The following is a 55,518-nucleotide window of genomic DNA, read 5'->3' on the forward strand; positions in this document are numbered from 1 at the left end:
CACGATCATTGAGATTCTCCTGGAGAGGCGGGGGCGTCAGTCCTGGGGTGCGGTGCCGGCGGGAGCGCCCGCCCAGCGGCTGATCTCAAGGTCGGCCGAGGTGTCGCGTTGCCTGGTCGGGGCGACGACGATCTCCTGGAGGACGACCCTCGGGGGCAGTGTGATCGCGAGGTGGATCGCTTCGGCCACGTCCTGCGGCTGGAGCATGTGGGCGCGTTCCACGGCGGCCGGTGGCCGGGCGCGGTTGTCGAGGATGGGGGTGTCCGTCTCGCCGGGCAGCACGGTGATGGCCCGAAGCCCCTGGTTGCGGAAGGTGTTGTGCAGGAAGGTCATGAAGTTGCGGACGCCCGCTTTGGCCGCTCCGTAGGCCGCCCCGCCGAGCAGGTTCGGATTGACGGCGGCGAGCGAGGAGACCGTGACGATCGTCCCGCCGTCGCGCCCGAGCATGTCGGGCAGGACGGCCTGGGTGAGCTGGAAGACCGCGGTGAGGTTCACGTCGAGAACCTGGCGCCACTCGTCGTGCGGCAGCCACTGAGGGTTGAGCACCGACGACGCGCTTCCCGCGTTGTTGACGAGGATGTCGACCGGGCCGAGTTCGGCGTGGACCCGGTCGAGGACACGGGTCACGTCGTCGGCGCGGGTGATGTCCGCCGCGACGGCGAGGGCTTTTCCTCCGTCCGCGCAGACCGTGGCCTCGGCTTTGTAGAGCTCCTCCTGCCGACGGCCGACGAGGACGACGGTGATGCCGTCCCGGGCGAGCAGACGGGCCGCTTCGAACCCGATCCCGCTGCCGGCGCCGGTGATGAGCGCGATCCGCGTCACCGTTCCTCCTTGAGATGAGACGGTCGTATCAATTGAGAATAGTTTTGCAACTAGTGCGAGATCAAGTGTCCCGCGAAGCCGAGCGCGCCGAACGCCTCGGCCGTCGCCCGCTCCAGCACCCGCAGCGCGCGCTCCCGTTCGGCGTACCGGCGCACCGAGGTCTCCCGGTCCACCCACCGGAACCGCAGTTCACGGCCGGGCCCGGCCTGGCCGAGCAGCGGGAGCGACGCCCGCGAGGCGACCCCGACGATCGGATAGCCGGCCGTCAGACTCCGGTACCGGCCCAGCACGATCAGCTCGTCCGCGTGCGGGATCTGGAGCGCCCCGATCGGCACTCCGTGCGACACGATCTCCGTCTCGGTGTCCGGGTGCAGCACCGGCCCGTCGAGGCGCAGGCCGACGTGGTTTGAGCGAGTGGTGACGGTGTACGGCGACCGCGCGATCAGTTCTCGGACCCCGGGGATCGACCGGGCGCCGTAGCTCTCGACGACGTCGATGACCCAGGGCCCCTGCGGGCAGCGCAGGACCGGGACGGGAAGCCGGAAGAGCGGGGGAGCGAAGTGGCTGTGCCCGAATCCACGAAACCCGGACTCCAGCAGCACCCGCGTTTCGAGGGTCTGCGTGAAGCCCATCCGGGGATCCGGCGCGGCACTGCCCAGCAGGGTCTTCGCGGCGAGGACACCGCTTACGGCGATGTAGTTCCTGGCACCGAGATCCATGTCGGCGCGCACGCGGATCTCGGTGCCCGCCGGTACGACCACCGGCGACCAACTGTCGGCGGGCGCACCGCCGACGGTGACCCGGCAGGGGCCGCCGGTCACCGCGACGAGGACATCGGCATCGGGTACGAAGGCCGGCTCGCCGCCGAGATTCTCGATCAGGGTGGCGTCCCGCGGGTTGCCGACGAGGATGTTCGCCATGGCTGCCGAGTGCTGGTCGGCCGCGCCGCCGGTGGGGACGCCACGCCGCTCGGTGTCGCGCCGGCCGAGATCCTGGAAGGTCGTCACCCAGCCCGTGCGGGTGATGTCGAGGCCCACGGTTCTCATGCGGACACCTCCGAAACCGGCAGCAGGAAGCCCGCGTCCAGCGCCGCCGCCTCGTCCCGGGTGACGGGCACGAACCGGACGATGTCGCCCGTGCCGAACGAGACGGGCTCGGCGCGGGAGATGTCGACGATGGTGTGCGGAGTGCGTCCCACCACCCGCCAGCCGGTCGGGCCGGGGAACGGCTGGATGATCGCGTTGGTGCCCGCGATCATGATCGCGCCGGGCGCGACGTCGGTACGCGGCTCGGCGCGCCGCCGTACCGGCCGAGGCACGCTGAGCCCGTCCATCATCGGGGCCATCGCCGCGCCCAGCAGGGAGATCGTGAAGGTGGACTCCGCGATCGCCTCCACGACTTCGGCGGGGGCCAGCCCCACCTCCTCGGCGACGGACAGCAGATCCGGCCCGGTCTCCTCGTCGAACACGACGGGGATGTCGAACCGCAGTGCCGTACGCGCCTGGAGCCGCTCGTGGAGGGGGAGGCGCTCCGCGAGCAGTCGTACGGCGTACTCCACGTGCGGCAGCGCGGTCTCCAGCGGGTCGAACTCGACGAGCAGCGACTCCAGTCCGGAGACCACGTCGAGCACCCCGGGCGGGCGTTGCGCCAGGAACCGTTCGCGGAAGGCGACGACCGCGGTGCGGCGGATCACCGGGTCGGGGTGGGGGACGGTCACCATCACCGCCGAGTCCCCGAAGGGCTCGACGGTGACGGCGGTGAACTGTTCTGCGGTCATGGGGAGTTCAGACCAACGCCTTGGCCTTCTCGGCCAACACGTCTTTCAATCCGGTGACGTTGACATCCGCCGCCTCCAACGCGGCCCGCAGCGAGGTGCCGTTGGCGAGCACGGTGGGGTGGTCGCCGTGCAGCAGCAGTACGTCCACGTCGTGGCCCAGCGGTACGACGTTGCCGTCCACCGAGCGCACCGTGCCCTCCCGGACGACCTGGACGCAGCGCTCGCCGATGAGTTCGGGGTCGTGGATCAGACCCTGGGGGTGCGAGCGGGGGACGGGCATGCCGTCGTCGCCGTAGCCGCGGTCGGCGAGGAAGACGTAGCCGACGTCGAGGCCGCGCTTGGCCGACTCCTCGGCGAGCAGGCCGCGTTGACAGATGACGATGTACTCCTTGTTGTACGCGGCGATCGCGTCGGTGATGGCGCGGGCGTGCTTGGCGTCGGTCTGCGCGATCGAGCCCATCCGGCCGTGCGGGGCGACATGGCTGATCGTGCCGCCGTGCACGCGGGCGAAGGCGTCGAGCGCGCCGAGCTGGTAGAGGACGTCGGTGCGGATCTCCTCCTCCGACGCCTCGATGAGCCGCCGGCCGAAGCCGACGAGGTCGGGGTAGCCGGGGTGGGCACCCAGTTCGATGCCGCGCTCGACGCAGTCGGCGACGGTCCGGTCCATGATGCGCGGGTCGCCGGCGTGGAAGCCGCAGGCGATGTTCGACGCGGTGACGAGGCCGAGCAGGGCCGCGTCGTCGCCGATCGTGTAGTTGCCGAAGCTCTCGCCGAGGTCGGCGACGACGGCCACCGAGTTGATTGCGGATGCCATGGGGTGTCTCCCGAAGTGCGGTTCGGTCAGTGGGATGCGAGGGGTTGCCCCTTGGTCTCGCGCACGAACGCGACGGTGACCAGGGTGATCGCGGCGGTGATGATCGAGGCGAAGGCCGGGATGAGGTTGGACCCGGTCGACTCGATCAGGTCGGTCATCACGAGCGGGGCGCTGCCGCCGAAGATGACCGTCGAGAGGCTGAAGCCGATGCTGTACGCCGAGTAGCGCACGCTGGTCGGGAACATCTCGGCGAGCACGGTGTGCACGACCGCCGCATGGCCGGAGAAGGCCATGGCGAGGACGACCGTGCCGATGCAGGCGAGTCCGAACCTGCCGGTGGTGATGAGCAGGAACATGGGGTACGACACCACGGCCATCGCGATCGCGGAGCCGGCGAGGACGGGCTTGCGGCCGATCCGGTCCGACAGCCGGGCCATGAGCGGGATACAGATCACGATGGCGACCAGGCTGCACGCGGTGACCATGAGCGCCCGCACCATCGAGAAGTTGTGGTCGCCGAGCGAGGTCTTCAGATAGGTCGGCATGTAGACGAACAGCAGGTAGTAGCCGGGGCCGTTGAGCGCGGGCAGGAAGATCGTGAGCGCGATCGCCTTCAGGTGCCGCTTCGAGGTCAGTGCCTCTCTGAGCGGGTTGCGGGCGACGGTCTTCTGCTCGCGCAGGGCTGTGAAGTGCGGGGTCTCCTCCAGCTTGCTGCGGATGTAGAAGCCGACGTAGCCGAGCGGTACGGCGAGCAGGAACGGCACGCGCCAGGCCCAGGAGGTCATCGCGCCGTCGCCGAGCGTCGTGATGAGGACGGCGGAGAAGGTGCTGCCGAACATGAGGGCCACGAAGGAGCCGACGGCGATGAAGCTCATCATGTAGTTGCGGCGCGCGTCCGGCGCGTACTCGCCGACGAACGACATGGCACCCGCGACCTCACCGCCCGCCGAGAAGCCCTGGAGCACCCGGAGCAGGACCAGCAGGACGGGCGCGCCGACCCCGATGGCCGCGTGCGAGGGGATCAGACCGATCGCGGCCGTCGCTCCGGAGATGAGCACCAGGAGCGTGGCCAGGAGCTTCTTGCGGCCCAGCTTGTCGCCGAGGTATCCGCAGATCACGCTGCCGAAGGGGCGGGCGAGGAAGCTGATCAGGAAGCCGACGTTGGTGAGGAAGAGCCCGCCGGAACCCGCGTCGCCCATGATGTTGAGCGCGAGGTAGGTGACGAGCAGGCCGTAGATGCCGTAGTCGTACCACTCCACGAACGAGCCGATGGCGCCCGCGACGGTGGCCTTGCGGACGACCTTGTCCTGAGCGGTGACGGGGACAGCCGGTGTCACTGGCTGGTTTGACTCGGTGTGGAGCCGATCTGACATTGCCATAGCTTCAACTTTCGGTGTCGCGGACGGCCGAAGCGGTGTCCTGGGGACCGGCGAAGAGGTACTGCTCCAAGCTGCGACTCGAATCGCGAATGAGAATAGGTTCGCATTCTCAAGCCGGTCAAGGGTTGGAGTTGCATCGGTGTCAACCTTGCGATTCCGCCATGTTTCCGTGGTTGCTGCAGCTGATCCGGTGGTGGCCGGCCCTTGCTCGGTGGCGTGGGGGGATGCAGACTGGCTCATCAAAACGCGAAGTCTTTCGCATTTACTTAGAAGGGGATCTTGATGACCCAGGACAACGTGCGTGTTCGCACGGGGTGGGAACGCGTCGACCCGCAGGTGCTCGACCAGTTCCGTGAGCACTCGGTGGCCAACCTCGGTGACGCCCTCGACCGGCTGAATATCGTCGACGGAGGCATCGCGCCCGTCTGGAGCGGGGCCCGGGCGGTGGGCACCGCGCTTCCGGTGCTCACGGTCGCGGGCGACAACAAGGCCGTGATCGCCGCGCTGGAGCACATCCGTCCAGGGGACATCCTCGTCATCAACGCCTTCGGCTTCGAAGGACGCGCCATCATCGGCGACAACCTCGCCCAGCGCTTCGACGTGTTCGGAGCCGTCGGTGCGGTCGTCGACGGCTACGTGCGCGACGGCGCGATCATCGAGCAGCTCGGGATCCCGGTCTTCGCGAGGGGGCTGACACCCGCAGGCCCGTTCAAGAACGGTCCGGGCACGATCGGGGAGCCCGTCGCCGTCGGAGGGGTGGTCGTCGAACCCGGGGACATCGTCGTCGCCGACGCCGACGGGGTGATCGTGATTCCCCCGCACCGAGCCGAGGAGGCTCTCGCGGCCGTCAAGGAGATCGTCGCCCGCGAGGCGGACCTCGACGCCGAGGTCGAGACGCTCCGGAGGAAGGCCGCCTGATGGCAGCGGAACAGGACGCGGGCCGACTCCGGGTCGCGGTCGCCGCGCCCCTCTCCGAGGAAAACCGGGCGCGCATAGGGGAGTTGGAGCCCCGGATCGACTTCGTCGTCGACCAGGAACTCCTCCCACCGATGCGCTGGCCCGCCGACTTCGCGGGCGACCCGATCTGGCGGCGCACGCCCCGACAGCAACGCGCATACGAAGAGCTCCTCGACTCCGCCGACGCGCTGTACGGCATCCCCGACGTCGACCCGTCCGCGCTGGCACGCACGGTCCGGGCCAATGCGCGACTGCGCTGGGTGCACACCATGGCGGCCGGCGGCGGCAGCCAGGTCAAGGCGGCGGGGCTCAGCGCCGGGGAACTCGACCGGATCGCCTTCACGACCTCGGCCGGTGTCCACGGGCAGCCGCTCGCCGAGTTCGCCGTCTTCGGCGTCCTCGCGGGAGCCAAGGATCTGCCTCGCCTCGGCCGTCAGCAGCGTGCCCGCGAGTGGAGCGGTCGCTGGACGATGAAGCAGGTGAGCGAGCAGACCGTGCTCGTCCTCGGACTCGGCGGGATCGGCCGGGTCGTCGCCGCGAAACTGCACGCGCTGGGCGCACGGGTCGTCGGCACGAGCAGAAGGGACATCACGGTCCCCGGCGTGTCCGAGGTAGTGCATCCCGACCGGCTCGTCGAGGTGGCGGCGGCCGTGGACGCCGTCGTCAACACGCTCCCCGGGACCGAGGCCACCGAACACCTGCTGGACAAGCGGTTCTTCGACGCCCTGCGGCCCGGTGCGACCCTCGTCAACGTCGGGCGTGGGAACGTCGTCGACGAAGCCGCCCTGATCCAAGCCCTCGACAGCGGACAGGTGGGTTTCGCCGCGCTGGACGTCTTCGAGACGGAGCCGCTGCCCGCCGGCAGCCCGCTCTGGGACTACGACCAGGTTCTCGTGAGCCCCCACACGGCCGCGCTCGACGCGGCGGAGGACCGTCTCATCGCCGAACTCTTCGCCGCCAACGCCACCCGGCTCCTGGACGGACAGCCCCTGCTCAACCGCGTGGACACCGTCGAGTTCTACTGAGTGTCATCGGTCGGGAGAACGACGCCACATGCCGATCGGCCCTGACACGGTCCGGATCGATGACCGCCAGGCATCGGCCCATGCCGAATCGATCATTGTTCGCCCAGCTCGCATGGGGTGAGCTGAAGGCGACGGCGGTCGTCCGGCCGTACGTCGACGAAGCGAACAACGGAGATTGCGGTGGGTCAGCTCGAAGGCAGGGTCGCGGTCGTGACAGGTGGCAGCAAGGGCATCGGATACTCCTCCGCCCTGCGCTTCGCCGAGGAAGGCGCCCACGTCTACATCACCGGCCGCGGAAAGGAGGAACTGGAAGCGGCGGTGGCACGGATCGGTGAGCGGGCCGTCGGCGTTCAGGGCGACGTCACGGATCTCGCCGACCTGGACCGGCTGTTCGCGACCGTCGAGGCCGACGGGCGCCGTATCGACGTCCTGTTCGCCAACGCGGGAGGTACGACCTTCGTGCCCCTGGCGGACGTGACGGAGGCGGACTACGAGTACGGGACCGGGCTCAACCTGCGCAGTTCCTTGTTCACCGTGCAGAAGGCACTGCCCCTGCTCAACGACAACGCGTCCGTCATCCTCGCCACCTCCACCACGGGCACGCGGGGGGCGGCAGGCGTCGGGCTGTACGCCGCCGCCAAGGCCGCGGTCCGGTCGTTGGCCCGCACCTGGGCCAACGAGCTGAAGCACCGCGGCATCCGGGTCAACGCCCTCGCACCGGGTGCCACGCGGACACCCGCTCTCATGGCCGCGACCCCTCAAGGCGCGACACCGGAGGAGTTCCGCGCGATGGTGGCCGCGCCCGTCCCGCTCGGGCGGACCGCCGAACCGGAGGAGCAGGCCGCCGCTGCCCTGTTCCTGGCCTCTGACCAGAGCAGCTACATCACTGGTATCGAGCTTCAGGTGGACGGCGGCATCAACCAGATCTGACGGCCGGGGCACACGGGCCGGTCACTGCGGGCCGGTTCACCTCGCCGTCGCGAGCGCGGCGCGGACGAGCCCCTCCCGCGCCGCCGCCGGAGTGGCACGTGGCCAGGCCAGGACGAGCCGGCTGTTCGGCGTGCCGAGCACCGGGACCGCGACGACGGACGGTCCCAGCCGGGGGACCGCGCTCTCCCCGAGCACGACCACCAACTCGCCCAGCGCGACCCGGTCGATGAGCTCGTCCAGGCCGACCGGCGGGGCATGCTCATGGAAGAGGGGTTCGTCCCGCACATCGAGGGCGGTCAGGCTCGTGCGGTGGGCGAGGCGGTGTCCCGCCGGAAGGAGGGCGACCGGCGGCTCGTCGAGCAGATCCACCGTGTCCAGCCCGTCGAGATCGTCGCCGGCGCACATCAACGCCAGGTCCGCCGTGCCGTCCCGCAGGGCGCCGACCAGGTCCGGGGTGAACCGCACCTCCACCGGCACCGGATCAGGACCCCGCCGGTAGGTCTCCAGCACCTTGGACAGCAACCCGGTCCCGGTACCGGCCGGAGCGGCGACGACCAGCCGGTCCGGCCGTGCCGCCTGCTGCGTCCGACGGACCGCGTCGTCCACCGTGGCAAGGACGGTGCGGCTCTCGCGAAGGAATACCTCACCGGCGCGCGTCAGTCGAACCTGCCGACTGGTGCGCTCGAACAACCGGACCCCCATACGGCGTTCCAGCCTGCCGATGGCGCGGGACAACCCCGGCTGTGCGATGCCCAGTTGCTCAGCGGCGCGGCCGAAGTGCAGGTTCTCCGCCACGGCGACGAAGTAACTGACCTCGCGGGTCTCAAGTCGGTCCACACCGTCAGACGTTACTCGCGCGGACACCGGGACGTCGGCCGGGCCGGTGCCTCGCGCGGGGCAGTCGGCGCAGCCTGATGTCAGTCCCGGACGGCGGTCAGCGCGGTGTCGAGGAGGTCACCGACCGGCCGGGTGGCGCCGGTGCGGGCCCATTCGTCCACGGCGATGTTGAGGCAGGCGAGGGCGGAGGAGACGATCGCGCGGGCCCGCAGTTCCCGGGTGCGGGTCGGCCCCCGCAGCCGTCGGACGATGTCAGGGAGGAGCGCCTCCGCCCAGCGTGCCCGCTTGTCCAGCAGCGACGGTTGCAGCGCGGGCGTCGCGTCGAGCATCCTCGCCACCGCGATGTTGGTGTCCGCGTGGGCGGTGAGCTCGTCGAGGTGGGGCTGCACGGCGTGGCGCAGCGCGGTCCAGGGGTCTTCGCCGAGGGGGCGGGCCGCCAGGGCTTCGGCGAGCCTGTCGCCGATCTCGTCCATGTGGCCGACGACCATGTCCTCCTTGGTGGGGAAGTAGCGGAACACACTGCGTCCCGACATGCCGACCTCGGCGGCGATCTGATCGACCGTCGTCCGCTCGAAACCGTTCGCCGCGAACAGCGTCATCGCGGTCTCGGCGATCTGCGCGCGCACGGCGCGCCGGGTCATCTCCCGCAGCCCCGGCTTCACCCTCGGTGTGTCGACCATGCGTCCAGAATAGCTGCTGCCGCCAGATCTGTCAGTCAGTGACAACTTGGTCTATGGTTGACATGTGTGTCGGGGTCGACCGGGCCCGCGCATCAGCGAGAGACGACCTTGAGGAGTGCGTCATGAAGGTGATCGTCATCGGAACCGGGACGATCGGTAGGGCCGTGCGCGCAACGCTGGCCGAGCACGGACACGAGGTCCTGTCGGTGGGCCGCACCTCCGGCGACCTCCGGGCGGACATCACGGACATGGCGAGCCTGCGGGCCCTCTTCGCCGAGGTCGCCGGGGCCGGTGGCTTCGACGCCGTGGCCGGCGCGGCCGGTGACGTGTTCCCGGCACCGCTGGAGCAGACCACGGACCAGCAGTGGGCCGACTCCGTCGCGGCCAAGGGGATGGGACAGATCAACCTCGTGCGGGCCGCCCTACCCCACATCGCCGACCGGGGCTCCTTCACCCTGGTCTCCGGCGTGCTGACCGACGAGTTCACACAGGCCGCGACGATCGGCGCGACGGTGAACCACATGGTGGAAGGCTTCGTGAAAGCGTCCGCGACGGAACTCCCACGCGGTCTGCGGATCAACTGCGTCAGCCCCACGGTGCTGACCGAGTCCGTGGCCTATCACCCGTACTTCCCAGGCTTCACCCCCGTACCGGCCGCCGAAGTCGCCCTCGCCTACCTGCGCGCCATCGCGAACCCCATCACCGGCCGCATCCTCAAACTGCACAGGACCGACAGCTGACACCCCGCCCGGCCGCGAGACTGCGCGGACGGAGCGCGGTGAGTCCCCTGATGCGGGACCTGCTGTCGCAGCCGACCATGACGTCGTGGACCGGGGACACTCTGGCCGACCTGACAGGACTCGACACCTTCGCCGCTCCGGCGGCCCTGCGTCCCGCGCTCTGACGCGCCAGGACGAGTTGGCGACGCTCGGCGGCGCACACCTATAGACATCCGATCTATTCTCCGGTGACGATGAACGCGCTTTCCATAGAGGTCGACGGGGAGCCGCCTCCTTGTAATTGAGCCGATGAATGGGCCGGGAGATTTCACCGTGATCAATGAGTCCCAACCGCAGCGCCGCAGCGTCCTCAAGTTCGGCGGTGCGTTCGCTCTGGCGCCTCTGCTCGCTCAGCTGGCCGACGGAACCCTCGCAGGGCGGGCCGTCGCCGCTGAGCGCGGCGCGTCGACGGCTGTCCAGTGGCCGGTCCTGTCGCGCAAGGCGCTGAAGTACTCCGTGCCCGCCACGGACTGGGAGTCGCAGGCACTGCCGATCGGCAACGGCCGACTCGGCGCCATGCTCTTCGCCGATCCGTACGAGGAGCGGATCCAGTTCAACGAACAGAGCCTGTGGGGCGGCCTCAACAACTACGACAACGCGCTCGCCGGCAAGCCGGACAGCGACTTCGACACCGGCATGACCGGCTTCGGCTCGTACCGGAACTTCGGTGACGTCGTCGTCACCTTCGCTCCCCGCGCGAGTCCGACCGTCACGGCTCCCGGCGGGCCGTACAGCAGTTCCTCGTCGGAGGGCGTCGACAAGTCGTACGACGGCGACGCGAGCACCAAGTGGTGCATCGAGGGGCCGGGGCCGAAGGTTCAGTGGCAGGTCGAGTTGCCCGAACCCGTCGCAGTCGGGTCCTACGCCCTCACGAGCGCCAACGACGTCCCGGAGCGCGACCCCCAGGAGTGGACGCTCTCCGGCTCCGCGGACGGGACCACCTGGACCACGGTGGACAGTCGCACGCCGGCGGCGCCCTTCGAAAACCGCTTCCAGACGAAGGAGTTCACCTGCGCCGCTCCGGCCGCCTACCGCCTCTACCGGTTCGACTTCGTCCCCAAGGCGGGCGTCAGCCACTTCCAGGTGAGCGAGATCGGGCTGTCCGGCGTGGACTTCGGCGCGGGCGGCTCGGTGTACCTGTCCTCGCCGAGCGGCCACTCCAAGGGATCCGGGGCCAAGTCCAAGGCCGCGGACATCTCGTGTTCGGTGGACGGCGACCCGGCCACGGTCTGGCGGGTCGCCGCCGGCGCACCGGCGGTCGCCTGGCAGGCCGAGCTGCCCCGCGCGGTCGTCGTCACCTCGTACGCGCTGACGGCGGCCCCGGACCGGCCGCGCGACGACCCCTGGCGATGGGTGCTTGAGGCGTCGCAGGACGGGCGTACGTGGACGGCCCTCGACACGCAGAACCCCGGAGCGCCCTTCGCCGCCCGGGGCGAGGCGCGGACGTTCCGCTTCGCCAACAGCACGGCCTACCGCACGTATCGGCTCACTCTGAACCCCGGCACATCCGCGACCGGCATGCAGATCGCGGAGATCGCGCTACTGGGCGAGGACTTCGACACGCGCGCGCAGCGGACGGTCGTCGACTACCAGCGCAGCCTCGACTTCGTGGAGGGCATCCACGTCACCGGGTTCGGCGCGCCGGATCGGCGCGTCCTGCGCGAGGCCTTCGCCAGCCGGGCCGCCGACGTCATGGTCTTCCGGTATACATCGGATGAATCCGCGGGGCTTTCCGGCGCGATATCGCTGACCTCCGCACAGGACGACGCTCCTACGGCGGTCGACGCCGGCGCGGGGCGGATCGCCTTCAGCGGAGTCATGGGCAATGGACTCAAGCACACCTGCACCGTCCAGGCCCTGCGCACCGACGGCGACCTCCGCGCCGACGGATCGGTGCTCCGGTTCAGCGGCTGCACGACCCTGACCCTGTTCCTGGACGCCCGCACCGACTACAAGCTCGACGCCGCCGCCGGGTGGCGCGGACCGGCCCCGGAACCGGTCGTCGCCAGAACACTCGCCAAGGCGACCGCTCGGCCCTACGACAGACTGCGCGACGAGCACACCGCCGCGACCCGCTCCCTCATGGACCGGGTCGCGGTCGCCTGGGGCACATCGGAGCCCGCCGTCGTGGCGCTGCCGACCGACGTACGGCTGGCGCGGTACGGGGCGGGCGGCGAGGACCCGACACTTGAGCAGACGATGTTCGACTACGGCCGCTACCTGCTGATCAGTTCCTCCCGCCCGAACGGCCTGCCCGCCAACCTCCAGGGTCTGTGGAACGACAGCAACCAGCCGGCGTGGGCCTCCGACTACCACACCAACATCAATGTCCAGATGAACTACTGGGGAGCCGAGACGACCAACCTGTCCGAGTGCCATGAGGCACTCGTCGGGTTCGTCGAGCAGGTGGCGGTGCCCAGCCGTGTGGCGACTCGCAACGCCTTCGGCAAGGACACGCGCGGCTGGACCGCCCGCACCAGCCAGAGCGTCTTCGGCGGCAACTCGTGGGAGTGGAACACCGTCGCGAGCGCCTGGTACGCCCAACACCTTTACGAACACTGGGCGTTCACCCAGGACCTGGTCTACCTCCGCACCGTCGCCCACCCGATGATCAAGGAGATCTGCCAGTTCTGGGAGGACCGGCTCAAGGAGCGCGCGGACGGACTCCTCGTGTCCCCGGACGGCTGGTCGCCCGAGCACGGTCCGCGCGAGGACGGCGTGATGTACGACCAGCAGATCATCTGGGACCTGTTCCAGAACTACCTCGACTGCGAGGCGGTGCTCAAGGCGGATCCCGCCTACCAGGCGAAGGTCGCGGACATGCAGGCCCGCCTCGCACCGAACAAGATCGGCAAATGGGGTCAACTCCAGGAGTGGCAGGAGGACTTGGACGACCCCACCGACCACCACCGCCACACCTCGCACCTCTTCGCGGTCTATCCGGGGCGCCAGATCACCCCGAAGGCCACCGACTTCGCGGCTGCCGCCCTCGTCTCGCTCAAGGCGCGGTGCGGCGAGGAGGGGGGCGTCCCGTTCACGGCCGCCACGGTGTCGGGCGACAGCCGCCGCTCGTGGACCTGGCCCTGGCGGGCGGCCCTCTTCGCCCGCCTCGGTGACGGACATCGCGCCCAGATCATGCTGCGCGGGCTGTTGACCTTCAACACGCTCCCCAACATGTTCGGCAACCACCCGCCCTTCCAGATGGACGGCAACTTCGGTATCACCGGTGCCGTGGCGGAGATGCTCCTGCAGAGCCACGACGGAGTCATCGACCTGCTGCCCGCCCTGCCGGACGGCTGGAAGGCCAGGGGTTCCTTCACCGGGCTCCGCGCCCGGGGCGGCTACGAGGTCAATTGCGCATGGCGGGACGGCAAGGTCACGTCCTACAGCATCGTGGCCGACCGGGCACGGAACCGACAGGACGTCACCGTGCGAGTGAACGGGGTTGACCGGAGGGTGAAGCCGAGCAAGCCCTGAGACCTGTACGGGATCTCCCGCTGAGTGACCCGGCCGAGTCCCTGAGGTGCTGTGCCGTCCCAGGGACTCGGGCCTAGCTCCTCACGCGATCTTCACGCACTCAAAGGCGATCGCGGAAACAATCTTGGTCTTCTTGGGTGTTCTCGCTGCTCGAGCCGAGGAGGGGAAGGTGCCGGGGCTGAAGCTGTTCCGAAAGACAAATGGCGACGTGACGGTGGTCGAGCCGTTTCTTGCTGAGGTCGAGGTTCCTCGCGAGCGAGTACGGCACAGGGCCGGTCCACGGGGGCCGGATCGACTCGCTCGGGGTGGACGAGAACGGGGCGCCCGTCATCGTCGAGCACCGGAGGCCGATCGACCTGGTCCGCTACCGACTCTTCGACAGCGACCTGCCCGGAATTGAGATCGTGGCGTCTGTGAGTGGGGACATGGGGATGGTGCGCCGGGCGCGTCGATCCTGGAGTTGGCGCATGCGGTCGACGAGACGTTGCTCGGGCTCGGTGACGGTGTGAACCGCGTCGAGCGCAAGCACTACACCGCCTTCCAGACACGGCGCGCCGTTGCCGGTCCCTGAGCTGCCCCCGCCGGCGTTGAAGCCGCGGGGGAGGGCGTGATCGGACGATGCGTCACGGTGCCGGCAGGGGGCGGACGGTGAGGATCTGCTGGGCGTGTCCGACCGGTCCGTCGATGTCGTGCAGGACGGTACTGGTCAGGCCCTGTCCGGTGGGGCCGAAGGCGACTGTGGTGTCCAGGCCGGTCCATCCGCCTCGGGGCTGTCGGTGGAGATGGATGGTCAGGTCGACGTTGGGGAACATCCACGCGGTGGGCGGCTGCCGGACGGCGATGCCGTTGGCGGTGTCGACGAGCGCGAGATACGAGGCCAGGGGGCTGGCCGTAACGCCCGCGACCAGGTCGAGTGGTGTGGAGATCCAGGCGGTCGTACGGCCCGGCTGCGGTGGTGTCACGGGGCGGACGTCCACGGAGGCGATGTAGCCGCCGGGCCAGAGGTCGGACATGGTCCACGGGGCGAGTGACTCGGGCGGGGCGAGCCGGTCGTCGGGGCCGCCCGCGACCGCGGTGGTGTCGAGTGCGGCCAGATACCAGGCGCGGGCCCGGACCACCGGACGGCCCGCGATCCTTACGACGGCTTCGAGGAGTTCGATGGTCCGGCCGGGGCGGAGGTTTTCCACTTCGATCTCGCACTCGTCGAGGGCGAGGCGTCCGAGGATGTCGTAGCTGATCCGGGAGAGGACCAGCCCGGTGTTTGTGCCGGTCGCCCGGTGGCGGTCGAGGGCGTGGACGACGAGCCCGCCCAGCGGACTGAAGTGCTGCTCGTCCCGGTCCCAGGCTCCGCCGGCGTGGGCCGTCGGCTTGTAGCGGTGGTCGTCGGTGGCTTCGAAGTAGCTGTCGGGGGTCAACGGATGTGTCTCCAAAGGGGTGTTCACAGGGTGTTGAGCAGGGCGACGCAGACGGCCGTTCCGGCGCCGACGCTGAGGACGGTGCTACGGCCGCAGGCCAGGTGGACGCCGATGGTGACGGCCGCGGCGAGCGGGGCGTACCAGGTGCCGTTCGGGTCCTTGGCGATCGTGCCGTGCAATGCGGTCATGATCGCAAGTATGGAGATCAGGTAAGGCGTCCAGGGCCGGCACCGTGAACAGCGCGCACTCCTGACCGGCCCCGGTGCGGCGGGAACGGGAACGCGTAGGACACATGCCGGAAGTTCACCACGAGGACGCGAGGGCCAGGGCGGGGGTGAGCCACCAGGCGGTTGCGGATATTGCTGTCATTCAGCACGGAACCGGCCCAGCGGGTCGGACTGACCACCGGGCGGTGATCGACCCCGCTTCCGTGGGCCGAGGAATTCCTGGAGATGCGCCGACTGTTCGGAAACACTGACCATTTCGTGCGAGTGGCCGTGTCCGATCCCCGGGATCAAGAACGTCACCTCGCATTTCACGATGAATACCATCAAGCCGGTCCCGTAGGGGAGTTCGAGGCGTACGGTCCCGGATGGCGGGCACCCGCAATCATGGCGGTCGAAGAAACCGAAGAGGCCGCCGTGTACGAGGTACGGAAAAAGGAGGATCGGCGGGAGTCTTCGCCGATCTCCGTTTACCGGAGGAGTTGTTTTCGCGTGACTGAGAATGTGTGGAGTTACAAGTCGACCGCGGGTCGTCTGGCGGACGCCGACCTCACCGGATACAAGGTGGAGGCCACGGACGGCAGTATCGGCAAGGTCGACAAGCACTCCGACGAGGTCGGTGACGCCTACCTGGTGGTCGACACCGGCGTGTGGATCTTCGGCAAGGAGGTCATGCTCCCGGCCAGCACGGTCGACAGCATCGACCCGAACGAGAAGAAGGTCTACGTCAGCCTCGCCAAGCAACAGATCAAGGAGGCCCCGGAGTTCGACCGCGAGAAGCATCTCGGCGACCAGGGCTACCGTGACGAGCTGGGCACCTACTACAACACCGGTGGCGGCCCGTTCGGCCGCCCGCTCGTCTGACCGAAGGCCTCTCTGAGCACCATGGCCCCGGGACTCGTCACAGAGTCCCGGGGCTCTTGCGATGGAATGGACGGAGCACCTGCGACGGAGGGGTGGGCCGTCGATGCTGGTGCTCGCGCATAGGTGCTCCTGGGTTTTCACGAGGGTTTTCCGAACCGAACCGAGCCGAGCACTACCAGTGATACCAGCGCCGGCTTCGACTTACGCGCGCTCCACCGGGCCATAGCTCTCAGCCGCGGCCGCCTGCTCGGCAACGGCGGAGAGGAACGGTATCCCGACGAGGACGAGCAACTCACCGCGCTCACCACGATTTCCACGTGTCGCTGAGTGTCACTGCGAGCCTGTGGCCACCAGGGCCGCGGTGATGGGTTCGAGTTCGGTGATCAGTTCGTCGAGTTCGGCGGGGGACAGGGCGTCGTAGGGCGGAGCGGCGAGTTCGTCGGTGAGGGTTTCGACGTGGTGCTTGGTCGCGCGGCCGAGGTCGGTGAAGTGGCCGTCGTTGTCGACGAGTCCGCGTTCGCGCAGGCCGTCCATGACCGCGGCCAGCTGCTCTTTCGGCAGGTGATGGATGCGTCCGAACGACTCCGGGGGGTGAATGCCCATGTCCAGAGCGGAGAGCACATGGGCCTCCGTGCCGCCGATGCGCGCGCCGACGAGAGTGGCGATGTGTCCGTCGCCGCGATGCTCGCGCAGCATGGTCGCGGAATGCCACAGCCGGGCGACGGGGTCGCCGGGTACCTCGAGGGTGCGCATGCCGGCGTACATCACGCGGCCTTCGGTGGGGGCGCTCGTCGCGGCCTTGGTGGTCAGGTCCGCGGCGCGTACCAGGCCCGGGGAGTCGGCCAGTTCGGCGCCGAGGATGCGTCGCAGGGAGGCCGCGCTGCCCCGCAGCCGCGCGGCGACGGAGGCCTCGGGCGGGATCGTCTCCCAGGCGCTGGGGATGTGCCGTGCGGCTTCCCCGTCGGCGAAGTTGTAGAAGGCCGCGTGCACGACCTGGGCCGGCACCCGTCCCAGTGGTGCGGCGCGGCTGGCGAAGTAGCCGTCCCAGTAGGTGCGGTGGCCGAGTGCGGCGAGTTCCTCGTTGCACTCGTCGGCGGTGAAGGTGACCAGGCAGATCGGCTCCAGGAGCTCGAACATGCGGCGGGCGATGTGAGCCGTCGGATGCGAGCGCGTCTTGTCCATCGGGTTCTCCTCCATCGGTTCCCCTTTGTCAGGTGTGCCGACTTGGACAGCCCGGCGCACCGAAACTCATCGGCGACCGCCTCCTTCACCACATCGACGGCATGCAAGGACGCCAGGCGGGGCGAGCGAGCGGCCGTCGATGGTGCGCTTCTTCGCCTCCGCGTACAGCTGGTCCCTCGTCGGTTCCCGTGAACTGGCGCGTACCCGGGGCCCGTTGCTTCTCGCCTTTCGGTTCGGACACGCGGAGGGCCGGTCACCTCGGCTTTGAGGTGCCGGCCGTTTCCGCGTCGCTTTCGGTGCTCAGGCCGGGTGCTTCGTGACCGAGACCAGGTGGGCGAAGACGACGACGTTGGCCGAATAGCCGTGTTTCTTGTCGAAGCTTCCGCCGCACGTCATGAGCCGGAGCTCGGGACGCCTGGCGGCTCCGTACACCTTGTTGTCGGGAAACTTGTCCTTGGCGTACTTCCTCACCTCGTCGACGGTGAACACGGCGGTCGTCCGGTCGGCCCGGGTGACCTTCACCGCGTCGCCCGGGTGCAGGGCGTTGAGGTTCAGGAAGATCGCCGGCCCGGTTCTGGTGTCGCGATGACCGACGATCAGGGAAGTCCCGGCCTCGCCCGGTGACGGGCCGCCGCGGAACCAGCCCACCACCTTCGGCCTGCTCATCGGCGGAGCCCCCAGCTGCCCCTTCTTGTCGAGGTCCAGGCCGGTCACCGGGGCCTCGATGAAGATGGCGGGAACGGAGATTTTCACCGGGAGGGAGCGTGCCAGGGGCGCGTGCGAGGCCTGTCGGACCGGGGGAGCGCCGCCGCCCGCGGCGTCATTGGCACGGGCGGCGGTCATCGCGGGCGGGTCGGAGGTGTCTGAAAACGTCCAGACAGCACCGGTCACCAGCGAGAAGGTCGCACACAGCGTCATCGACAGGCGGCAGGCACGACTGGGGCCCCGTCGTGGCCGTGGCCGACGGTGGTGGCTATGCGCCGTGGCGGGCACGACGGCGTGCGGCTCGGCGAACCATGACGAGCGCCGCTACGGCGAGCCCGCCGGCGGTCAGCGCGGCGGTGGTTCCGGCGTTGGAGTCGTCCTGGGAGCTGAGGTTCTGCATGTCCGGGACGCCTCCGCCGCCGGCGGGCACACCGCCGGTGGGTTTGTCGTACTCGCGGCCCGGGACGATCGCCGCGGGGCTGCGCTCCTGCTGGTTCTGCCCGCCGGACTGGCCGTGGGGGTGGCAGTCGACCGAGAAGCGCCTCTGCTTGGGGCCCGACGGAGTGATCCACACCAACTGGTACGTGCCGTGGGGGAGGAGGTACTTCGCGCTGTGCGCCGAGCCGTTGACCAGTGGCAGCGTGCTCTGCAGTGTGTCGCCGGGCGGCATGGTCGGGGGCTGCGCGGTGATCGTCCAGGCGATCTGGGGCAACGCGTCGAAGTTGCTGGCGACCAGCACGAACTCGCAGACCTCGACTCCGTCGGTGCCGCGCGAGTGCCAGTCGACCGAGCGGACGTCGATGGTGCCGCTGTCGCCCGGGGCGGCGTACGCGGCTCCCGAGCCGGCCAGGGTGGTACCAGCGAGGACGAGGGCCACCGCGCCACCTCCGAGGACACTACGGGAACGGAGCAAAGAGGACATGACCATGCTGGGCTCCTTCAAGCTGGGATGATTGTCGTACTTTTCGATCAAGCCCGTCATGAATGTCATGAAAAGTCAGAGGATGCGCTGAGACACCACAGAGAGAAGGAGAAACAACCCGAATGGCCCACCGCGCACCGTTGCGGCGGAGTCCGCGGGGCAGGGTGCGCTGACGGCGGCTACGACGCGGCGGTCGCCTGCGGTGAGCGGAGTACCAGCAAGGTGATCTCGCTGGGTGCGAAGACGCGGAACGGCGGGCCCCAGAAGCCGGTGCCGCGGCTGGTGTAGAGCAGCGTGCGGGAGCCGTGGCGGCTGAGGCCGGCCAGGGCGGGCTGGTCGAGGCGGACCAGGTGGTGGAAGGGCCAGATCTGGCCGCCGTGGGTGTGGCCGGAGAGCTGGAGGTCGATGCCCGCGGCCGCCGCCCGGTCGACGAACTTGGGCTGGTGCGCCAGGAGCAGGACCGGCAGGTCGGGGTCGGCGCCGTGCAGGGCTCTGTCGAGGTGAGCGCCGTGACCCGGCAGGCCGGAGGACTCGGCGGTGACGTCGTCCACGCCGGCGACCACGAGGGTGTCGCCGCCGCGTTCGAGCAGCAGATGCCGGTTGCGCAGCGGCTCCCAGCCCAGCTCGTCCATCAGGTCGACCCAGCCCTGGGCCTCGCTGTAGTACTCGTGGTTGCCGGTGACGTAGACCCGGGCCTTGGTGGCCCGCACGGTGCCGAGCGGGACGGCCTGCGCGCGGCGGCGTTCGGCCGTGCCGTCCGCGATGTCGCCGGTGTGGCAGACCAGGTCGGCTTCCAGGGCGTTCATGGTCTCGCACACCCGCTCCGACCAGCGGGCGCGGTCGAGCGGGCCGTAGTGGGTGTCGGTGATGAGGGCGACACGGGTGCCGTCCAACCCGGCGCCCAGCCGCGGGAGTTGGACGTCGAGGCGGCGTACGCGCGGCACGCGGCGGGCCTCGGCGTAGCCCCAGGCGAGCAGTACGGCGGTGGTGCCGAGGACGGCCCAGGTGACGATACGGGCCCGGTCCTCGCCGTCGCCGACGCCGGCCACGGTCAGGGCGATCCGCAGCAGGACGCCGAGCAGAACGGACCAGGTGAACAGGACCCAGCTGCCGCCGAGGAGCGAGTCACCGAGGATCGCCATCCGGTCCTGCTGGCGTCGGCCGTGGCCGCGCATCATCGCGAGCGGCATACCGATCAGACCGAGGACGAACAGGGCGGTGCCGGTGAGCGTGACGGCCAGTGGCCAGTGCTGGCCCGTGTACAGCAGCACCCCGCAGGGCACGGCCCACAGCAGGACCGGGGCGATCAGGGGGAGATGGCGCATCAGGCGGAGCAGTGGGCTCCGCCGGGGAGCCTGCGCTTCGCTGTCGGCGGGGCGGGTGTCGCTGGTGTCGGTCACACGCCCCACTCTAGGTAGCGCCGCCGCCACCGGACACGCCCAGGGTGAGGTCGTCGGCGTAGTAGTTGCCCTGTGCGTACCAGCCGTGGACGTAGACGGTCGCGCTGGTCTGGGTCGGGCCCGTCGTGAAGGAGACGGTCAGACGGCTGTAGCCGGAGGGGGACGTGGTCCAGGTGGAGGTGCCCCCGCTCACGCCCAGGTAGACGTAGGAGCCGCGGACCCAGCCGCTGAGCGAGTAGGTCGTGTTCGGTCGTACCGCGACGGTCTGGTCGCACTGCGCGGTGTCGCTCGAACTCGCCGTCCCCTTGAGGGCTTTGGCGCCCGAGTGGACGGGGGAGGAGACGATCGAGCCCGGATTCCCGGCGCAGTTCCACGGCGAGATGCCGCCCGACTCGAAGCCGGGGTTGGCCAGGATGCCAGGAGTCCCGACTGCGCTGGGGGCGGCCGACGTCGGTGCGGCGGACGTCGGGGTGGTTGACGCGCTCGGTGAGGGTGCGGCCGGGGTGGTGGCTTTGGTGGGGCCGGGGATCAGGAGAGAGCAGCCGAAGCCGACGACCGCCGCCGCGGCTACCGCGATCACCACGGCCGCCCTGCGCTGCCCGGGTCCCAAGCGGGGGCGGATCGCGGGGAGTTGCTCCGTCCTGCGGCCGGGGGCGGGCGGGAGTTCCTCCGTCTCGCCCTCGGGCGAGGTCTGCGGGACGGGCGCGGCCTCCGTCGTGTGGCCGCGATAGTGCTCGTCCTGGCGTATGTCGTCGAGGAGTTGGGCCAGCGCGTCGGTGTTGCGCGGGCGCAGCACGCGGATGGGTTCCAGCGCGGTGCGGTCGTCCGCCGACTCGGACGCGGGCGGTATCGGCACGGCGCTCTCCCTACGTCACGTCCCCTGGCGGAGAACGGAGTTGTCCCCGCGGAATGGATACGCAACGCCCGCTGCGGAAGTTCAGCGCGGTCTCACCTCATCGCCGCGCGGGCCGCGCCCACCAGCGCGGCGTCGCCCGCAGAGCCGGCGGGCTTCATCGCGCGAGGGGGTCGGACCCCGGCCGCGCTCTCGGCACGCGAGTCGTCCGGTGTCCAGCCCCCGGTCGTGAGGCCGGCGGACAGCGCGGGGGCGACGAGGTCCCAGGAGCGGGCCATGGAGCCTCCGACGACCAGCGCGGTCGCGCCGAAGGCCAGCAGGCGCGGGCCCAGCGCGGCGCCGAGTCCGGCGAAGACGTCGGCCAGCACCCGCCGGGCCCGCTCCTCTCCTGCCCTGGCCCGTTCGGCGATGTCGTGCACATCGGCGGCGGGGTCGCCGTAGCGGGCGAGGATCGCGCGGCGGGAGACGGTGTCCTCCAGCGGCCGGCCGTCGATCTCGGTGAGGTCCATCCGGCCCTCGGGCGGTACGCCGGGACCGTCGTCGCGGATGCGGCCCTCGGCGAGAAACGCCGAGCCGACACCGGTGCCGAGCGTGATGCCCACGGCACGGCGATGCCCCCGGACGGTGCCCGTGGACCACTCGCCGGTCAGGAAGGCGTGGGCGTCGTTCAGGAACACGATGTCGGCGGGACGCTGCCGCAGTCCGTGCAAGAGCGCCGCCCGGACGTCCGTCCCGTACAGGGCGTCGAACTTGCCCACGTCCCGGAAGAGGGCGACCCCTCGCGTGTAGTCGAACGGCCCGGGCACCGCGACGCCCCACCGCGCACCGGTCGGCGCCGACAGCCCGTCGGCGCAGCACCGGACGACGTCGAGGATGTCCTCGGCGGCGCCGTCCGCGTCGAGCGGTTCGCGCGTGCGGTCGGTGACTCGCCCGTCGCGGGGGTCGACGAGCGCGGCGGTGACATGGGTGCCGCCGATCTCCAGGACAGGGATCAACGGACCAGCGCCTTCACGACCCGCACCGGGCCGTCACCGGTCGCCCGCAGGGTGTACGGGCCGACCGCGGCAGGCACGGTCAGGGTCTCGGCGTAGGCCAGTTCGTGCCGGTCTCCGGCCGCCGTGTGCACGGTGACGCCGTCCCCCTCCACCACGTTCAGGATGTGGAACCGCCCCTGCGTGTCGTCGGCGGCCTCGGCCCCGGCGTCCAGCACAAAGCGCCTGACCTCGTAGAACATCTCGGCCAGTGCGCCGATGACCTCCTCCCGCCAGCCGGTGCCCTCGCGCAGGGTGCGCGGTTCCTGCACCAAGTCACGGGCGACGGCCTCGCCGCGCCGGCCGGTCTCCAGGTTGGCGAACCCGTGCTCGTACGGCAGCGGGCGCGGGTTGCCGTCGGCGCCGGGCCGCAGCCAGTCGTAGAACCGCAGGCTGTAGAGGTACGGGGTGGCGCTGATCTCCAGCACGAGGTTGCCCGCGCCGCTGGCGTGCGGGGTGCCGGCCGGGATCATGAACAACTGGCCCTGCTCGGCGGGGAAGGCCAGGACGTGGTCCTCGGGGTCCATGGGGACTCCGTCGCTGACGGCCCGCTCCACCTCCTTGCGGAAGACGTCGACGTCGGCGTCCTCGCGCAGGCCGAGGTACACCTTGGTGTCGCTGCTGCCGAGGGTGAGGTAGTACGTCTCGTGCTGGGTGTAGTCCCAGCCGAAACGCTCGCGCATGTACGACTCCTTGGGGTGGCAGTGCACGGAGAGGCTGCCGCCGCCGACGGTGTCGAGGTAGTCGAAGCGGATCGGGAAGGACGTGCCGAAGCGGGCGTGCGCCGCTGCCCCCAGCACGCTCAACGGCTCCAGTACGCACAGGAGTTGGAACGGCACCTCGGCCTGGGCCTCCGGTCCGGTGCCGATGAGGATGCCCGCCTCGGGTGCGATCAGCTCGTAACCGAGCGCGGTGTTGCGGGAGTCGGGATTGAAGCCGAGTTCGCGCTGTGCCCAATGGCCGCCCCAGGGCGTGGAGTTGAAGTAGGGGCGGGTACGGACGGGACGGCGCGCCAGGCCGGCGCAGGTGGCGCGCAGGCCCGCTCCGTCGAGCCACGCAGGCTGGTCGGGGTGCTGCAGGTCGAGCCAGCCGTCGAGGCGGCGGGCGAGCGCGTCGCGGTGCCGGTCGAGCATCGGCCAGTCGATGTAGAAGAGGCGTCCGAAGTCGGGCTTCTCGTCCGGCAGACCGAGGTTGGCGCCCGTCTCGCCCGCGCCGACGGCGGCCTCCGCGTAGCGCTTGGGGGCGTCGGCGTACCAGAGCACGTCGTGCTCCACGAGGGCCGCGCCGGGCCCGTAGGCGAGGAGTAGCCCTTCGGTCGGCAGCGCGGCCGGCGGCAGGTTCTCGAAGAGGTCGTCGAGGGGGTTGTCGGCGAGCTTGCGGAAGTAGGGGTCGTCGGCGTCCTCCGGTCGCTCGGTACGGCTTCTGACGAGTGCCGGCGGTGCGTAGTGGGTCCGGACGTCGAGCAGGGTGACAGGGGTGCCGCGCTCGGTCAGTTCGTGTCCGAGGCGATCGGCGAGGCGGGACCAGTCGACGGTCGGGGGCCCTTCGATAGCCACCACCGCCCGGCCGTAGGGGAGTTGGGCGGACACGGCCTGCCAACCCGTGCCGAGGACGGCCTGCGAGGCGGGGGCGTAGCGCGGATCGAGCCGGTACACGGAGTCTCCTTCGGGGGCCGGAGCGGCGGTCATTCCTTGCTCGATCCGGCGAGCATCCCGGACACCAGCGTGCGCTGGGAGAAGAGGAAGAGCACCAGCACGGGCAGGATGGCGATGACGATGGCCAGGGCGAGTTCGGGGATGGTGATGTTCAGTCCGGCGCCTGCGACGGGGTTGAACGACGGTGTGGAGGTGAGCAGTTGGTTCAGGCCCACCTGGACGGGGAACTGCTCGCTGTTCGGCAGCACGAGATACGGCAGGAAGAAGTTGTTCCAGTTGCCCACGAAGCTGAAGAACGCGACCAGTCCGATCACCGGCTTGGCGAGCGGGAGCGCGATGCGGGAGAAGAGCTGCCACTCCGTGCAGCCGTCGATGCGCGCGGCGGACAGCAGGTCCCTGGGGAGGCTGCTCCCGAAGTAGATGTAGACCAGGTACACGCCGAACGGATAGAAGGAGAAGGGGAGGATCAACGACCAGACGGTGCCGACGAGATGGAAGCGGTTGAGCTCCAGGAAGATCGGCAGCACCAGGGTGGCCTGCGGCATGATCATGGTGACCAGGGTGATCACCAGGAGCGTCTGGCGGCCCCGGAACTTCGTCAGCGCCAGCGCGTAGCCGGCCGGAACACTGACGAGCAGCGTGAGGACGAGTGAACCGCCCGAGTAGATGGCCGAGTTGAGCAGCCACCTCGACATGGCGCCGTCCTGGAAGGCGAACAAGTGCCGCCAGGCCGCGCCGATTTGATGGAACGAGCCGAAGGACAGCGGGTTGTCCCGCACCACTTCGCCCGCGGTCTTCGACGGGGCCAGCAGCAGCCAGATCACCGGCAGCACGAAGAACACCAGGAGAAAGGCCAGGAGGAGCCCAACTACCAGGAAGGGAAGGCTCCTTGACGGGTGGGCGCGTCGCCGCACGGCCGTCAGGAAGGGGATCGTCTGTGTCATTTCTCGTCCAACTTGAACAGGTTCGAGCGGGCGACCAGCAGACCGGCGGCGAGGAGACCCACGGCCAGGAGGACGACGGAGATGGCGGCGGCGCCGTTGAAGTCGCCCTGCTGGAAGGCGTAGACGTAGGCGAGCTGGTTCGGCGACCAGGTGGGGCTCACCCTGCCGAGGCTGGCCGTCTGGAGGAGTTGGGGCTCCACGAACAGCTGGGTGCCGGTCGCGAAGGCCATGATCGTCATGTAGACGATCCACTGCCGGATCATCGGGATCTGGATGTGCCAGGCGGTACGCCACGGGCCCGCACCATCCATGCGGGCCGCTTCCAGCACCTCGTCGGGGATGTTGTTCAACGCCCCGTACATCACGACCATCCAGCCGCCGGCGCCGGTCCAGAACGCGATCAGCATGAGGATCAGCGGCAGGTTGCCGGGTGCCAGGACGGCGGCGAACGTCTTGAACCCCATGGCGGTCAACAGCCGTGACACCGGGCTGACATCGGGGTCCAGCATGAACAGCCAGACCAGCACGCTCGCCACTCCGGCCAGGGCGCCGGGGATGTAGTAGAGGAAGCGGAAGAGCGCCGAGGTGCCCGGACGCACCCGGCTGCGCAGGACCACGGCGGTCAGCACGACCACGACGACCAGGGTCACCAGCCACATGGCCAGATAGACCAGCATGTGGGTGAAGGCCGGGACGAAGCGGTAGTCCTGGACGACCTTCACGAACTGGTTGACCCCGGTGAACTGGCCCCGGTCGTTGGTGAGCGACAGATAGAACGCGTACCCGGTGGGAAAGACGCCGAACGCGAGCAGCAGCACCGCGTACCCGGCGACGAAGAAGTAGGCCGCGCGACCGCGGCCCGTGCGCCGCGGCGTGATGCCGCGGCGCACGGGGGAGACGGTGACGCGCTCGGTCTCCAGCAAGGTCACTGATCGACCACCTTGTAGCCCTGGGTCTTGGCCTCGCCGGCGATCTCCTGCTGCCAGGCCGGCAGGGTCTCGGTCAGGGTCTTTCCGGCGGTCAGCGCCGGGAGGACGACGCTGGACCAGGCGGTGGAGTCCGAGAACCTGGTGTTCGACCAGCCGGTCCACACCTCGTTCGCGGCCTGCTCGAACGGCCCGCTCACGTCATTGGCGAAGTAGTCCTTGTTGGCCGGGTTCGCCAGCCACGCCTTCGCGGCCTGCGTGTACGCCGGATAGGTCGGCGCGGTCGCCTGGTTCGCGTCGGAGGTGGTCAGCCAAGTGACCAGATCCGAGGACGCCTTGAGGTTGGCGCTGTGCGAGGACACCATCCACACACCGCCGCCGACGTTGCCCGTGGCGGTCGTGCTCTCGCCCTCCCAGGTGAGCGGGGGAGCCGCGGCGATCTGCTTGGCCGGGGTCTTGAAGCCGGCCTTGAAAAGATACTGGCCGTACCACGAAGGGCCGTACGCCATAAGGACCTTGGAGCCGCTGTTCTTCGCGAAGCCCTGGCTGAAGAAGCCCTGGGTGGCGACGGCCTTGGCGCTGATCAGGCTGTCCAGCAGCGTCGCCATCCGCGTGCACTTCGGGTCGGCCAGGTCGGTACGCAGGGTGTCCGGCTTCACCAGGTCGAACGCGGGGCACTGGCCCGACCAGAAGTACGACTCATGGGAGTTGGTGTCACCGACCGAGCCGACCAGATAGCCCGGGTGCTCCTTGGCGACCTTCTTGCCGAGGGCCTCGTACGCCTGCCATGTCGTGGGGACCTGGTAACCCCACTTGTCCATAAGGGACTTGTTTAACCAGAGGAGCACCTGCGCGATGTCATTGCGCATGCAGTAGGTGTGGCCGTTGAACTGACAGGGCGTCAGGGAACCCTTGGCGAAGCCGTCCAGGGTGCTCTGCGGTACGAGCTTCTCGTCCAGGGGCGCGGCGAAGGGCTGCGCGCCGGGCTTGGTGGCCTCCGACGCCCAGGTCACGTCGGTCGGATTGCCGAACACCACGTCCGGCCAGCCGCTGCCGGTCCGGTCGAAGAGCTGCACCTTCGACTGGAGATACGTCGACCCGTCGGCGCCGCCGTCGTACGTGACGATCTTCATCTTCACGTCGGGGTGCGACTTCTGGTAGGCCTGCACGGACGGCAGCCGGGTCGAGTCGGCCCACACCGTGATCTGTGAACCCGCCTTCTGCGCGGCCGGCTTGAACGCCGACTGCTTGGCGGCGGAAGGGGTGGTGGTGTCGGCGCTGGCGCAGCCCGCCAGTGCCGCCGCGGTGGCCAGGGACAGCGTGATGGCCGCCGCGCGGAGCAGCGAGTGACGCCGACCGGTTCTCGGAGATCGGGAAGACTCCATCGTCTTGCCTTGCCTTTCTGTTCTCGCGCCGCTCAGCGCGGTTGCTCGACGAACGGCAGGAGTTGGCTGCCGTAGCCGAAATCGAGGGGGAGGGCGATGCCGGGCCCCGTGGGGGCGTGCACCAGGCCCTGGTCGTCCACATGGCGCTCTCGGACGACGTTCACCGAGGTCACCAGGGACTCGTAGTAGGTGGTGTTGGAGATGGCCATGCACAGGTGGTGGTTGGGGATGTCCGAACCGTGCACCTCGGCCCGCAGCCGGTAGGCGTCGGCGAGATGCGCGGTGCGCATGGCGCCGGTGATGCCGCCCCGGAGGGTGGTGCCGGCCCGGACGCCGAAGGTGGCGGCACCGGACCGGATGAAGTCCGCCGCGTTCATGTGCGCGCCGTCGGAGGTCTCCGCCACCAGCAGCGGTACGTCCACGGTCTCGGCGAGCCGCTGGTAGGCCGAGATGCTGAACTCCCGGATCGGCTCCTCGTACCAGAGGTAGTCGGCCTCGGAGAGCGCCCGCCCCAGCCGGATCGCGTCCGGCAGATCGAAGCCCGCCGAACCGTCGTACATGAGCGGGACATCGGGACCGACGTGCTCGCGCAGGGCCAGGCACAGTTCCGCGTCCCGGCGGGCGTCGCCCCAGGCGTGCAGTTTGATCCCGCGATATCCGAGGGCCAGAGACTGGTCCGCCACGTCGAGGAACTCCGCGATGCTCGCGAACGTCGAGGTGGAGGCGTAGGCGGGGATGGCGTCCCGGAAACCGCCGAGCAGGCGCCAGACCGGTTCGCCGTGGTAGCGGCCGGCCAGGTCCCACAGGGCGATGTCGATCAACCCCAGGGTGGGGAGCGGGAGTTCGTGGATACGGTCCAGCTCCCACACCCGGTGCCACAGCCACTCCCGCTGGAACGGGTCGGCTCCGACCAGCTCCTCGCGGAAGACCCGGTCCACCAGGTCCCGCAGGACGACGTGGGCGCCGGGGCGGGCGAACAGCGCGACGCCCTCGGCCCCCTCGTCCGTCCCGATGTGCAGGACCGCGCCGTCGCCCACCGGAGCGCTGCCGCTCAGCCCGTCGCGCCAGCGGAAGGGCGGACTGGCTGCCGGAACATCGATCCGGTGTACTTCGACATGGGTGATCTTCATCCTGGCTTTCGTCTTCCGTAGGGAAACGTTTTGGCTGAGGAACCGCGTGCTCAGAAGCCGCCGTACGCCTGGAGGGCGTAGATGCTGCCGCCGTTGCCGCTGGAACCGGTGACGGTCAGGCGCAGGTAGCGCGCGGTGACGGGGGCGTCGGCGAAGGCGTAGTTGGTCCGCGCGGTGGTGCTCTGGGCGGTGTGGTCCTCGAACGTCGACCAGTTCTGGCCGTCGGTGGAGTACTCCAGCCGGTACTTGTAGCCGCTCGGCAACTCGAAGGTGGTGACCACGGCGGAGACTGCGGTGTCCTTGCCGAGGTCGACCTGGATCCAGGACGGGTCGGGCAGTCCCAGGCCCTGCGCCCAGCGGGTCGACAGATCGCCGTCGACCGCCTTCGCCGGGGCGTAGCCGTCCGACTCGGAGGACGCGGTCGCCGTCCTGTTCAGGGCCAGGTCGTTGTCCGCCGGTGTGGTGACGACCGCCGCCTTGCTCGGGTCGGAGGTGTTCAGTGCCTCGTCGCGGGCCACGACGGTGAAGGAGTACTGCGTATGGGCGGTCAGGCCGGAGACCCGCAGGGTGGTGGCGTCAGTGACACCGATCCGCTTGCCGTCCTGGTAGACGACATAGCTGGTCACTCCGGTGTCGTCGGTGGCCGCGGGCCAGCTGACATCGACCAGGCTGGGCAGCAGCGGCTTGACCGTCGGCTGCCCGGGAGCGGTCGGTGCCGTGTGGTCCGTGACGGTCCTCGGGGTGCCGTAGACCTGGAAGTCGTAGATGCTGCCGCCGTTCCAGTTGGAGCCGGTGACGGTCAGCCGGACGAAGCGGCCCGCGACCGGGGTGTCCGTGTGGACGTAGTCGGTCGCCGCCGTGGTGTCCGCGGCGGTGCGGTCCGCGAGGGTCTTCCAGTGGACCTCGTCGGGGGAGACCTCGATGCGGTACTTGTAACCGCTCGCCTTCTCGAAGGTCGTGATCGCGCCGTTCACGTCGTACGACGCCCCGAGGTCGACCTGGATCCACGACGGGTCGGGCAGGCCGAGGCCCTGCGCCCAGCGGGTGGAGAGGTCGCCGTCGACCGCCTTTTCCGGGGTGTTGGCCTCGGAGTACGACGAGGCGGTGATCGGCTTCTTGAGGGCGAGGTCGGAGCCGGACGGCATGGTGACCTTGAGCGCCTGGCTGGGCCGGGACTCGTTGCCGGCGGCGTCACGGGCGGTGATCGTGAAGGTGTACGTCTTTCCGGCGGTCAGGCCCGGGAGGCGTACCGAGGTGTTGCCCGTGGCGCTGATCAGCTTGCCGTCGCGGTAGACGGAGTAGCCGGTGACGGCGGTGTCGTCGGTGGACGCGGCCCAGCTGAGGTCCGCGATCGTCGGGAAGTCGGTGACCGCGCTCGGCGTGCCGGGCCTGCTCGGCGCCTGGTGGTCGGTGACGGTCGGGCCCGGGTCGAGGTGGCGGTAACTCGCTTGCAGGCCCGCGTTGTTGACGATGGAGGCCGGCAGTTGGGCGCAGGAACCCACGGTGGTGTTGCCGCTGATGGTGCTGCCCGTGCTGTTGGCCTGGGTGGAGAAGGCGGGCTGGGTGGTGAAGTTGTTCGTGGCGTCGATGTCCATGCCGTGGTTGAGGAACAGCCACTGGTAGGCGACGTCGCACAGGGCGTTGCCGGTGTTCGTCCAGTACCGGCTGCCCTCGTCGTGGTAGATCGCGCCGTAGGCGGGCGGTGGCGTGCCGTGGATGTAGTTGCCGGACACCACACCGCCGGGGTTGGAGCTCAGCGTGTAGATGGCACCGCCGTCGGCCTGCGACTTCATGATGTCGTAGATCTCGTTGTCGGTGACCTTGGTGTCACGGCTGGTCGTGGGGGTGTCCCAGATCGGAACGCCCAGATTCCCGGGGTAGTTGGTGTCGCCGCCCTGGTCGGTGAGGCCCCAGCCCCAGCCGACGGAGATGCCGGTGTAGGGCAGGTCGTAGACCTTGTTGTGGGTGATCGTGGTGTGGTCGGTGTAGCCGGCCAGGATGCCGATGGAGCCGTTGTACTGGTCGGCGACCTTGGTGACCACGTTGTTGGCGACCTGGGTGTCCTTGGTGATGTCCCGGGGGTCGTCGGGGTGGGCGTCGATCACCTCGACCCCGCCGATCTGGATGCCGGTGGCGGCGATCTGGCGGAAGACGTTGCCCGTGATGTCGGTGCCCTGCGTGCCGGTGTTCAAGTTCAGCCCGACCGCGCCGAGATGGGTGAAGGTGTTGCCCTCGAAGCCGATGCCGTGGCCGTAGTTGACGTTCACGGCACCCGGCGTCTTCTGCCACTTCAGACGGGTCGCGTCGAAGGTGGGGTCGTTGCCGACCATCCGGAAACCGGCCTGGCCCTCGATGAGGCCCTCGGACGAACTCGGCGCGAGCCAGGTGGAGTAGGAGAAGGTGATGCCCTGGAACGACACGTTGCCGACCGGGGCCGTCCTGGTGCCGTTGAGGTCCACCAGGTCCTGCACCTGCGGCACGGTCACGGTCGAAGTGGACAGGTTCTGGCCGGACTTGGGCATGTAGTAGATCTCGCCCGCGCCCTTGTCCAGGTACCACTCACCGGGCGTGTCCAGCAGCTCGCGGGCGTTCTCCAGCCAGGTCGGGTTCTGGATCTCCTGGCCCTGCTGGAGATGCGCGTTGTGCCAACAGGGCTGCTGCATCGTCATCTTGTTGTCGGCGATCGACTGCACGGGGCAGCGCATCAGCTTCCAGCCCCAGGAGCTGACGACCTCCAGGTCCGAAGGACGCTTGTAGGAGTTGAGACTTGAGTCCGTGAAGGCGTAGCCGGTCGACGTCTGGCTGAAGCCGGCGGGGTTCTTGCCGCTGCGCGCGCGGGTCTCCAACTCCCCGTCCACGTACAGCTGGCGGGTGTCGATGTCCCCCACCTTGGCCTTGTAGACCTGTCCCGTGCTGTCGGCCGGAACCCAGCCGGTTATCTGCTTGCCTCCGCTGATCACCGGGTGGGCGCCGGGGGCGGCCTCGTAGTAGATCCGGTGCCCGTTGGTGCCGGAGTCCCGGGCGGTCAGGGCGAACGTACGGCTGAGCTGGTAGGTGCCGGACAGCAGCCGGACGTGGATGTCGCCCTTGGCCTTCTGCTTGACGCCGCGTACGTAGTCCCGTGCGTGGTCAAGGGTCTTGAAGGGGTGCGCGGCGGTACCCGAGCCCGAGTCCCGGCCGGTCGGGGAGACATAGACGTTCAGGTCCGGCGGTGCGGCAGCCGCCTGGGCCGGTGCGGCGTTCAGCAGGGCGGCCGCCGCGGCCACCGAGAAGGCGGCCGTGAGACTTCTTCGCAGCGGCGTGAAGGCGCCCCTGCGCGCAGACGGATGAGACACGCGAATCCAATCGCCTGAGGGAGGTTGATACCTGCAAGTCCCGGTCGTCCACCGGGACTTGAGGGCGTCGGGCGACCCGATCGCTGTGCTGCGGCACATGCGGGGTCGGCCGGGTTACGAGGCCGGTGCCTCCGGGGAGGGCGGCTGGGCCTCGGGACTGAACAGCCGGTCGCGAATCTTGCTCTCGAACTGGCTCTGGGTGGTGGCGATGTGCTCCACCATCAGCCGCTCGGCGAGATCGGCCGCCCCCGCGGCGACCGCCTCCGCTATGGCTACATGCTGATGCGCGGCGACTTCCAGCGATCCGGGCACGTCGCCGTGGAAGAGCAGCACGTCGGACTGGGACGCCAGACGCCGCACACCGGCGACGCTCGCCCTCAGGAACACGTTGTGCGAGGCGGCGCCCACCGCGTCGTGGAACGCCGCGTCCGCCTTGGCGAAGGTGTCAACGTCGTTCATCGTGGCCGCCGTCAGCGAACTCTCCGCACTCTCCCGGATGGCCCTGACCTCGATCGGGGTGGCGTGGGAGGCGGCTCGGCGCGCCGTCTCCGACTCGATCACCTTGCGGTAGTCCAGGAGCATCCGGACGTCTTCCATGCCGGTCGGCCGGAAGTGCGAGAGCTCGTCGTCCAGCAGCCCGCCGACCGAGGCGGCGACGAAGATGCCCGCGCCGCGCCGCACTTGGAGCCGGCCGATCGCGGCCAGCACCTTCACGGCCTCCCGGGTGACGTTGCGGGAGGCTCCGAGGATCTGGGCCAGGCCCTGTTCGGTGGGGAGGCGGTCACCGGGCCGCAGGTTCTGCTGGGCGATGTACTCCAGCAGTTGCTCCGCGACCAGCTCATATCCCGGACGGTAGGCCGGTGTTGAGTCGCCCAAGGCGAGTCCCCTCTTGTGCCACGAATGAATCAGGTTCATTTTCCGTGGCCAATATGGCACTGCCGCTGAGAGTTGGGAAGAGATCGGACAGATCTCAATCTGAAGCCCTGTGCATACCTCAATAAAGCGTCATGAACTACGCATATCCATCAAGGTGTTGCGCAAAATGGATCCCATCCTTAGGGTCCTGCCTGCCAGATGAAGCAGATCCTTCTCTATGCGGCGAGGGCCGTGGAAGCGGGAACCTCGTGAGGGCACGCCCACTCGGCCGGACGAGCGTCCGGGTCAGCACACTGGGATTCGGTGCCGCCCCCATCGGCAACCTCCACGGTCCGATCGACGACGACCAGGCGCGGGCCACCCTCGATGCCGCCTGGGACGTGGGGGTGCGCTACTACGACACCGCCCCGCACTACGGCCTCGGACTGTCCGAACGGCGGCTCGGCGAGGCCCTCGCGCACCGTCCGCGCACGGAGTTCACCGTCTCCACCAAGGTCGGCCGGCTGCTGGAACCCCACCCGGCACCCACCGGATCCGACCTGACGGCAGGAGGCTTCGCCGTACCCGACACGCTGATACGCCGCCCCGACTACTCACGGGACGGCGTACTGCGAAGTCTGGAGGCCAGCCTCGACCGCCTGCGACTCGACCGGATCGACATCGTCTACGTCCATGATCCCGACGACCACTTGGACGCCGCCCTCGACCATGCCCTGCCCGCGCTGACGGCCCTGCGCGACCAAGGTGTCATCGGCGCCGTCGGCGTCGGCATGAACACGGTCGCCCCGCTGCTGCGCGTCGTCGAGGAGGCGGACGTCGACGCCGTGATGGTGGCCGGACGGTGGACCCTCCTCGACCGCACCGCCCGCCCCTTGCTGGACGCGTGCGCCGGACGCGGGGTCGCTGTGGTGGCCGCCGCACCGTTCAACTCCGGCCTGCTCAGCCGGACTTACCCAGCGAGCGACGCCACCTTCGACTACGGCCCCGCCCCGCAGTCGGCACTGCGCGGCGCCCGCCTCCTCGCCGAGGCGTCCGCCCGACACGGCACCGCACTCCCGCACGCCGCCCTGCGCTTTCCGCTGCGCGCTCCCGGTGTCGCGTGCGTGGTCGCGGGCTTCCGCACTCCGGAGGAGGTCGTGTCGGCCGCACGCTGGACCGCCGCCGATCTGACCGCGGAAGCGTGGCGGGACCTTGACGCGGTGGCGGAGAGCGGAACAGCGGAGTGGGCTTGAACAGTCGTTTGTTCCGCCGCAGTTGACGTATGAGTACGCTCGCGGCACCCACGGTGTTCGAGTGAAGGGGGTCGCGATGGACGACGCGGGAAGAGCCGTGACCGCCCATGGAACCGTCGTGCTGTCACGGGAGCGGGGCGGCTATCGTGACATGCTCCGCGGCTACGACGTTCTCATCGACGACACCCGAGTGGGCAGCATCCGGCGAGGGAAGACAGTCCGCTTCGAAGTGCCGCCGGGAGAACACCGGCTCCAGCTGAAGATCGCCTGGTGCAGCAGCCGGCCCCTCACTGTCCAGGTCGTAGAGGGAGGGACAGTCAGCTTCGTGTGCGCTCCAGGTGGCGGCGCGTCCGAGGGGATCACTGCCGTCACTGTCAACAAGGATGACTACATCACCCTGCGGCAGACGTCGTGACCGGCCGTCCCCTGAGGTCCCTGCGGAGGATCTTTCCCGACGCCGACTTCGGGATGGCGTCGACGAAGTCCACGAGCCGGACCTTCTTGTGCGGGGCGACGTGTTCGGCGACGTACGACATGATCTCGTTCGCGGTCGCGGCGGTGCCGCCCTGGAGGACGACGAACGCGCGGGGAATCTCGCCGCCTTCCTCGTCGGGATGCGCCACGACCGCCGCGTCCGCGATCGAGGGATGGGTCAGCAGCACGGCTTCGAGTTCGGCCGGCGGGACCTGGTAGCCCTTGTACTTGATGAGTTCCTTGAGCCGGTCGACCACATAGACCTCGCCCTTGGCGCCGATCTCGATGATGTCGCCGGTGTGCAGGAACCCGTCCGGATCGATCGTGGCCGCGGTCGCCTCGGGGTTGCCGAGGTAGCCCCGCATGACGTTCGGGCCGCGCACGAGCATCTCGCCGGCCGAGCTGCGCCGACCCGGTGTCCAGGGGACGTCCTGGCCGGTCGCCGGGTCGACGGCCTTGAATTCGAGGTTCGGGACGGCCACCCCGATCGAGCCGACGGACATCTCCGGGTCGTCGAGCGGGGTGAGATGCGAGACGGGACTGAGTTCGGTCATGCCGAAGCCCTGCATCAGCCGGACGTCCAGTCGTGCCGCGAGACGGTTGCCGAGTGCCTCGTCCAACGGCGCGGCGCCGCTCACCACCATCCGCAGGCTCGAGAGGTCGTACTGCTCGACCACCGGGTGCTTGGCCAGGGCGACCGCGACCGGCGGGGCGATGTAGAGGAAGGTGACGCGGTGCTCCTGGATCCTGGTCAGGAACTCCGCCAGGTCGAACCGGGGCATGGTGACGAGCGTGCCGCGTGCCCTGAGGGTCAGGTTCAGCAGGACGTTCATGCCGTAGATGTGGAAGAACGGCAGCACCGCGAGCACCGTGTCGTGCTCGGTCACCTTCAACATGGGCTCGCACTGGGCGATGTTGGCGACGAGGTTGGTGTGGGTGAGCATGACGCCCTTGGCCAGGCCGGTCGTGCCCGAGGAGTACGGCAGCACCGCGAGGTGGGTGGCCGGGGCGACGGCGATGTCCGGTGCGGTCGCGCCCTCGCCGAGCAGGTCGGGCAGCGACGGGTAGCCCTCGGTCGGGTCCAGCACGATGAACGCGTCCCGGCCGAGCCCCGCCTCTTCGGCGCCCGCGAGCGCGCCCGGCAGGAGCGAGGCGACCGTGACGTACGTCGACGCGCCGGAATCCCGCAGCTGGCCCGCGATCTCGTGCGGGGCGTACATCGCGTTGAGCGCCGTCGCGGTGGCCCCGGCGCGCAGGATCCCGTGGAAGGCGATCACGAAACCGGAACCGTTCGGCGCGTGCAGCGCCACGACGTCGCCCGGTGCGACCCCGCGAGCGGCGAGCGCGCCCGCGAACCGGTCCACCGCCTGTCTCAGTTCGCCGTAGGTCAGCGTGCGGTCACCGTCGACGACCGCCGTCCGGCCGAGGTCGGCCTCGCTCAGCGAGCCGAACAGATAGTCGTAGACGCTGGTCGACGGGATCTCGACGTCGGGATATGTGCTCTTGATGCTGGTCACGGAGTGCTCCTTCGCCGGTCGGGGTGCAGAGGGTCAGCCGCGGAACGCGTCGGCGAAGATTCCGGGCAGCTTGAACCAGCTGGGCTTCGCGGCGAACGCGGACAACTTGGCCCCGGTGCGATGGGCCGTCCTGGCCGTCACGAACCACGGGGGGCGCGGGAACAAGGAGTTCTCGCCGTGCAGGACCGAGCGCGGGAAGGTGCGGAAGGGGCCGTGGACGACCGAGCGTTCTGTGGTGTCGATGAGATGGGCGTTGTGGACGACGCCGATGCCGGAACCCACCTCCTCCAGGGTGTTGCCGGGGAACGCGCCCCAGGTGAAGGGGGCGCCCAGGAACGCCACCGCGCTCCACGCGTTGACGCCGATGGAGCCGTAGCGGAGTCCGGCGAGGATGTCGTCGAACTCCTTGATCGCCCGCTTGTCCTTCGGGGCCACGGCGATGCTCGCGCCGAGGGTGCCGTCCAGCTCGGTGTTGGCGAACTCCACGGCGGCCCGGAAGAAGTCCGCGCCCGTTCCGGGGAGCGCGGTGTGGCCGAGGACGGGTGCGAAGTACTCGGTCGCGAAGAGGTCCCTGCTCGTGGCCTCGGAGACCTCGACCAGCAGACGGCCGGAGTGGTCCTCGGCCTCGGGGTAGGAACTGCGGGCGGCGTCCATCTTGCGGTCGGAACCGGGGTACCACGGCTCGCGTCGGGGCAACCGGTCGAGAACGCGCCGCAGTTCGGCGAGGAACTCGTCCTTCTGCCGCCAGTCCGAGGACAGGATCAGCGTCTGGGTGGCGATGCAGTTGTGGCCGGAGTTCTGCAGTCGCTGGGTGGCGATCTGCTCGGCCTGGAACCTGAGATCGGCCCTGCTCCACCTGCCGGGGATGACGATCGTCGGTGAGACGCCCACGAGTTCGGAGCTGATCGGCTTGTCCAGGACGGGGGTGCGGGCCGCGCGGTTCGCCGAGGCGGTCGCGCCGGTACCCCACACGATCGCGTCGTGCGTCACGGCCGAACCGGTGATGTGCACATGCGCGATACCGGGGTGCCGGGTGAGGTAACCACCCACCTTCGCCGCGCCGTTGACGATCCGCAGCAGGTTCGCGTCGATCAGCGGCTTGAACGCCGCGCTGTAGGCGTCGGTGAGTCCGGCGAACGTCGGGTTCAGTTTGAGCACCGATGCCCGATTGAAGGCGACGAGTTCGTAGAGCACGTCCAGCGGCCCGATCGAGGCGATGTTGCCGGCGCCGAGCACCAGCCCGACGCCACCGTTCTCGCCGACGCGCAGCGCGCCGAGACCGGCCTCGGCGCGGGCCCGGTCCTCGGTGACGCCCGGCTTGAGCCAGACCTCGCCCTTGAAGCCGTGCAGAAGGGTGTGTTCGAGCAGGTTCGCCGGCAACACCTCGAACCGGATCCGGCCGCCGGGCGCCGGCCTGGCCTTCACCCCGCTCAGCGGCGACTCGCCCTTCGCCAGCAGGGCCAGGCTGTGCGCGACACGACCGAAGCCGGCCAACGACGCGTACGGCCCGGAGATCCACTCCTCCCCCTCCATCGGGCCCGCGTGGGTTCCCTTGGCCGCGACCGCCGCCGCGACCCAGTCGTCCGCGTGCCGCGCGATCGACGCCTGAGTCTCCGCGATCAGGGCGGCCCGTCGGTCCAGGCCGAGCCCCGACCAGACGTCCGCCCCTACGGCGAGATCGGCTATGGCCCTGTCCAGGTTCGCCCGGACTTCCTCGGTGATCTCGTCGTCGACAGGGGGTATCCGGGTCGCGCTCATCTCTGGTTCTCCTCAGGCGGGTTGACGCGGAGGCGTCGAGGGATCGGGGGCTGGTCGAGCCGGTGGCGGCCCTTCTCGTCTCAGGCCTGCTGCGGAGCGGAGGTGTACAGGGATGTCGAGGCGACCTCGAACCCGGCCGCGTGCTTTCCGGCCTCCGCGAACTCGGCGGACTGCAGTGCGGTGGCCACGGCGTCCTCGTCGGCGAAGGACATCTCGACCACGAGATACGGTGTCACGCCCCTGAGCCCGCGCGGGTGGGAGAGCTGGAAGTCGACGAGGCCGGGGATGGCCTTCGCCAGCGCGACATGCTCATCGCGGTACCGGGCGTCGAAGGCGTCGGGGTCGGCGGGGTCGAAGTACTGGACGACGATGCGGTGCATGGGGTTTCTCCTTGTGCGGGTCGAGTGGCCGTCGTTCGGTCAGTCTGGTGGCCCTAGTAACCGTCGCGGACGACGAGGGGCTTGCGGAGGCCCTGGGCCAGGGCGGTCGGGGCGTCCTCGAAGCTCACGACGTCGGAGAAGACCGGGAGCGGGTCCACGGTCCCGTCGGCGATGAGGGCGAGGACGTCCGGGATGTTCGGACCCACGTTGGGTCGGCCCGTCGAGAACGTCACGCCCTGCATGTACATCGAGAGCATAGGAACGGCGACGTCCTGCCAGTAGATCCCGAAGCTGTGGCAAAAGCCGTTCGGGGCAACCGCGTTGAGGGCCGCGTGCAGCCCGTCGGGACGGCCGGACGCGTCGAACGTCACCTGGAACTCGCGGCCACGGGGCACCTCGTCGAGGATCTCGGCGCCCAGTCCGCGGGCGAGTTCGACGCACTCGGGGTCGAAGGTGTCGACGTAGGCGACCGAGGACGCGCCGAGTGCCTTGGCGAAGGTGACGGCGAAGACGCCGACCGAGCCGGTCCCTCCGACGACGAGGACGTCGGCGCCCGGCGCGTTGCGCAGTGCCGGGGCGACCGCGCTGTAGGTGTCGGAGAGGTTGTCGCCCACCGACGCCGCCGCACGGGCACTGACCCCCTCGGGCAGCGGCGCCAACCCGTAGCCCGCGAAGGGGATACGGACCGCTTCGGAGAAGAAGCCGCCGTAGTCACCGCCCACGGGCAGCCCGTACATCGCGTTCCGCGGAACGTTCGTACAACCGGTGGGCCGACCGGACGCGCACGCGGCGCAGGTGCCGCACGCGACATGCCAGGCGGGGACGACGAGTTGACCGGGCTTCACGTGCGAGACATTGTCGCCGACTTCGAGGACCTTGGCCACGGTCTCGTGCCCGAGCGCGAACGGGCCCTGGAACGGGGCCAGTCCCGCGATCATGAAGCGGTCCAGGTCGCAGGTGGTCGAGACGACCGGCTGGACGATCGCGTCGTCGTCGGACTCGAGCACCGGCATCGGCACGTCGACGTACCGCAGCTCGCCCTTCTTGACGAACTCGAATCTCTGCATGGGTGGCCCTCCTCGGGGCTCGGTCGTGCGGGACCGGAAACCGGCGCGTGCCGGTCCGTGTCCCCGGGTTGGTGAACGCGTCGCGGTTCCTGGAGGCGATACGCGTCAGTCGATGTGCGGCGTACGGCCGGGAGCGGCGTCGGGGCGGTTGCCCAGCGCGAGGACCAGCAGGTCGTGGATCTCGGCGGCGACCGCCTCGATCGGGGCGCTGCTCTGCTGGGCCCGGGACACGACCACCGCTCCCTCCTCCGCGGCGACGATGAGCGCGGCGAGCCGACGGCTTCGGTCCTCGGCCAGGCCGTGCCGTCGCAACATGGCCGCCAACGCCTCCTGCCAGCCGGCGAAGACCTCGCCTGCGGCGCGGGCGAGGTGGGGGGCTTCGTCGTTGGTCTCCACGGCCACCGCCACGATCGGGCAGCCGGCCCGGTAGCGGCTCTTCACGAGCTGGTCGCGCCACACGGTGAAGAACTTGTCGATGGCCGCCACCGGATCGTCGGCCTCCATGGCGGCCTCGATCACACCGGCCATGAAGTCGCCGGCCAGCGCCACCGCCTCTTCGACCAACTGGGTCCGCCCGCCGGGGAAGTGGTGGTACACCGAGCCGCGCGGGGCGCCGCTGTGGGCCAGCACCCGGTCGATGCTGGTCGCGCTCGCGCCGTACTCGCGCAGCAGGGCCACGGTGCTGTTGACCATCCGCTCGCGGCTGTCGCTCCTACGAGGGCTCACGAAACCACCACCTCAGTCGCTCGTCCAGGCGGGTCCGTCCGCGCCGAAATTAATCTATGGTCTATGGCATAGAACATGCAAGGAGGCGGGTGCGCTCCTCCCGGTTTCCCGCCACCGCCACAGACAGGAACCGATTCACATGCCCACTCAGCTCGACGTCAACGTCTTCACCGCACCGGAGAAGCCCCTGGTGGGAGAACGGCCCCGGCCCTTCGGGGCGCCGATGGCCTGGGACCCGATGACCTCGACCCTGATCCACGGCGAGCGCGACGCCGTCCTGGTCGACCCGCTCACCACCGTCACCGAGGCCGAGGCGCTGGCCGACTGGGTCGCCCTGCACCACCGCAACCTGACCACGATCTACATCACCCACGGCCACCTCGACCACTTCGGCGGCCTCGGCGTGCTGCTCCGGCGCTACCCCGGGGCCCGAGCCATCGCGACACCGGGCTCGGTCGAACTGGCGCGGGAGCACGGGAAGGCGCTGCCGGTCTTCCGCAAGTGGCTCCCGGGGCAGATGCCGAACACGCTCACGCTGCCGGAGCCCTACGAGAAGGAGACCTTCACCCTGGAGGGCCACGAGCTGCGGATCATCGAGCAGGGCCACACCGACGGCAAGAACAGCACCTCCCTGTACGTCCCGTCGATCGACCTCGTCGTCGCCGGTGACGTCCTGTACAACCAGTGCCACGCGTACGTCGCCGACACCACCCCCAAGATCCGCGAGAACTGGATCGCCGCGCTGGACCGGCTGGCGGCCCTGAACCCGAGGACGGCCGTCGCCGGCCACAAGAAGCCCGGCGCCCCGGACACCCCCGAGTGCATCGAGACGACGAAGCGCTACCTCACCGACTTCGGGCGCCTCCAGGAAAAGGCGTCCACGGACCGCGAGTTGTTCGACGCCATGAACACGCTCTACCCCGACTTCGCGGCCAAGCAGGCGTGGCTGATGTTCGGGATGTCCTGACCGGACGCGTCATCCGCCGGTCGGGCCCTGGCGCAGCGCGGCGGCCATCCACTCGCGGAGTGCCGCCGCGCGCTCCGGGTCAGGCTTGGGGGTGCCGTTGATGGTCGCCACCAGGGAGTGGTACTTGGTCAGCAGTCGCAGGCCGGTCGACCTGGCCAGTGCCTGTGCCGCCCTGCCGTTCCGGTCGAAGTCGACGATGCCGCGCCGGGCCTTCTCCACGTCGTGTCCGTGGTCCCCGGTCATCGCCGTGACCAGCCTCGCCGAGTCGGCGGCCACCCGCTCGGCGATGTCCCGGGCAAGCGGCGACTCCGCGGGCACGCCCGCCTGTTGGGAGGCCTGCGCCTCCAGGAGGAGCTTCCGATGCCTCTCGACGCGGGCTATCATCTCCGGCGACGCCATCAGCCTGCCCTGCTCGGTGCCGAAGGTGCGGTGGAGGAAGTCCCGCAGCGCCGTGCGGAACTCCAAGTCCCGTACGATCTCGGCGAGTTCGATCCAGGCCTCCAGCTGCTCGGTGGACGGCTCCTCGGGCAAGTGGGGCCGTTTGCTGTGCAGTTGCTCGACGTAGCCGGGATGGACGTCCAGGCCGTCGGTCACGAAGTCCCAGAACTCGCCGATGAGCCGGTAGCGGTCGTCGTCGGACATCGACACCAACTTGTGCATCAGACTCACCTGTTCCGTCGTGGTGTGCTGCCGAACGATGGTCCGCAGTACGGCGGAGCGCGCCCGGAACTGCCGTAACTGGTCCTCGACCAGGCGCAGATGGGTGACCGCCAGGTCGTGCAGGGAGGTCTCGGCGCCCAGCACCCGGCGGATGTCGTCGAGGCCGGCACCCAGGTCGCGCAGGGTCCGCACGAGTTCGAGCCGGGCGATGGCGTGCACGTCGTACTGCCGGAAGCCGCCCCCGGTGAGGCCGGTGGGGGTGACGACACCCTCGTCGGCGTAGAACCGGATCGCGCTCACGCTCAGGCCGGTGCGGCGGGCGACGTCTCCGATGGAATAGAGCTCGTTCATGCCGATCACTATCGGATCTCGAGCGGCTTGAGAGTCAAGGGGGGATCGGCGGCCGTCAACACCGGGTGAGTGGAATCTGAGTATAGTGATTGGACTGGTTGTCTAGGAGTGGGAAGGGGGAACGTGGACAACGACCCTGTCCTGGACGCCGAACGGGACGCGATCGTCGGTGCGTTGGGGCCTGTCGTCGAGGGAATCGCGGCGACGTTCGGGCCGGTGTGCGAGGTCGTGCTGCACGACTACCGGCACCCGGAGAAGTCCGTGGTCGCCGTCGCCGGAGCCGTCACCGGGCGTTCGGTGGGCGGTGCGATGAGCGAGATCGGGCTGCGGGTGCTGGCGCGCGGGGACGAGGCCGGCGACGAGTTGAACTACCTCACCCGGACCAAGGGCGGCCAACTGCTCAAGTCGTCCACGATGCTGCTGCGGGACTCGACGGGCGCGGTGTTCGGCGCGCTGTGCGTCAACGTCGACGTCACCGCCGTACAGCAGGCGCAGGCCGTGCTCAACGGGATCGGCGGGGGAGCCGGGACCGGGGCGGGCGAGGCGCCGGGTACGACCACCTTCGGCAACGACATCGACTCCGTGGTGGAGGCCATCGTCGACGCCCATCAGCTGCGGCAGAGCAGGACATGGGTCCAACTCGGCCGCGCCGAGCGGCTGGAGCTGTTCCGCAGCCTCGACGAGCACGGGGTGTTCGCCGTGCGCCGGGCCGTCGAGCAGGTCGCCGCCCGGCTCGGCATCTCCCGCGCCTCCGCCTACAACTACCTCTCCCAGGCCCGCACCGCGACTGCCACCCCCGCCGCTTCCGATGGAGGACCCGCGTGACGACCACCACCCCGCCCATCACCCTCGACGACGTCCGTGACGCCGCCGCGCAGATCAAGGGCGTCGCCCACCGCACACCGGTGCTGCGCTCGCGCACCCTCGACGAACTCGTGGGCGCCGAGGTGTTCCTGAAGTGCGAGAACTTCCAGCGGATCGGCGCCTTCAAGTTCCGCGGCGCCTACAACGCGGCCTCCCGGCTGACCCCGGAGCAACTGGCCAAGGGCATCGCCGCCTACTCCTCCGGCAACCACGCCCAGGCCGTCGCCCTCGCCGCCCGGGAACTGGGCACCACCGCGGTGATCGTCATGCCCGAGGACACCCCGGCCTCGAAGCTGGCCGCCACCGCGGGGTACGGCGCCGAGATCGTCACGTACGACCGCTACACCGGCGACCGGGTGGCCATCGGCGAGGCCCTGGCGGCCGAGCGTGGGCTCTCCCTCATCCCGCCCTACGAGCATCCGCACGTCATGGCGGGACAGGGCACGGCGGCTCTCGAACTCGTCGAGGAAGTGGGGGAGTTGGACTCCGTGCTGGTGCCGGTGGGTGGCGGCGGGCTGATCGCCGGGACGGCCACCGCCGTCAAGGGACTGCACCCGCGCACCCGCGTGACCGGCGTCGAACCGGAGGCCGGGGACGACACCAAGCGGTCCCTGGAGGCGGGCCGGCGCGTGACCATCCCGGTGCCGCGCACCATCGCCGACGGACAGGCGGCCGAGACACCCGGCGAACTGACCTTCTCCGTGAACCAACGGCTCGTCGACGAGATCGCGTTGGTGAGCGACGAGGAGATCAAGGCGGCCATGCGATTCGCCTTCGAGCGGCTGAAGATCGTCGTCGAACCGAGCGGCGCCACCCCGCTGGCCGCGCTCCTCGCCGGGCGCGCGGGCCGGGTCACCGGCCGGGTGGGGATGATCGTCTCGGGCGGCAACATCGGCGCCGAGCGGTTCGCGCAGCTGTGCGCGAGTGCTTCGTCATGACCGCGCCCCGGTAGCTGTTCCCCCGAATGGCGCTCCCGGGTGGACAGGAAGACGATGGAGTGGTGGGGCGCGGCCCCCGCCGGAGCGCCGGTGCCGTTCGGGGTCGCCGGGAGACGGAGACCGGCCCCGGCCGTGCTGCGCGCGGCCGGAATGGAGGCAGCCGTCATGCTGGAAGTGAAGACGGTCGAGAAGCCGGACGAGCGGCGTGACTTCCCCCGCGGGCACCTGGAAGCGGTCCACCTCACCGGACTCGACTTCGCGGTGGGCACGTTCGAGCCGGGCTGGCGCTGGTCCGAGTCCGTGGCCCCGATCGCGGGCACCAAGAGCTGCGAGATCCATCACAACGGTTATGTCGTCCAGGGGCGCTTGCATCTCCTCATGGACGACGGCGGCGAGGGCGAAGTGGGCCCCGGCGACGTCTTCGTGTGCCCGCCGGGGCATGACGCGTGGGTCGTCGGCGACGAGCAGGTGATCGTGTACGACTTCGCCGGCGCCATGGCCACGGACTACGCGAAGGCTCCGTAGCCCCTCCGGACGTACGCGCCCCGCGGCACCGCACCCGCCGGGCGCGTATGTCATGCGCGGTGCTCGACGGTCACGCCCGGTACGCGACGACCTGCCCCTCCGCGTACGCGACGGCCTCCCCGTGCCCGAACAGGCCGGGCAGCCCGCCCGTGTGCACGAACACGGTCCGCTCGCCCGGCCTGATGTCCCCGTCCCGGACGGCCGCGATCAGACCGGCCATCGCCCGTCCCGTGTACGTCGGGTCGAGGACGAGGCCGGCGGTGCGGGCGGCCAGCGTGAGCGCTTCGGCGGTCGGCGCGGTGAGCGTGGCGTAGCCGGCGCCGATCTGGTCGCGTCGGACGCGGAGTCCCTCCGTCGTGGTCAGACCCGCGAACTCGCTCACGGTGGCGGCCGGTTCGGGGAGTGCGCCGACATCGACCCCGAGCACCGCGTCCACTCCGAGCGAGCTCACCAGCCCCGCCATCGTGCCGCCCGAGCCGAGCGCGACCACGGCGGTACGGAGATCGGGGAGCTGCCCGCGCAACTCCTCGCCGCAGTGCGCGTAGCCGCGTGCGCCGAGCACGCTGGAACCGCCGAACGGGATCAGCGCGGGCCGGGCACCTCCCTTGCGCAGTTGCTCGCACACCTCCGCCGCCGCCCGGTCCAGTCCGGCCTGGTCCACGTCGCCCGCCCAGGCGATCCGGGCGCCGAACAGCCCGTCCAGGGCGAGGTTCCCCGAGCGCGAGACACCCGGCGATCCGCGCAGCACCAGCACCACGGCAAGGCCCAGCCGGGCTCCGGCGGCGGCCGTCAGCCGGGCGTGGTTGCTCTGCGGGGCACCCGTGGTGACCAGGGTGTCCGCGCCCTCGGCGAGCGCCGCGCCGACGGTCCACTCCAGCTTGCGGATCTTGTTTCCGCCGCCTCCGAGGCCGGTCAGGTCGTCGCGCTTGATCCACAGGTCGTCCGGCCCGAGGCCGATCGCGGTGGCCAGCCGGGGTGCCGGTTCGACGGGGGTGGGGAAGGTGGCCAGTTCCACGCGGGGATCGCTCATGACGTACATCATCGCGCGCTCCGGCAGTTCACCGGCGCTCGGGCTTGCCCATGGAAACCGATCGGTTTACTGTGGTCGACATGAGGAAACCGATCGGTTTCCACCTTGCGTCGGGTGCTCTACGGCATCCCCTCACCCCGGAGATCTCCATGACAGACATCGAAGGTTCCGTCGTCCTCGTCACCGGCGGCAGCCGTGGCATCGGCCGCGCACTGGTGGAGGCCCTGTACGAGCGCGGCGCCAAGAAGGTGTACGCCACCGCCCGCGACCCGAAGACCGTCACCCACCCGGACGCCGTGGCGCTGGCCCTTGAGGTCAGTGACCCCGCCTCCGTCGCGGCGGCGGCCGAGCAGGCGCAGGACGTCACGGTCCTGATCAACAACGCGGGCGCGGCCGTCGGCGCGAACTTCCTGGACTCGCCCGTCGAGGACATCCGCCGCGAATTCGAGACCAACTTCTACGGCCCGCTGCTCGTCACCCGCGCCTTCGTGCCGATCATCGAGCGCAACGGCGGCGGCCACATCCTCAACTTCCACTCCGTGCTGTCCTGGGTCGGCATCGCCGGTTCCTACAGCGCGTCCAAGGCCGCCTTCTGGTCGCAGACCAACTCCCTGCGCCTGGACCTGAAGCCGCGCGGAATCGAGGTCACCGGACTGCACGTCGGCTACGTCGACACCGACATGGCCGCGCATGTCGACGGGCCCAAGTCCACCCCCGAGAGCGTGGCGGCACAGGCCCTCGACGGCATCGAGTCCGGCGCCTTCGAGGTACTGGCCGACGACCTGACCCGCCAGGTCAAGGCGGGCCTGTCCGCCGAAGGCGGCGCTCTCTACCCGCAGCTGACCGCCGCCGTCTAGCTCAGATCGGCAGCAACCGCCCGACCAGCGCGCTGAGTTGCTTCGCGTTCCGGCACTCGTGCATCTCGACCAGTTCCACGTAGTCCGGCGCGGCCGAGTCGCCGGTGCCCCACTGGGAGCGCTGCTCGGGGTTCAACCAGTAGACGCGGCGGGCCCGTTGGGCGATGTGCCGGACGGCCGGGAGATTCGGGTCGCTCATGTTGGTGCGGGCGTCGCCGAGGACGAACACGGTCGTGCGCGGGCCGACCGCGTCGCCGTAGCGCTCCGCGAACTCGCCCAGGGCGACGCCGTAGTCGCTGCTTCCGTGCCAGCCGGTGAGGGTGGCCTCGGCGCGGATGCGGGTGCCGAGCCCCTCGGGGTCGGCCGTGCCGTGTGCGAGCAGTCCGGTCACCTCGTCGAGGCGGTTGACGAAGGCGAACACACGGACCTTGCTGAACTGGTCGTGCAGCGCCTGCACCAGCAGCATCGTGAAGTCGGAGAAGCCCGACACCGAGCCCGACACATCGCACAGCAGCACCAGTTCGGGCCGGACCGGCCGGCGTCGGCGCAGCACCGGCCGCATCGGCACCCCGCCCGTGGACAGCGAACCGCGCAGGGTGCGGCGGAGGTCGATCGTGCCCCGGGAGGCGCGGCGCCGGCGGGCGGCGAGCCGGGTGGCCAGCTTCCGGGCCAGCGGCTGAACCGCCCTGCGCAGCTCGGCCAGTTGAGCCCGCCCTGCGAACAGGAAGTCGACGCGGTCGGCCGTCGGCGCCACCGCCCGGCGGGCGATCTGGTCCCGGCCGCGCCGCTCGGCGACCCGGCGCCGCGCCTCCGCTGCGACCTGGCGCCGAAAGCCCTCGATGCGCTGCCGGATCTCGTCGTCGAGCAGCCGGTCGGTGAACCCGGCGTCTCCGCCCTGCGCCCGGATGCTCGTCCGCACCCGAGCCAGCAGCGTCTGCGGGCGCAGCCACTCCAGGGTCTGGTGCGAGGACCAGCCGTCCGTCGTGGGGGAGTTGCCGTAGCCGCCGAAACCGTCGACGGCCTCCGCCGCCAACTGCCCCATCAACGCCCGGTCGTTGGCGGCCAGCGCCGCCGCGAGCCGGTCGCGGAGGTCGTCGCGGCCGGTGGCGTCGCCCTGCGGTGCTCCGATGCCGCGCGGGAAGTAGAGGTCGAAGACCGGGTCGAACACGGGGCGTTGGGCGTTCCCGTGCAGCAGCGTCGCGGCCAGCCCCTCGCGCAGCAGCTCCCGGTCCGTGAACCCGAGCGCCTCCATCGCCAGCGCCGCGTCGACGGTCTCGCCGGTCCCGATCCGCAGACCGTGCGCACGCAGCGCCGCGACGAGGCCCGTCAGCCGCTCGGCGACATCGGTGACCTCGGTGGCGGTCACACCGCGTCCAGGTCGAGCTTCGCCGCCGCCCTGAGGATGTCGTCCTGGTGCTTGAGGAGCACGCCGAGGGTGTCCCGTACGACCGTCTCGTCGAGTGTGTCGGCGCCGAGGGCCAGGAGGGTGCGGGCCCAGTCGATGGTCTCGGCCACCGACGGCACCTTCCGCAGCTCCATCTCCCGCAGCGCCCCGACCACCCGGACCACCGACTCGGCCAGCGTCTCGCCGAGCCCCGGCACCTTCAGCCGTACGATCCGACGCTCCAACTCCTCGTCGGGGAAGCCGATATGGAGGAACAGGCAGCGGCGGCGCAGGGCCTCGGAGAGTTCGCGGCTGGCGTTCGAGGTGAGGACCACGAAGGGGCGGCGGGTCGCGGTGATCGTGCCCAGCTCCGGGACGGTGACCTGGAAGTCGCTGAGCACCTCCAGCAGCAGGCCCTCCACCTCGACGTCCGCCTTGTCGGTCTCGTCGATCAGCAGAACCTTCGGCTCGTCTCCCCGGATCGCGGTGAGCAGCGGGCGGGGGAGCAGGAACTCCTCGCTGAAGATGTCGGTACGGGTCTCGTCCCAGCTCTCGTCGCGGCCCGCGCTGATGCGCAGCAGCTGCTTGGCGTGGTTCCACTCGTAGAGCGCGCGGGACTCGTCGACGCCCTCGTAGCACTGGAGCCGGACCAGTTCCGCCCCGGCGACCTCGGCGACGGCCTTGGCCAGCTCCGTCTTGCCGACGCCGGCCGGGCCCTCGACGAGCAGCGGCTTGCCGAGGCGGTCGGCGAGGAACACGGTCGTGGCGACGGCGGGCGAGGCCAGATAGCCGGTCTCGGCGAGGCGCGCGGCGACTTCGTCGACGGAACGGAACACGGGGCCTCCGGCGGATCACGGGTGGTGTGTTGGTGCGCGGCGTATCCAAGCGCTTGCTCACCTTCACTGTCACCCGGGAGCGGGCCTCTGCGCAAGCGAGTACACCGATCGGTTTCCTCTTGGCGTCCAGCGCGGTAACCTCGCAGTATGGCCACGACAGACAAGGCGTCCCCCCGAGACCGGCTGCTCGACGCGGCGGCCGAGCTCTTCTACCGCGACGGCGTCTCCATCGGCGTCGAGGCGCTGTGCCGGTCCGCCGGAGTCTCGAAACGGTCGATGTACCAGCTCTTCGACAGCAAGGACCAGGTCCTCGCCGCGAGCCTGGAACGCCGCGCCCCCGGCTACGCGGCGCGGCTCATGCCTGGTCCTGATGACGCCGGTACGCCCCGCGAGCGCATCCTGTACGTCTTCGAGCATGCGGAGAAGTCCTCGACCGCGCCCGAGTACATGGGCTGCCCCTTTCTCGCCGCACTGGTCGAGCTGAAGGATCCCGAGCATCCGGCGAGTGTCGTCGCCCGCGCCGCCAAGGAGGCGTTGCAGGAGGCCTTCCGCGTCCAGGCCGAGCTGGGTGGCGCGCACGATCCCGCCCTGCTGGCCCGGCAGTTGATGCTGGTCTTCGATGGGGCGAGCGCCCGCGCCGGAGCGAAGGTGGAGACACTCGACGATGGGCTGACGACACAGACCGTGGCGATCCTGCTGGACGCGGCGGGCGTGAAGTAGACGTGCGACGAGGACACGCGAAGTAGACGTGAGGTGGGGGCAGTCGCCGTAGCGACTGCCCCCACCCGAACTTCCGTCGTGCTCACGCGGCCAGTGCCACCGACTCCACCGCCGAAGTCCGCAGCACCCGCCGTGCCGTCAGCAGGCTCGTCCCCAGTGTCACCGTCGCCGCCACCGCGACGACCGCCAGCCAGATGCCGAGTCCCTGGTGCGGCAGCACCGAGTCCGTGCGGACCATGGTGAACGGGATGATCCCCGCCAGCGCGGCCACCGTGCCGGACAGAACTCCGGCGATCGTGAGGATCGCCGTCTCGGTGCCCACCGTGCGCAGCACCTGTCCCGGAGTCGCGCCGGCCAGGCGCTGTCCGCCGAACTCCCGGGCGCGGTAAGTCGTCGCCGCGTACAGGGAGTTGACGAGCATCACGCAGACGAAGACCACGACGATGCCGACGACCGTGAAGTTGAGCGTCTCCAGGTTCTTCGCGTCGACCGACTTCGTCAGCCCCGAGGCCTGCACCGCGTCGCTCTCCACCGCCTGCATGTAGAGCGTCGCCGTGGACACCGCCGTGAACAGGATCAACGACATCAGGATCCCGGCCAGCTGGTCGGCCCGCTCGCGCAGATTGCGGACGGCCAACCAGCCGCTCGCGCCCGCCAGTTCGAGGCGGTCGAGCAGCAACTTCAGCAGCCGGGGCGCCAGTAGCGCCAGCCCCACCGAGAGCAGGATCGCCCCGTACGCCGGTGCCGCCATCAGCGCCGCGTCCGTCGCGGAGAACGCGAAGGTCGACGACACCGACACCACACCCGCGACCAGCGCGCCGTACGCGAGGAACGTCCTTCCCCGGCCCGGCTGTTGACGCCCGCGCGTCGCCCGCCGTACGGCCAGGAACGCGGCGCCCGCCGAGGCGAGCAGGGTGATGCCGAGGCCGGACTGGAGGGCGTAGGGACCGAAGGAGTAGTCGACGGACCGCGCCACCTGGCCGCTGTCCTGGAACACCCCGAGCAGTGCACGTCCGCCGAGCATCGCCGGACCGACGGCGAGGAGCGCGCCCAGCACGGCGACCGCCACCGCCTCACCCACGACCATCCGCTTGAGCTGTGCCGGGGTCGCCCCCGAGCAGCGCAGGGTCTCCAACTCCCTGGTGCGCTGCCGCACGTTGACCGTCAGCGTCGACGCCACGGCGAAGAACACCAGCAGCGTGCCGTAGCCGCCGACGACACTCGCCGACGTGGACAGCGTCTCGGAGCTGACCGAGTCGATGCCGTGCTGTGCCGCCGTGTCCTGCAGCGAGTCGAACGTCATGATGATCGCCGCGCCGAGGAACGCGGCCAGCAGTGTCGCCAGGAACCGCCCCGGCCGTTGCCGGATCGAACGCATCGCCAGTACGAACATCGCTCACACCCCCACCGTCACGTCGTCGCCCAGGTGCGCCAGCCGCTCGGCCACCGCGTCGACGGTCGGCGCGTGCATCCGGCCGGCGAGCCTGCCGTCCGCGAGGAACACCACCGAGTCGGCGTACGAGGCCGCGACCGGGTCGTGCGTCACCATCACCACGGTCCGCCCGTGCACCCGCACCGCCTCGCGCAACAGCAGCAGCACGTCCCGCGCGCTGCGCGTGTCCAGGGCGCCGGTCGGCTCGTCCGCGAAGATCACCCGGGGCTCGGTGACCAGCGCGCGGGCGATCGCGACCCGCTGCCGCTGACCGCCGGAGAGCTGGTCGGGGCGGTGGCCGAGCCGGTCCCCGAGACCGACCGCGGTGAGCACCTCCCGGGCCCGCTCACGGTCGACGCGCCGCCCGGCCAGCTTCAGCGGCAGCACGGTGTTCTGCGCCACGGTGAGCGTGTCGAGGAGGTTGTACTGCTGGAACACGAACCCGATCCGCCCCCGCCGGAACCGAGTCAACTCGGCCTCGCTGCCGCCCGTCAGCTCCGCGCCGTCGACCATCACGATCCCGCTGTCCGGCCGGTCGAGCCCCGCCGCGCACTGCAACAGCGTCGACTTCCCGGACCCCGAAGGCCCCATCACCGCCGTGAAAGTCCCGCGCTCCAGGCTCAGCGTGACCCCGTCCAGCGCGGTCACGGCGCTGTCGTCATGGCCGTAGGTCTTACTGACCTTGACCAGCCGCAGCGCCTCGGCGGCGGGTCCCTTGTCGTGCGTCCGTCGTGCGGTGCGAAACATCGCCATCACCCTCCGTGCGGCACGCCCTGTGCCTCGAGAACGACGCTACGGAGCGCGCGCAGTACGCACATTGGGCGCAGAACCCGTATCGCGGGGTGTACTCAGCGACACCCCCGGGGTCGGGTGCGCGGGACCCGCTGTGACAGGGCTGTGACCGGAGGTGTGGCCTCCGCCACAGCGGTGCCGGGCCCGTCTTGATCGACTCAGCGGATGCCGAGAAGCGTGTACGACGCCGTGCTGGTCACGCTGGTGGGACTGCTCGTCGGGTCCGTCATCTGGACGGTCTCAGCAGTGGCCTACGACGATCCCGCCGCCGGATGGTCGATGTCGAACCCGGTCTGCCCGGAGGAGGGCATCCGGGTCACCGCCGGACCGGTGAACCCCGCGCTGGGCCTGCGCGCGATGGACCTCACCCTGGTGAACTGCGGCACCCGCGCCTACCGCGTCCAGGGCTACCCCGAGATCCGGCTGTACGACCAGGACCAGCAGCGCCTCACCGGCGTCACGGTGGTCCACGGCAGCGGCGGCATCGCCACGGTGACCGGATTCGACGACCCGCCGGGCCCGGTGACACTGGCACCCGGCGAGACCGCCTCCGCCGGCCTGCTGTGGCGCAACACGACCACCGGCCTCGACGGCCCGACCTCCGTGCCGTATCTGACGGTCGCGGCGCGGTCCGGTTCGCTGCAGCTCCTCCTGAAGCCGGACGGCGGCCTCGACCTCGGGACCACCGGCAGACTCGGCGTCGGACCGTGGCGCACCACCGGAGGCACCCGATGACGGACCAGAGCATCCCCGTCGACCGCTTCCCGCAGCGCGTCCTGCGCCGCTCGCCCGCACACCGGCGGGCCGATGCCATCGCGTGCGCGCTGCTCGTCGGCCTCGACGTCCTCCTCGTCGCGGTGATCCTCCTGCTCGGCGGCGACGGCATCTTCACCGAGGACTGGATGGGCTACGCCGGGGTGATGGACTCCACGGGCGCGTCCTACCAGTACCACTGCGTCGTCTTCCTCTGCCGCGTCGAGGCCGTGACCGTCGGCCTGGCGATCGCCTGCCGCCTCTGGACCACGGCCGCCGCCCAACTCGTGGTCCTCACCTCGGCGGCGGTCTTCGTCGCCTCCCTCGCCACCTACTGGAACCCCTGACCGACGCCCGTACGGGTCACCAGAACGGGCCGCACCCCGGCCCGCCCGATGCAATGGTGAGGTGACCGCGCCCCCGGACGACTGCCTCGCCCGCAACGAGTGGATCTGCGGCGAGTATCTGAGCACCCGCCGCCACATCCTCCTCGACGCGGTCGGCCAGCACCTCCAGCTGACCGCGGTCTCGGTGCTCATCGGCCTGGCCGTCGCCCTACCCCTCGCGGTCGTGGCCCGCCGCTGGGGCTGGGCCGCGGGACCGGTCCTCGCCGTCACGACGATCCTCTACACGATCCCGTCCCTGGCGATGTTCTCGCTCCTGCTTCCCGTCTACGGCCTCTCGGCCACCCTCGTGGTCGCCGGACTGGTCCTCTACTCCCTCACCCTGCTCGTCCGCAACATCCTCGCGGGCCTGCGCGCCGTACCCGAGGAGACCCGACAGGCCGCACGCGGCATGGGCTACGGCCCGATCCGCCTCCTCCTCACCGTGGAACTGCCCCTCGCCCTCCCCGCCGCGATGGCCGGCCTGCGCATCGCCACCGTCTCGGCGGTCTCGCTGGTGACGGTCGGCGCGATCGTCGGTTTCGGGGGACTCGGCAACCTCATCTACGCGGGCATGAACACCTACTTCAAGGCACAGGTGCTCACCGCGTCCGTGCTGTGCGTGGTGATCGCGATCGCCGCCGACCTGCTCCTGCTGCTCGTGCAACGGCTCATCACCCCCTGGACGAGGGCGGTGCGCGGATGAACACCCTCACCGACGCCTGGCACTGGCTCACCGACTCCGCCCACTGGAGCGGCGACGACGGCATCTGGCACCGGCTCGCGCAGCACCTCGTCCTCACCGTCGTCTGCCTGGTCATCAGCTGTCTGATCGCGCTCCCGGTCGCGCTCGTCCTCGGCCACCTCGGCAAGGGCGGCGCGCTCGCCGTCAACATCTCCAACATCGGCCGCGCGGTACCCACCTTCGCCGTACTGGTCCTGCTGCTCCTCACCCCGATCGGCGACTGGGGTGAGGGACCCACGGTCGTCGCCCTCGTCCTGTTCGCCGTACCGCCGCTGCTCACCAACGCCTACGTCGGCATGCGCGAGGTCGACCGCGATGTGGTGCGGGCCGCGCGCGGCATGGGGATGACAGGCCGTCAGATGCTGTTCCGCGTCGAACTGCCGCTCTCGCTCCCGCTGTTGATGAACGGCGTACGGATCGCGGCCGTCCAACTCGTCGCGACCGCCACCATCGCCGCACTCGCGGGCGGCGGCGGACTCGGCCGCATCATCACCGCCGGCTTCAACCTCGCCAACACCGCGCAGGTGGTCGCCGGAGCCGTCCTCGTCGCCGTGTTCGCGCTGCTCGTCGAGGGCGTCTTCGAGGTCGCCGAGCGGCTGTCGCCGCGCTGGGCGAGGGGAGCGCGATGAGGCGGCACACCGTCGCGGCCGTGCTGCTCCTGGCGGCCACCGGCTGCTCGACCGGACCCTCCCTGGAGAACCAGAGCGCCGTCACCGCACCACCCGGCGACAGCCACCACCTCACCATCGGCTCGGCCGGATTCACCGAGAGCGACCTGCTCGCCCAGATGTACTCGCTGCTGCTGAAGCAGGCCGGCTACAAGACGTCCCTGCTCACCGTCGCCAACCGCGAACTCTACGAACCCGCCCTGGAATCAGGGCAGATCGACGTCGTACCCGAGTACGCGGCCACCTTCGCCGACTGGCTCAACGCCAAGACCAACGGCCCCGACGCCCCGGCCGTCGGCTCACCCGACCTCACCACCACCATGAAGGCCTTGCGCCGACTCGCCACGCCCCGGGGCCTCACGGTCCTCGACCCCGGGAAGGCCGTCGACCAGAACGCCTTCGCGGTGGCCCGCTCGTACGCGCGGGAACACCACCTCAAGACCCTCAGCGACCTGGGCGCCTCGGGACTGAAGGTGCGGCTCGCGGCGGGCGACGAATGCGTCCAACGACCGTACTGCGAACCGGGGTTGAAGAAGACCTACGGCATCGACATCACCGCCGTCGACCCGAAGGGCGTCGGCACGACCCAGGCCAAGAGCGCGGTGCGGAACGGTCAGGACCAGATGGTGCTGACCACGACCACCGACGCCACCCTCGACGAGTTCGGCCTCGTCCTCCTCGCCGACGACAAGCACCTCCAGAACGCCGACTACGTCGTCCCGGTCGTCAACCGCTCCCGTGCGGGGAGCCCCGGCGTGACCAAGGCACTGGGGAAACTCAACGACGTCCTCACCACGGCCGACCTGGCATCGATGAACCAACAGGTCGACAGCTGGCGGCGGTTGGCGCAGGACGTGGCGCGGACGTATCTGAAGGACAAGGGTCTGTTGAAGTGAGGTTCGGGCCGTTGTCAGTGGCGGGTTGTAGCTTTCGGGCATGGGTGTCTATCTGATCGATGTCGGTGTTGGAGAGTGGCTGCGTGAGGACACGGGGGAAGGGGGAATGGGGGCGATCGCCAAGGGACTCGACGCGGAGCTGAGCCGGCGCGGGCTACCGCCGTATGCAGCCGCGCCGGAGCGGGAGGGGGTCCTGGGCTTCGAGGAGAAACTGAGCCCCTCCATGAAGGGTTTCGACGCGCTCTGCCGTGCTCGACTGACTGCTGAGGAGCGTGCGTTGATCGGCGACTGGACGGTGCTGGTGCCGGTCTCGCTCGACGCGGAGATACGGCTGCCGATCGGCTCCGCGTACGCGGACGAGACGGTGATCGCGGGAGCGCCCCAGGTGCTGGCCCTCGCCGAACGCCTGGCGGCGGCCCTGGAGTTGCCCGCCGAGGTACCGGAGGCGACCGAGAACCTCGCGCTCACCTTCTGGTTCCTGGAGGGCGAGGCGGAGGAACTGGCCGCCACCAGCCCCGGCCGCTGGAGCGAGGACCTGGACACGGCCTTCTACGTGGCCCTGTACCTGCGAGCCGCCCAGCACTCGTTGCGACAGGGCTGCCCCATCACCTACTCCTGAGCCCTCCTGAGCCGGGAACCGACCCTCACGCGTCCGCCACCGAGTCGAAGTCCACCTGCCCGCGCGGCACTCCCAGGGCGTCCGCGTCCACGGAGCGCCGCAACGCCTCGTGCAGCTTCGCCGGAGTGAGCACGCCGAGGAAGCGCGCACCGTCCAGCACGGCGACCCACCCGGCGTCGTGCTGGAGCATCACACCGAACGCCTGCTTCAGCGGGGCGCCGACCGGCACCCACGCGTTCATGCGGTGCGCGCGTTCCCCGACCGTGCCGCCGGCCGAGAGTTCGTCGGCCTTGACCCACCCCTGCAGCTCCCCCTGCGCGTCCAGGACCACGGCCCACCGCGCGCCCTCGACCCGCAGCCGCTCGGCCGCCGTCTGCGCCAGTTCGTCGACCCGGGCGACCGGCGGCTGCTCCAGGTCGTCGGGCTCGATCGCCGTGACCGACAGCCGTTTCAGCCCCCGGTCCGCGCCCACGAACGACGCGACATACGGCGTCGCCGGCTTGCCGAGCACCGCGCCCGGAGTGTCGTACTGCTCGATCCGCCCCTGCCCGTACACGGCGATACGGTCACCGAGCCGTACCGCCTCCTCGATGTCGTGCGTGACCAGCAGCACCGTCTTG

55 protein-coding genes and 1 pseudogene (1 of these 56 only partly in view) are annotated in these 55,518 nt (G+C 70.0%); 22 read left to right on the forward strand and 34 right to left on the reverse strand.

The window, feature by feature from the left end; all coding sequences use genetic code 11:
- Positions 1-36: 36 nt before the first annotated feature.
- The 5 genes from JHN45_RS01820 to JHN45_RS01840 are packed head-to-tail and all read right to left on the reverse strand — an operon-like array spanning position 37 to position 4,792.
- A complete protein-coding gene (locus JHN45_RS01820; RefSeq protein WP_201047717.1) occupies positions 37-822 on the reverse strand; it encodes an SDR family oxidoreductase in 786 nt (261 codons plus the stop codon).
- Positions 823-872: 50 nt separating this feature from the next.
- Entirely contained in the window at positions 873-1,868 is a 996-nt protein-coding gene (locus tag JHN45_RS01825; RefSeq protein WP_201047718.1) for a biotin-dependent carboxyltransferase family protein, read from the reverse strand.
- Positions 1,865-2,599 carry an allophanate hydrolase subunit 1 gene (locus JHN45_RS01830; protein WP_201047719.1) on the reverse strand — a complete coding sequence of 245 codons (735 nt, stop codon included), beginning with the start codon at positions 2,597-2,599 and terminating at the stop codon, positions 1,865-1,867. Before JHN45_RS01830 ends, JHN45_RS01825 begins: the two co-directional genes overlap by 4 nt.
- A 7-nt stretch (positions 2,600-2,606) precedes the next feature.
- The gene (locus JHN45_RS01835) at positions 2,607-3,413 is read right to left on the reverse strand and encodes a LamB/YcsF family protein (RefSeq protein ID WP_200710060.1); all 807 of its coding nucleotides are present in this window, start codon (positions 3,411-3,413) and stop codon (positions 2,607-2,609) included.
- A gap of 26 nt (positions 3,414-3,439) precedes the next feature.
- Entirely contained in the window at positions 3,440-4,792 is a 1,353-nt protein-coding gene (locus JHN45_RS01840) for an MFS transporter (protein WP_201047720.1), read from the reverse strand.
- 282 nt (positions 4,793-5,074) lie between these two features.
- On the opposite strand from JHN45_RS01840, the gene JHN45_RS01845 reads away from it, so the two are divergent.
- The 3 genes from JHN45_RS01845 (at position 5,075) to JHN45_RS01855 (ending at position 7,704) form a co-directional block, all read left to right on the forward strand.
- Entirely contained in the window at positions 5,075-5,710 is a 636-nt protein-coding gene (locus tag JHN45_RS01845) for an RraA family protein (protein WP_200710062.1), read from the forward strand.
- Positions 5,710-6,774, forward strand: coding sequence for a D-2-hydroxyacid dehydrogenase (locus tag JHN45_RS01850; protein ID WP_201047721.1), 1,065 nt, complete (start codon positions 5,710-5,712; stop codon positions 6,772-6,774). Before JHN45_RS01845 ends, JHN45_RS01850 begins: the two co-directional genes overlap by 1 nt.
- A gap of 180 nt (positions 6,775-6,954) precedes the next feature.
- Entirely contained in the window at positions 6,955-7,704 is a 750-nt protein-coding gene (locus JHN45_RS01855) for an SDR family NAD(P)-dependent oxidoreductase (RefSeq protein ID WP_201047722.1), read from the forward strand.
- Positions 7,705-7,740: 36 nt separating this feature from the next.
- On the opposite strand, the gene JHN45_RS01860 is transcribed toward JHN45_RS01855, so the two are convergent.
- Complete coding sequence (locus JHN45_RS01860; RefSeq protein WP_201047723.1) at positions 7,741-8,541, reverse strand: LysR family transcriptional regulator; 801 nt, start codon at positions 8,539-8,541, stop codon at positions 7,741-7,743.
- Between the two features lie 80 nt (positions 8,542-8,621).
- Positions 8,622-9,221: a TetR/AcrR family transcriptional regulator gene (locus tag JHN45_RS01865; protein WP_200710066.1), complete on the reverse strand. Its 600-nt coding sequence runs from the start codon at positions 9,219-9,221 to the stop codon at positions 8,622-8,624.
- A 122-nt stretch (positions 9,222-9,343) separates the two neighbouring features.
- Between JHN45_RS01865 and JHN45_RS01870 the strand changes: the two genes are divergently transcribed.
- From JHN45_RS01870 to JHN45_RS01880, 4 genes are all read left to right on the forward strand, one after another.
- Complete coding sequence (locus JHN45_RS01870) at positions 9,344-9,961, forward strand: short chain dehydrogenase (protein ID WP_201047724.1); 618 nt, start codon at positions 9,344-9,346, stop codon at positions 9,959-9,961.
- Positions 9,962-9,999: 38 nt separating this feature from the next.
- A complete protein-coding gene (locus JHN45_RS53915; protein ID WP_268982181.1) occupies positions 10,000-10,125 on the forward strand; it encodes a hypothetical protein in 126 nt (41 codons plus the stop codon).
- Positions 10,126-10,273: 148 nt separating this feature from the next.
- A complete protein-coding gene (locus tag JHN45_RS01875; RefSeq protein ID WP_201047725.1) occupies positions 10,274-13,477 on the forward strand; it encodes a glycoside hydrolase N-terminal domain-containing protein in 3,204 nt (1,067 codons plus the stop codon).
- 230 nt (positions 13,478-13,707) lie between these two features.
- Positions 13,708-13,986 (forward strand): hypothetical protein, encoded by a 279-nt coding sequence (locus JHN45_RS01880; protein WP_307783017.1) that lies wholly within the window; start codon positions 13,708-13,710, stop codon positions 13,984-13,986.
- Between the two features lie 114 nt (positions 13,987-14,100).
- Here the strand turns inward: JHN45_RS01880 and JHN45_RS01885 are convergent, their stop codons facing one another.
- Both JHN45_RS01885 and JHN45_RS01890 read right to left on the reverse strand, forming a co-directional pair.
- Positions 14,101-14,892, reverse strand: coding sequence for a thioesterase family protein (locus JHN45_RS01885; RefSeq protein ID WP_201047726.1), 792 nt, complete (start codon positions 14,890-14,892; stop codon positions 14,101-14,103).
- A gap of 23 nt (positions 14,893-14,915) precedes the next feature.
- Positions 14,916-15,080, reverse strand: coding sequence for a hypothetical protein (locus JHN45_RS01890; protein ID WP_200710070.1), 165 nt, complete (start codon positions 15,078-15,080; stop codon positions 14,916-14,918).
- A gap of 528 nt (positions 15,081-15,608) precedes the next feature.
- Between JHN45_RS01890 and JHN45_RS01895 the strand changes: the two genes are divergently transcribed.
- On the forward strand, positions 15,609-15,980 hold the full coding sequence (locus JHN45_RS01895; RefSeq protein ID WP_200710071.1) for a PRC-barrel domain containing protein: 372 nt from the start codon (positions 15,609-15,611) through the stop codon (positions 15,978-15,980).
- A gap of 330 nt (positions 15,981-16,310) precedes the next feature.
- Here JHN45_RS01895 and JHN45_RS01900 read toward each other — a convergent pair whose 3' ends face one another.
- From JHN45_RS01900 to JHN45_RS01960, 13 genes and pseudogenes are all read right to left on the reverse strand, one after another.
- Positions 16,311-17,162: a MarR family transcriptional regulator gene (locus JHN45_RS01900; protein WP_236583096.1), complete on the reverse strand. Its 852-nt coding sequence runs from the start codon at positions 17,160-17,162 to the stop codon at positions 16,311-16,313.
- Positions 17,163-17,462: 300 nt separating this feature from the next.
- Positions 17,463-18,080, reverse strand: a complete 618-nt coding sequence (locus JHN45_RS01905; RefSeq protein WP_201047727.1) for a class F sortase — start codon at positions 18,078-18,080, stop codon at positions 17,463-17,465.
- A gap of 55 nt (positions 18,081-18,135) precedes the next feature.
- Positions 18,136-18,795, reverse strand: coding sequence for a hypothetical protein (locus tag JHN45_RS01910; RefSeq protein ID WP_201047728.1), 660 nt, complete (start codon positions 18,793-18,795; stop codon positions 18,136-18,138).
- 173 nt (positions 18,796-18,968) lie between these two features.
- Positions 18,969-20,189, reverse strand: coding sequence for a metallophosphoesterase (locus JHN45_RS01915; RefSeq protein ID WP_201047729.1), 1,221 nt, complete (start codon positions 20,187-20,189; stop codon positions 18,969-18,971).
- A gap of 16 nt (positions 20,190-20,205) precedes the next feature.
- Positions 20,206-20,718 (reverse strand): annotated as a pseudogene (locus JHN45_RS52715) (carbohydrate binding domain-containing protein); the annotation flags it as partial.
- Positions 20,719-21,137: 419 nt separating this feature from the next.
- The gene (locus JHN45_RS01925; protein ID WP_201047731.1) at positions 21,138-22,037 is read right to left on the reverse strand and encodes an ROK family protein; all 900 of its coding nucleotides are present in this window, start codon (positions 22,035-22,037) and stop codon (positions 21,138-21,140) included.
- Positions 22,034-23,728: a class I mannose-6-phosphate isomerase gene (locus tag JHN45_RS01930; RefSeq protein ID WP_201047783.1), complete on the reverse strand. Its 1,695-nt coding sequence runs from the start codon at positions 23,726-23,728 to the stop codon at positions 22,034-22,036. Before JHN45_RS01930 ends, JHN45_RS01925 begins: the two co-directional genes overlap by 4 nt.
- Before the next feature lie 29 nt (positions 23,729-23,757).
- Positions 23,758-24,672, reverse strand: a complete 915-nt coding sequence (locus JHN45_RS01935) for a carbohydrate ABC transporter permease (protein ID WP_201047732.1) — start codon at positions 24,670-24,672, stop codon at positions 23,758-23,760.
- Positions 24,669-25,601 carry a carbohydrate ABC transporter permease gene (locus JHN45_RS01940; RefSeq protein WP_201047733.1) on the reverse strand — a complete coding sequence of 311 codons (933 nt, stop codon included), beginning with the start codon at positions 25,599-25,601 and terminating at the stop codon, positions 24,669-24,671. Before JHN45_RS01940 ends, JHN45_RS01935 begins: the two co-directional genes overlap by 4 nt.
- On the reverse strand, positions 25,598-26,983 hold the full coding sequence (locus tag JHN45_RS01945; RefSeq protein WP_201047734.1) for an ABC transporter substrate-binding protein: 1,386 nt from the start codon (positions 26,981-26,983) through the stop codon (positions 25,598-25,600). Before JHN45_RS01945 ends, JHN45_RS01940 begins: the two co-directional genes overlap by 4 nt.
- Before the next feature lie 32 nt (positions 26,984-27,015).
- Positions 27,016-28,113 (reverse strand): enolase C-terminal domain-like protein, encoded by a 1,098-nt coding sequence (locus JHN45_RS01950; RefSeq protein WP_200710081.1) that lies wholly within the window; start codon positions 28,111-28,113, stop codon positions 27,016-27,018.
- A 50-nt stretch (positions 28,114-28,163) separates the two neighbouring features.
- A complete protein-coding gene (locus JHN45_RS01955; RefSeq protein WP_307783024.1) occupies positions 28,164-31,379 on the reverse strand; it encodes a discoidin domain-containing protein in 3,216 nt (1,071 codons plus the stop codon).
- Between the two features lie 183 nt (positions 31,380-31,562).
- The gene (locus JHN45_RS01960; RefSeq protein WP_200710082.1) at positions 31,563-32,363 is read right to left on the reverse strand and encodes a FadR/GntR family transcriptional regulator; all 801 of its coding nucleotides are present in this window, start codon (positions 32,361-32,363) and stop codon (positions 31,563-31,565) included.
- Positions 32,364-32,572: 209 nt separating this feature from the next.
- Between JHN45_RS01960 and JHN45_RS01965 the strand changes: the two genes are divergently transcribed.
- The gene (locus JHN45_RS01965) at positions 32,573-33,556 is read left to right on the forward strand and encodes an aldo/keto reductase (RefSeq protein ID WP_200710083.1); all 984 of its coding nucleotides are present in this window, start codon (positions 32,573-32,575) and stop codon (positions 33,554-33,556) included.
- A 76-nt stretch (positions 33,557-33,632) separates the two neighbouring features.
- Positions 33,633-33,971 (forward strand): hypothetical protein, encoded by a 339-nt coding sequence (locus JHN45_RS01970; protein WP_200710084.1) that lies wholly within the window; start codon positions 33,633-33,635, stop codon positions 33,969-33,971.
- On the opposite strand, the gene JHN45_RS01975 is transcribed toward JHN45_RS01970, so the two are convergent.
- From JHN45_RS01975 to JHN45_RS01995, 5 genes are all read right to left on the reverse strand, one after another.
- Positions 33,949-35,547 (reverse strand): AMP-binding protein, encoded by a 1,599-nt coding sequence (locus JHN45_RS01975; protein ID WP_307783018.1) that lies wholly within the window; start codon positions 35,545-35,547, stop codon positions 33,949-33,951. The two genes, JHN45_RS01970 and JHN45_RS01975, sit on opposite strands and share 23 nt — an antisense overlap.
- 33 nt (positions 35,548-35,580) lie before the next feature.
- The gene (locus tag JHN45_RS01980) at positions 35,581-37,305 is read right to left on the reverse strand and encodes an aldehyde dehydrogenase family protein (RefSeq protein WP_201047735.1); all 1,725 of its coding nucleotides are present in this window, start codon (positions 37,303-37,305) and stop codon (positions 35,581-35,583) included.
- A gap of 80 nt (positions 37,306-37,385) precedes the next feature.
- Positions 37,386-37,685: an EthD family reductase gene (locus JHN45_RS01985; RefSeq protein WP_200710087.1), complete on the reverse strand. Its 300-nt coding sequence runs from the start codon at positions 37,683-37,685 to the stop codon at positions 37,386-37,388.
- A gap of 53 nt (positions 37,686-37,738) precedes the next feature.
- Positions 37,739-38,752, reverse strand: a complete 1,014-nt coding sequence (locus JHN45_RS01990; RefSeq protein ID WP_200710089.1) for a zinc-binding dehydrogenase — start codon at positions 38,750-38,752, stop codon at positions 37,739-37,741.
- Between the two features lie 105 nt (positions 38,753-38,857).
- A complete protein-coding gene (locus JHN45_RS01995; RefSeq protein WP_307783019.1) occupies positions 38,858-39,478 on the reverse strand; it encodes a TetR/AcrR family transcriptional regulator in 621 nt (206 codons plus the stop codon).
- 139 nt (positions 39,479-39,617) lie between these two features.
- Between JHN45_RS01995 and JHN45_RS02000 the strand changes: the two genes are divergently transcribed.
- Entirely contained in the window at positions 39,618-40,445 is an 828-nt protein-coding gene (locus tag JHN45_RS02000) for an MBL fold metallo-hydrolase (RefSeq protein WP_201047736.1), read from the forward strand.
- A 9-nt stretch (positions 40,446-40,454) separates the two neighbouring features.
- On the opposite strand, the gene JHN45_RS02005 is transcribed toward JHN45_RS02000, so the two are convergent.
- A complete protein-coding gene (locus tag JHN45_RS02005; RefSeq protein WP_236583098.1) occupies positions 40,455-41,456 on the reverse strand; it encodes a MerR family transcriptional regulator in 1,002 nt (333 codons plus the stop codon).
- 123 nt (positions 41,457-41,579) lie between these two features.
- On the opposite strand from JHN45_RS02005, the gene JHN45_RS02010 reads away from it, so the two are divergent.
- The 3 genes from JHN45_RS02010 (at position 41,580) to JHN45_RS02020 (ending at position 43,783) form a co-directional block, all read left to right on the forward strand.
- Positions 41,580-42,281: a transcriptional regulator gene (locus tag JHN45_RS02010; protein ID WP_201047738.1), complete on the forward strand. Its 702-nt coding sequence runs from the start codon at positions 41,580-41,582 to the stop codon at positions 42,279-42,281.
- Positions 42,278-43,258: a pyridoxal-phosphate dependent enzyme gene (locus tag JHN45_RS02015; RefSeq protein ID WP_201047739.1), complete on the forward strand. Its 981-nt coding sequence runs from the start codon at positions 42,278-42,280 to the stop codon at positions 43,256-43,258. The genes JHN45_RS02010 and JHN45_RS02015 overlap by 4 nt, the downstream gene beginning before the upstream one ends.
- A 165-nt stretch (positions 43,259-43,423) precedes the next feature.
- Positions 43,424-43,783, forward strand: coding sequence for a cupin domain-containing protein (locus JHN45_RS02020; protein WP_200710135.1), 360 nt, complete (start codon positions 43,424-43,426; stop codon positions 43,781-43,783).
- A gap of 70 nt (positions 43,784-43,853) precedes the next feature.
- On the opposite strand, the gene JHN45_RS02025 is transcribed toward JHN45_RS02020, so the two are convergent.
- The gene (locus tag JHN45_RS02025) at positions 43,854-44,813 is read right to left on the reverse strand and encodes a D-cysteine desulfhydrase family protein (RefSeq protein ID WP_236583101.1); all 960 of its coding nucleotides are present in this window, start codon (positions 44,811-44,813) and stop codon (positions 43,854-43,856) included.
- 149 nt (positions 44,814-44,962) lie between these two features.
- Here JHN45_RS02025 and JHN45_RS02030 point away from each other — a divergent pair, with 149 nt between their 5' ends.
- Entirely contained in the window at positions 44,963-45,670 is a 708-nt protein-coding gene (locus JHN45_RS02030; RefSeq protein ID WP_201047741.1) for an SDR family oxidoreductase, read from the forward strand.
- 1 nt (position 45,671) lies between these two features.
- On the opposite strand, the gene JHN45_RS02035 is transcribed toward JHN45_RS02030, so the two are convergent.
- Both JHN45_RS02035 and JHN45_RS02040 read right to left on the reverse strand, forming a co-directional pair.
- Entirely contained in the window at positions 45,672-47,036 is a 1,365-nt protein-coding gene (locus JHN45_RS02035; RefSeq protein ID WP_201047742.1) for a VWA domain-containing protein, read from the reverse strand.
- Entirely contained in the window at positions 47,033-47,890 is an 858-nt protein-coding gene (locus tag JHN45_RS02040) for a MoxR family ATPase (protein WP_201047743.1), read from the reverse strand. Before JHN45_RS02040 ends, JHN45_RS02035 begins: the two co-directional genes overlap by 4 nt.
- Positions 47,891-48,037: 147 nt before the next feature.
- Here JHN45_RS02040 and JHN45_RS02045 point away from each other — a divergent pair, with 147 nt between their 5' ends.
- Positions 48,038-48,610 (forward strand): TetR/AcrR family transcriptional regulator, encoded by a 573-nt coding sequence (locus tag JHN45_RS02045; RefSeq protein ID WP_201047744.1) that lies wholly within the window; start codon positions 48,038-48,040, stop codon positions 48,608-48,610.
- 82 nt (positions 48,611-48,692) lie between these two features.
- On the opposite strand, the gene JHN45_RS02050 is transcribed toward JHN45_RS02045, so the two are convergent.
- Both JHN45_RS02050 and JHN45_RS02055 read right to left on the reverse strand, forming a co-directional pair.
- Complete coding sequence (locus JHN45_RS02050) at positions 48,693-50,003, reverse strand: FtsX-like permease family protein (RefSeq protein WP_201047745.1); 1,311 nt, start codon at positions 50,001-50,003, stop codon at positions 48,693-48,695.
- A 3-nt stretch (positions 50,004-50,006) separates the two neighbouring features.
- A complete protein-coding gene (locus JHN45_RS02055; RefSeq protein ID WP_201047746.1) occupies positions 50,007-50,789 on the reverse strand; it encodes an ABC transporter ATP-binding protein in 783 nt (260 codons plus the stop codon).
- Between the two features lie 210 nt (positions 50,790-50,999).
- Here JHN45_RS02055 and JHN45_RS02060 point away from each other — a divergent pair, with 210 nt between their 5' ends.
- From JHN45_RS02060 to JHN45_RS02085, 6 genes are all read left to right on the forward strand, one after another.
- Complete coding sequence (locus JHN45_RS02060) at positions 51,000-51,569, forward strand: DUF4232 domain-containing protein (RefSeq protein WP_201047747.1); 570 nt, start codon at positions 51,000-51,002, stop codon at positions 51,567-51,569.
- Positions 51,566-51,934, forward strand: coding sequence for a hypothetical protein (locus JHN45_RS02065; RefSeq protein ID WP_201047748.1), 369 nt, complete (start codon positions 51,566-51,568; stop codon positions 51,932-51,934). Before JHN45_RS02060 ends, JHN45_RS02065 begins: the two co-directional genes overlap by 4 nt.
- Before the next feature lie 61 nt (positions 51,935-51,995).
- Positions 51,996-52,676 (forward strand): ABC transporter permease, encoded by a 681-nt coding sequence (locus JHN45_RS02070; RefSeq protein ID WP_201047749.1) that lies wholly within the window; start codon positions 51,996-51,998, stop codon positions 52,674-52,676.
- On the forward strand, positions 52,673-53,344 hold the full coding sequence (locus JHN45_RS02075; protein ID WP_200710105.1) for an ABC transporter permease: 672 nt from the start codon (positions 52,673-52,675) through the stop codon (positions 53,342-53,344). Before JHN45_RS02070 ends, JHN45_RS02075 begins: the two co-directional genes overlap by 4 nt.
- Positions 53,341-54,279: an ABC transporter substrate-binding protein gene (locus JHN45_RS02080; RefSeq protein ID WP_200710106.1), complete on the forward strand. Its 939-nt coding sequence runs from the start codon at positions 53,341-53,343 to the stop codon at positions 54,277-54,279. The genes JHN45_RS02075 and JHN45_RS02080 overlap by 4 nt, the downstream gene beginning before the upstream one ends.
- 40 nt (positions 54,280-54,319) lie before the next feature.
- Complete coding sequence (locus JHN45_RS02085; protein WP_201047750.1) at positions 54,320-54,898, forward strand: hypothetical protein; 579 nt, start codon at positions 54,320-54,322, stop codon at positions 54,896-54,898.
- 25 nt (positions 54,899-54,923) lie between these two features.
- Here the strand turns inward: JHN45_RS02085 and JHN45_RS02090 are convergent, their stop codons facing one another.
- Positions 54,924-55,518, reverse strand: the 3' portion of a protein-coding gene (locus JHN45_RS02090; protein ID WP_201047751.1) for an ABC transporter ATP-binding protein. It continues 560 nt past the right edge of the window; 595 of the gene's 1,155 nt are visible here — the last part of the coding sequence; its start codon lies off the right edge, out of view; the stop codon is at positions 54,924-54,926.

Source organism: Streptomyces sp. MBT53, from assembly GCF_016654115.1.
Classification (GTDB): Bacteria; Actinomycetota; Actinomycetes; order Streptomycetales; family Streptomycetaceae; genus Streptomyces.

What these genes read in the sequence shown, in the direction of transcription:
- JHN45_RS01990 (WP_200710089.1), bottom strand. Translation starts at nt 38,752, where the DNA reads ATGCAGAGATTCGAGTTCGTCAAGAAGGGCGAGCTGCGGTACGTCGAC.
- JHN45_RS02075 (WP_200710105.1), top strand. Translation starts at nt 52,673, where the DNA reads ATGAACACCCTCACCGACGCCTGGCACTGGCTCACCGACTCCGCCCAC.
- JHN45_RS02030 (WP_201047741.1), top strand. Translation starts at nt 44,963, where the DNA reads ATGACAGACATCGAAGGTTCCGTCGTCCTCGTCACCGGCGGCAGCCGT.
- JHN45_RS01825 (WP_201047718.1), bottom strand. Translation starts at nt 1,868, where the DNA reads ATGAGAACCGTGGGCCTCGACATCACCCGCACGGGCTGGGTGACGACC.
- JHN45_RS01835 (WP_200710060.1), bottom strand. Translation starts at nt 3,413, where the DNA reads ATGGCATCCGCAATCAACTCGGTGGCCGTCGTCGCCGACCTCGGCGAG.
- JHN45_RS01980 (WP_201047735.1), bottom strand. Translation starts at nt 37,305, where the DNA reads ATGAGCGCGACCCGGATACCCCCTGTCGACGACGAGATCACCGAGGAA.
- JHN45_RS01910 (WP_201047728.1), bottom strand. Translation starts at nt 18,795, where the DNA reads ATGGTCATGTCCTCTTTGCTCCGTTCCCGTAGTGTCCTCGGAGGTGGC.
- JHN45_RS02000 (WP_201047736.1), top strand. Translation starts at nt 39,618, where the DNA reads ATGCCCACTCAGCTCGACGTCAACGTCTTCACCGCACCGGAGAAGCCC.
- JHN45_RS02025 (WP_236583101.1), bottom strand. Translation starts at nt 44,813, where the DNA reads ATGAGCGATCCCCGCGTGGAACTGGCCACCTTCCCCACCCCCGTCGAA.
- JHN45_RS02065 (WP_201047748.1), top strand. Translation starts at nt 51,566, where the DNA reads ATGACGGACCAGAGCATCCCCGTCGACCGCTTCCCGCAGCGCGTCCTG.
- JHN45_RS02005 (WP_236583098.1), bottom strand. Translation starts at nt 41,456, where the DNA reads ATGAACGAGCTCTATTCCATCGGAGACGTCGCCCGCCGCACCGGCCTG.
- JHN45_RS01890 (WP_200710070.1), bottom strand. Translation starts at nt 15,080, where the DNA reads ATGACCGCATTGCACGGCACGATCGCCAAGGACCCGAACGGCACCTGG.
- JHN45_RS01840 (WP_201047720.1), bottom strand. Translation starts at nt 4,792, where the DNA reads ATGGCAATGTCAGATCGGCTCCACACCGAGTCAAACCAGCCAGTGACA.
- JHN45_RS02085 (WP_201047750.1), top strand. Translation starts at nt 54,320, where the DNA reads ATGGGTGTCTATCTGATCGATGTCGGTGTTGGAGAGTGGCTGCGTGAG.
- JHN45_RS01950 (WP_200710081.1), bottom strand. Translation starts at nt 28,113, where the DNA reads ATGAAGATCACCCATGTCGAAGTACACCGGATCGATGTTCCGGCAGCC.
- JHN45_RS01960 (WP_200710082.1), bottom strand. Translation starts at nt 32,363, where the DNA reads ATGAACCTGATTCATTCGTGGCACAAGAGGGGACTCGCCTTGGGCGAC.
- JHN45_RS01985 (WP_200710087.1), bottom strand. Translation starts at nt 37,685, where the DNA reads ATGCACCGCATCGTCGTCCAGTACTTCGACCCCGCCGACCCCGACGCC.
- JHN45_RS02055 (WP_201047746.1), bottom strand. Translation starts at nt 50,789, where the DNA reads ATGTTTCGCACCGCACGACGGACGCACGACAAGGGACCCGCCGCCGAG.
- JHN45_RS02020 (WP_200710135.1), top strand. Translation starts at nt 43,424, where the DNA reads ATGCTGGAAGTGAAGACGGTCGAGAAGCCGGACGAGCGGCGTGACTTC.
- JHN45_RS01870 (WP_201047724.1), top strand. Translation starts at nt 9,344, where the DNA reads ATGAAGGTGATCGTCATCGGAACCGGGACGATCGGTAGGGCCGTGCGC.
- JHN45_RS01830 (WP_201047719.1), bottom strand. Translation starts at nt 2,599, where the DNA reads ATGACCGCAGAACAGTTCACCGCCGTCACCGTCGAGCCCTTCGGGGAC.
- JHN45_RS01935 (WP_201047732.1), bottom strand. Translation starts at nt 24,672, where the DNA reads ATGACACAGACGATCCCCTTCCTGACGGCCGTGCGGCGACGCGCCCAC.
- JHN45_RS02045 (WP_201047744.1), top strand. Translation starts at nt 48,038, where the DNA reads ATGGCCACGACAGACAAGGCGTCCCCCCGAGACCGGCTGCTCGACGCG.
- JHN45_RS01845 (WP_200710062.1), top strand. Translation starts at nt 5,075, where the DNA reads ATGACCCAGGACAACGTGCGTGTTCGCACGGGGTGGGAACGCGTCGAC.
- JHN45_RS02060 (WP_201047747.1), top strand. Translation starts at nt 51,000, where the DNA reads ATGCCGAGAAGCGTGTACGACGCCGTGCTGGTCACGCTGGTGGGACTG.
- JHN45_RS01945 (WP_201047734.1), bottom strand. Translation starts at nt 26,983, where the DNA reads ATGGAGTCTTCCCGATCTCCGAGAACCGGTCGGCGTCACTCGCTGCTC.
- JHN45_RS02080 (WP_200710106.1), top strand. Translation starts at nt 53,341, where the DNA reads ATGAGGCGGCACACCGTCGCGGCCGTGCTGCTCCTGGCGGCCACCGGC.
- JHN45_RS01905 (WP_201047727.1), bottom strand. Translation starts at nt 18,080, where the DNA reads ATGACGCTGTGTGCGACCTTCTCGCTGGTGACCGGTGCTGTCTGGACG.
- JHN45_RS02050 (WP_201047745.1), bottom strand. Translation starts at nt 50,003, where the DNA reads ATGTTCGTACTGGCGATGCGTTCGATCCGGCAACGGCCGGGGCGGTTC.
- JHN45_RS01900 (WP_236583096.1), bottom strand. Translation starts at nt 17,162, where the DNA reads ATGGACAAGACGCGCTCGCATCCGACGGCTCACATCGCCCGCCGCATG.
- JHN45_RS01850 (WP_201047721.1), top strand. Translation starts at nt 5,710, where the DNA reads ATGGCAGCGGAACAGGACGCGGGCCGACTCCGGGTCGCGGTCGCCGCG.
- JHN45_RS01865 (WP_200710066.1), bottom strand. Translation starts at nt 9,221, where the DNA reads ATGGTCGACACACCGAGGGTGAAGCCGGGGCTGCGGGAGATGACCCGG.
- JHN45_RS01970 (WP_200710084.1), top strand. Translation starts at nt 33,633, where the DNA reads ATGGACGACGCGGGAAGAGCCGTGACCGCCCATGGAACCGTCGTGCTG.